This window comes from Thomasclavelia sp. (genome assembly GCF_047249845.1).
Classification (GTDB): Bacteria; Bacillota_I; Bacilli_A; order Erysipelotrichales; family Coprobacillaceae; genus Thomasclavelia.
On the sequence record NZ_JBKTWO010000022.1, the window covers coordinates 1 to 44,726 of the forward strand.

The 44,726-nt window shown below is 28.3% G+C and carries 39 protein-coding genes, 1 pseudogene and 1 riboswitch; of the genes and pseudogenes, 6 read left to right on the plus strand and 34 right to left on the minus strand.

Annotated features, from left to right (window positions below):
- A partial coding sequence (locus tag ACLR9T_RS07300) for a discoidin domain-containing protein (protein WP_413108881.1) occupies positions 1-5,150 on the minus strand: 5,150 nt, incomplete at its 3' end.
- 556 nt (positions 5,151-5,706) lie between these two features.
- Here ACLR9T_RS07300 and ACLR9T_RS07305 point away from each other — a divergent pair.
- Genes ACLR9T_RS07305 through ACLR9T_RS07315 form a run of 3 tightly spaced genes read left to right on the plus strand, consistent with a single transcriptional unit; the run spans position 5,707 to position 7,438 of the window.
- Positions 5,707-6,072 carry a hypothetical protein gene (locus tag ACLR9T_RS07305; protein WP_413108882.1) on the plus strand — a complete coding sequence of 122 codons (366 nt, stop codon included), beginning with the start codon at positions 5,707-5,709 and terminating at the stop codon, positions 6,070-6,072.
- A gap of 15 nt (positions 6,073-6,087) precedes the next feature.
- Positions 6,088-6,513 (plus strand): NfeD family protein, encoded by a 426-nt coding sequence (locus tag ACLR9T_RS07310; RefSeq protein WP_413108883.1) that lies wholly within the window; start codon positions 6,088-6,090, stop codon positions 6,511-6,513.
- Positions 6,514-6,526: 13 nt separating this feature from the next.
- On the plus strand, positions 6,527-7,438 hold the full coding sequence (locus ACLR9T_RS07315; protein WP_413108884.1) for an SPFH domain-containing protein: 912 nt from the start codon (positions 6,527-6,529) through the stop codon (positions 7,436-7,438).
- 260 nt (positions 7,439-7,698) lie between these two features.
- Here ACLR9T_RS07315 and ACLR9T_RS07320 read toward each other — a convergent pair whose 3' ends face one another.
- From ACLR9T_RS07320 to ACLR9T_RS07380, 13 genes are all read right to left on the minus strand, one after another.
- Positions 7,699-8,337 carry an ABC-2 transporter permease gene (locus tag ACLR9T_RS07320; RefSeq protein ID WP_413108885.1) on the minus strand — a complete coding sequence of 213 codons (639 nt, stop codon included), beginning with the start codon at positions 8,335-8,337 and terminating at the stop codon, positions 7,699-7,701.
- Positions 8,334-9,197: an ABC transporter ATP-binding protein gene (locus tag ACLR9T_RS07325; RefSeq protein ID WP_413108886.1), complete on the minus strand. Its 864-nt coding sequence runs from the start codon at positions 9,195-9,197 to the stop codon at positions 8,334-8,336. The genes ACLR9T_RS07320 and ACLR9T_RS07325 overlap by 4 nt, the downstream gene beginning before the upstream one ends.
- 3 nt (positions 9,198-9,200) lie before the next feature.
- Positions 9,201-9,575 carry a GntR family transcriptional regulator gene (locus ACLR9T_RS07330; RefSeq protein WP_413108887.1) on the minus strand — a complete coding sequence of 125 codons (375 nt, stop codon included), beginning with the start codon at positions 9,573-9,575 and terminating at the stop codon, positions 9,201-9,203.
- 201 nt (positions 9,576-9,776) lie between these two features.
- Positions 9,777-10,538 (minus strand): MurR/RpiR family transcriptional regulator, encoded by a 762-nt coding sequence (locus ACLR9T_RS07335; RefSeq protein ID WP_413108888.1) that lies wholly within the window; start codon positions 10,536-10,538, stop codon positions 9,777-9,779.
- Positions 10,538-11,293, minus strand: a complete 756-nt coding sequence (locus tag ACLR9T_RS07340; protein WP_413108889.1) for a MurR/RpiR family transcriptional regulator — start codon at positions 11,291-11,293, stop codon at positions 10,538-10,540. Before ACLR9T_RS07340 ends, ACLR9T_RS07335 begins: the two co-directional genes overlap by 1 nt.
- 130 nt (positions 11,294-11,423) lie before the next feature.
- Positions 11,424-11,912, minus strand: coding sequence for a PTS glucose transporter subunit IIA (locus tag ACLR9T_RS07345; RefSeq protein WP_413108890.1), 489 nt, complete (start codon positions 11,910-11,912; stop codon positions 11,424-11,426).
- Position 11,913: 1 nt separating this feature from the next.
- Positions 11,914-13,245, minus strand: a complete 1,332-nt coding sequence (locus tag ACLR9T_RS07350; protein ID WP_413108891.1) for a 6-phospho-alpha-glucosidase — start codon at positions 13,243-13,245, stop codon at positions 11,914-11,916.
- 214 nt (positions 13,246-13,459) lie between these two features.
- The gene (locus ACLR9T_RS07355) at positions 13,460-14,128 is read right to left on the minus strand and encodes a 16S rRNA pseudouridine(516) synthase (protein ID WP_413108892.1); all 669 of its coding nucleotides are present in this window, start codon (positions 14,126-14,128) and stop codon (positions 13,460-13,462) included.
- A 71-nt stretch (positions 14,129-14,199) separates the two neighbouring features.
- Positions 14,200-14,712 carry a nitroreductase family protein gene (locus ACLR9T_RS07360; RefSeq protein WP_413108893.1) on the minus strand — a complete coding sequence of 171 codons (513 nt, stop codon included), beginning with the start codon at positions 14,710-14,712 and terminating at the stop codon, positions 14,200-14,202.
- A 108-nt stretch (positions 14,713-14,820) separates the two neighbouring features.
- Positions 14,821-15,024: a hypothetical protein gene (locus tag ACLR9T_RS07365; RefSeq protein WP_413108894.1), complete on the minus strand. Its 204-nt coding sequence runs from the start codon at positions 15,022-15,024 to the stop codon at positions 14,821-14,823.
- A 310-nt stretch (positions 15,025-15,334) separates the two neighbouring features.
- Positions 15,335-16,000 (minus strand): DNA alkylation repair protein, encoded by a 666-nt coding sequence (locus ACLR9T_RS07370; protein WP_413108895.1) that lies wholly within the window; start codon positions 15,998-16,000, stop codon positions 15,335-15,337.
- Positions 16,001-16,491: 491 nt separating this feature from the next.
- Positions 16,492-16,872, minus strand: a complete 381-nt coding sequence (locus ACLR9T_RS07375) for a VOC family protein (RefSeq protein ID WP_413108896.1) — start codon at positions 16,870-16,872, stop codon at positions 16,492-16,494.
- A gap of 24 nt (positions 16,873-16,896) precedes the next feature.
- On the minus strand, positions 16,897-17,247 hold the full coding sequence (locus ACLR9T_RS07380) for a VOC family protein (protein WP_413108897.1): 351 nt from the start codon (positions 17,245-17,247) through the stop codon (positions 16,897-16,899).
- A 252-nt stretch (positions 17,248-17,499) separates the two neighbouring features.
- On the opposite strand from ACLR9T_RS07380, the gene ACLR9T_RS07385 reads away from it, so the two are divergent.
- Positions 17,500-18,231, plus strand: coding sequence for a class I SAM-dependent methyltransferase (locus tag ACLR9T_RS07385; RefSeq protein WP_413108898.1), 732 nt, complete (start codon positions 17,500-17,502; stop codon positions 18,229-18,231).
- A gap of 75 nt (positions 18,232-18,306) precedes the next feature.
- On the opposite strand, the gene ACLR9T_RS07390 is transcribed toward ACLR9T_RS07385, so the two are convergent.
- The 6 genes from ACLR9T_RS07390 to ACLR9T_RS07415 all read right to left on the minus strand — a co-directional run bounded on the left by ACLR9T_RS07390 (position 18,307) and on the right by ACLR9T_RS07415 (position 30,421).
- Entirely contained in the window at positions 18,307-19,497 is a 1,191-nt protein-coding gene (locus ACLR9T_RS07390) for a cation:proton antiporter (RefSeq protein ID WP_413108899.1), read from the minus strand.
- Between the two features lie 50 nt (positions 19,498-19,547).
- Positions 19,548-19,622, minus strand: a riboswitch (Fluoride riboswitch).
- A 49-nt stretch (positions 19,623-19,671) separates the two neighbouring features.
- Entirely contained in the window at positions 19,672-22,395 is a 2,724-nt protein-coding gene (locus ACLR9T_RS07395) for an EAL domain-containing protein (RefSeq protein WP_413108900.1), read from the minus strand.
- Between the two features lie 137 nt (positions 22,396-22,532).
- A complete protein-coding gene (locus tag ACLR9T_RS07400) occupies positions 22,533-24,239 on the minus strand; it encodes an EAL domain-containing protein (RefSeq protein WP_413108901.1) in 1,707 nt (568 codons plus the stop codon).
- A 195-nt stretch (positions 24,240-24,434) separates the two neighbouring features.
- The gene (locus tag ACLR9T_RS07405; RefSeq protein ID WP_413108902.1) at positions 24,435-25,976 is read right to left on the minus strand and encodes a diguanylate cyclase domain-containing protein; all 1,542 of its coding nucleotides are present in this window, start codon (positions 25,974-25,976) and stop codon (positions 24,435-24,437) included.
- A gap of 242 nt (positions 25,977-26,218) precedes the next feature.
- Positions 26,219-29,809, minus strand: coding sequence for an MBG domain-containing protein (locus ACLR9T_RS07410; RefSeq protein WP_413108903.1), 3,591 nt, complete (start codon positions 29,807-29,809; stop codon positions 26,219-26,221).
- Positions 29,810-30,073: 264 nt separating this feature from the next.
- Positions 30,074-30,421, minus strand: coding sequence for a hypothetical protein (locus ACLR9T_RS07415; protein WP_413108904.1), 348 nt, complete (start codon positions 30,419-30,421; stop codon positions 30,074-30,076).
- 187 nt (positions 30,422-30,608) lie between these two features.
- On the opposite strand from ACLR9T_RS07415, the gene ACLR9T_RS07420 reads away from it, so the two are divergent.
- Entirely contained in the window at positions 30,609-31,337 is a 729-nt protein-coding gene (locus ACLR9T_RS07420) for a LytR/AlgR family response regulator transcription factor (protein ID WP_413108905.1), read from the plus strand.
- Positions 31,331-32,665 (plus strand): GHKL domain-containing protein, encoded by a 1,335-nt coding sequence (locus ACLR9T_RS07425; protein WP_413108906.1) that lies wholly within the window; start codon positions 31,331-31,333, stop codon positions 32,663-32,665. Before ACLR9T_RS07420 ends, ACLR9T_RS07425 begins: the two co-directional genes overlap by 7 nt.
- 87 nt (positions 32,666-32,752) lie before the next feature.
- Here ACLR9T_RS07425 and ACLR9T_RS07430 read toward each other — a convergent pair whose 3' ends face one another.
- From ACLR9T_RS07430 to ACLR9T_RS07495, 14 genes and pseudogenes are all read right to left on the minus strand, one after another.
- The gene (locus ACLR9T_RS07430) at positions 32,753-33,568 is read right to left on the minus strand and encodes a histidinol-phosphatase (protein WP_413108907.1); all 816 of its coding nucleotides are present in this window, start codon (positions 33,566-33,568) and stop codon (positions 32,753-32,755) included.
- A gap of 166 nt (positions 33,569-33,734) precedes the next feature.
- Complete coding sequence (locus ACLR9T_RS07435) at positions 33,735-34,250, minus strand: hypothetical protein (protein WP_413108908.1); 516 nt, start codon at positions 34,248-34,250, stop codon at positions 33,735-33,737.
- A 45-nt stretch (positions 34,251-34,295) separates the two neighbouring features.
- Positions 34,296-35,462 (minus strand): ABC transporter permease, encoded by a 1,167-nt coding sequence (locus tag ACLR9T_RS07440; protein WP_413108909.1) that lies wholly within the window; start codon positions 35,460-35,462, stop codon positions 34,296-34,298.
- A gap of 59 nt (positions 35,463-35,521) precedes the next feature.
- Positions 35,522-36,196, minus strand: coding sequence for an ABC transporter ATP-binding protein (locus ACLR9T_RS07445; RefSeq protein WP_413108910.1), 675 nt, complete (start codon positions 36,194-36,196; stop codon positions 35,522-35,524).
- Between the two features lie 12 nt (positions 36,197-36,208).
- Positions 36,209-37,579, minus strand: coding sequence for an ABC transporter permease (locus ACLR9T_RS07450; protein WP_413108911.1), 1,371 nt, complete (start codon positions 37,577-37,579; stop codon positions 36,209-36,211).
- A 76-nt stretch (positions 37,580-37,655) separates the two neighbouring features.
- Complete coding sequence (locus ACLR9T_RS07455; RefSeq protein ID WP_413108912.1) at positions 37,656-38,768, minus strand: sensor histidine kinase; 1,113 nt, start codon at positions 38,766-38,768, stop codon at positions 37,656-37,658.
- Positions 38,756-39,430: a response regulator transcription factor gene (locus tag ACLR9T_RS07460; protein ID WP_413108913.1), complete on the minus strand. Its 675-nt coding sequence runs from the start codon at positions 39,428-39,430 to the stop codon at positions 38,756-38,758. Before ACLR9T_RS07460 ends, ACLR9T_RS07455 begins: the two co-directional genes overlap by 13 nt.
- Positions 39,431-40,245: 815 nt before the next feature.
- Positions 40,246-40,803 carry a sugar O-acetyltransferase gene (locus ACLR9T_RS07465; RefSeq protein ID WP_413108914.1) on the minus strand — a complete coding sequence of 186 codons (558 nt, stop codon included), beginning with the start codon at positions 40,801-40,803 and terminating at the stop codon, positions 40,246-40,248.
- 424 nt (positions 40,804-41,227) lie between these two features.
- Positions 41,228-41,464, minus strand: coding sequence for a CatA-like O-acetyltransferase (locus ACLR9T_RS07470; RefSeq protein ID WP_413108915.1), 237 nt, complete (start codon positions 41,462-41,464; stop codon positions 41,228-41,230).
- Positions 41,436-41,621, minus strand: coding sequence for a CatA-like O-acetyltransferase (locus ACLR9T_RS07475; RefSeq protein WP_413108916.1), 186 nt, complete (start codon positions 41,619-41,621; stop codon positions 41,436-41,438). The genes ACLR9T_RS07470 and ACLR9T_RS07475 overlap by 29 nt, the downstream gene beginning before the upstream one ends.
- A gap of 207 nt (positions 41,622-41,828) precedes the next feature.
- Positions 41,829-42,008: a hypothetical protein gene (locus ACLR9T_RS07480; protein ID WP_413108917.1), complete on the minus strand. Its 180-nt coding sequence runs from the start codon at positions 42,006-42,008 to the stop codon at positions 41,829-41,831.
- 212 nt (positions 42,009-42,220) lie between these two features.
- Complete coding sequence (locus ACLR9T_RS07485) at positions 42,221-43,072, minus strand: arginase family protein (protein ID WP_413108918.1); 852 nt, start codon at positions 43,070-43,072, stop codon at positions 42,221-42,223.
- Between the two features lie 519 nt (positions 43,073-43,591).
- Complete coding sequence (locus ACLR9T_RS07490; RefSeq protein ID WP_413108919.1) at positions 43,592-43,735, minus strand: hypothetical protein; 144 nt, start codon at positions 43,733-43,735, stop codon at positions 43,592-43,594.
- 485 nt (positions 43,736-44,220) lie between these two features.
- Positions 44,221-44,607, minus strand: a pseudogene (locus ACLR9T_RS07495) (VaFE repeat-containing surface-anchored protein); the annotation flags it as partial.
- Positions 44,608-44,726 lie beyond the last annotated feature (119 nt).

Here is a 44,726-nt window from a genome sequence, read left to right on the forward strand (position 1 = left end):
ACAGTTTGAGCATTTTCTAATGCTGCTTTGAATTCATCAGCTACTGCTGGTACTAATTTACCTAACTGTTCTTGTGTTACTTCTTTTGCCATATCAATTGCAATTGATAATGCTGTTTTATTTGTATCTGGTGTTTCAACTTCAACTAATGAATCTTTAGCATTTCTTAAAGCATTCAATGCATCAGTAACTTCTTGTACAGTTGTCGCATTTACAGCTGCAATTTTTGCATTTGCAAGAGCAGTTTCAAATACTTGATATGATTCAACTGTATATTTATCACCATCAACTTTATCACTTGATGTAATTACATCATTTAACTCAACTACATTAACCAATCCTTCTTTTAAAGAATTGTATTTAGCAACTAATAAATCTAATGCATTTTCAGAAGCTGAATTCATTACTTTTACTTTTGTTAAAAGTTCAGCTAAAGGATCAGCAGTAACTTTTGAATAATTTGTTAAATCAATTTCTTTGGCATCTTCAAGAATAGTTTCTTTTACTTCATTTACCTTTTTATCATCTGCTGCCACATCATCACGTGCAACATCAATTTCAACTGCTGCTGCAAAGTTTTGACCATTATGAGTAGATATAGCGGTTAAACGAATACCATAAGCTGTATAAGTTTTTCCTAACTCAACAACATTTTCTGCATTTTCACTTGAGAATGTACCTTCTTTAATTACTGTGTATGTTCCATCTGTATTTTTAATTTCTAATTTATAATCCTTGATTGATCCATTACTTCCTGAACCACGTCCAGTATATAAGAATTTATCAAATATTTGTTCACCATCGAAATCAACAGCTATCCAATGTGGTTCAGTACAAGTATCTTGACCATGCCAATTAGTATGCCAATGAGTATTTTTATTTCCATCAATAGCAGCCATAGCATCAGAATCCCCACTTGTAGCAGGTGCTTCTTGTGAACAAGCTGTTGCAGTCCATCCATCATGAGAAGGTGTTATTACAGCATTAGCATCTACATCAAAATTCTTAACTTCGTCATATGCAACTGCACTATTTTGAACTGTTACTTGTGCTAATTTTCCAGTGAAATTATTATCAGCAACAATAATATCCCCACCTTCAATATTTTCATTAATATGATTTTCATCATATAATGAAGCAGCTAATCTACCATCAACATAAATTTTTAACATTCCATTTGCTTCACGTACAGCATTAATTGAATGTGCTTTACCATCATTAACCTTACCTACTGTTGAAGTAGTAGTAGATGTAGGAACATATGCATCAGTTCCAAATGTTCCATGAGCTTTTTCAGTAACTGTTGTAACATCTTCTTTTGAGCTTAAAGTAAGATCTTTTACTTTAAATACAACATAACCATCATTATCAATTGATAATGAGACATCATTACCAAATTTAACTAAATTAGTGTTTGCAGCTTTTGTTTCTACACCAAAATTAACACTAAAATCTTCAATTCCTTTTAATTGATTTTTAGTATCAACAGTATAAGCCTGATCAATACCACTTAACCAAACAGTATCTTGATTAGCATCATAAGATGTAGAAATTCCACTACTATCTTTTAAATCTTTTTCAGTTAAGACATTAGCTACAATTCCATTTTCATAATATGAAACATTAATATCTTGTGTTAATTCATTGTTATTGAAATCTTTAACTCCTGATACAGAAACTTTAGTATCTTTAGTTAAAAGTTTATTTGTTTTTAATACTACTGTTCTAAAATCTTCTTTTAATTCAGCAGTTACTTCTTTACCACCAATAGTATATGTTCCACCTTGAACTCTTTCATTAAATTTTAATGTGATTTCATTATTGGCAGTTGCTTTTGCTGAAACAATAACAGGTTTATCATTATCAACATGTCCGTATTGTTGAATAATAGTTTGATTTGGAGCTAAAGTAACAGTAATTGTATCTCCATAAGAAAGTGTATTTTCAAGCGTTCCTTCTGCATATGGATATACTTGTACTCCTACTGCATCTTTTAATGTATTTTTAGCACCAACAATATCAGTAATTTGAAGAGAATATGTTTGTTCTTGATCAGTTGGATTAGTAAATGAAACAATACCTTCATTTCCATTCCAGCTTGAATATCCATACACCCCTTCTTTTGGTTGATTCCCAAACAATTTAGCATTCTTTAATACTTCGTGATTTTCTTCAGCCCATGCCACTGCATCTGTTGTTACTTTCCATTTAGCATCATCCATAATAGATGGTGAATAGTATAATTCCCAGAATGCAGTTCCACGAACAGCATTAGCGAATAAGAATTCTCTAAATACTTCAGTGGTTGCATTACTTCCATCAGAGACCCCATAAATTGGATCATGATTATAAATATTCTTTAATGGGAATTGAATCTGATTTTGTTTGTATAATTGATAATATACTTGATCACGGTAATAAATCTTACGTTGATGTCTATCTCCACTATCACCTAATTCACCAGTATCACCAGAATCTTGTACCCAAATTGTATTTACCCATTGTAATAACCATGGACTTAAATTGATATAGCATGTAGCGTTAATAAATAACCCTTTTCCTTCGTCTTCACGAGATGCACGAACATTATCAAATAAATCAGTCCATGCTTCCCACATATCAGAAGTAAAATACATATTTTGGTCGCCACCTACCATATGATCATGACTTGCATTATTACATGGTCTTGAAGCAAATCCATCCCATTTCCAATAATTAATATCAAATTGTTTTTGGTAATTAATAGCCATTTCTTCAAAGTTTCTTAAATATTTACGAGAACCTGTACAAACAACATTACCTAAAGCAGAGTTAGATTGTACATATCCAGTTCCTTGTGATTCTAAATATTTAGCAAATGTTCCAAAGTAATTATATCCACCTTGTGGTCCTACCCATAAACCGAATGTTGATTGCAGTTTATTAGTTAAAGAAGAAGATGTATATAATTCATTAGGGAACTTAGCATTGAATTCCCAGAATCCCGTTTGATTTGGCGTAGTACCTTGAGAACTACCTGGAGTTGAAGTGTACGTACCATCATAATAATTGTTCCATCCATCATCTACTACATAAGAATCAAGAGGTTCCATACCATTTTGAGTTAAACCTTTTTCTGCACCATAGAAAGAATCAGCAATACTTTCATCAGTAATATTCATCATATTATCATACCATGAATTATATTGTTTTCTAAAATCCGTTGGTGTAGCAATATCTTCAATATATTCAAAGAAATCTGTTTGAACTACTGAAGTATCAATTCCTTGTGCTGCTCCTACAACATTTTGCCATGTAACAAATTTACCATCTGTTGTAAGCTGATTATCCTCTTGTAAACGAGTAAAAGTTTTACCTGAATAATAACGAATTTGTGTTGTATCATTCTTAATAATATTATCAGTTGCCGGGAACTCAGATCCCATAAATAAACCATTTACATATATTGGCTGTCCTAACATTAATTCATGTTGACCAATCCACATTGATGATATTTCACTATCATCTGGATGTGCCCAAACACCCTCAGCATCATCTGGTAACACAAATCTATCTGTATCGATATAGTCAATTTGTGCTTTATCCTTATCACTTACACTGATTTCCAAAAATGAACGCATATAATGGTCACCAGCGATTAAAACTACCACTTGATCAATGTTATAAGTAATACCATTAATTTCATATGGTTCATATGAAATAGTTAACTTCTTACCATCTTCAACATCTTCAACAGAAGCATTTTTATACTCTAATTGACTAGATAAAATAGCTCCCTTTGAAACTGGAGTAACATCAGTGTTATAATTTGGCCCTCTATATTGATCAGTATAGAGATTTAATTCTGCACTTGTAAATTCTTCAGCTGATCCCATTGAACATGATTTTTGTACAAGTCTTACATATCTAGTAGTATATGGTTTAGAGAAATTCGCAAATACACGATCTCCTACATTAAATAAACCATTTTCTTCATGTAAATTGTAAGCTTCTTTTGTAAAATTACCAGCTCCTGCTAAACTCCATTTTTGACCATCAGAGCTAACATACAATTCAAATTCACCTAAAGTACCATTTATACCATAGGTTGCATCATTGAATCCGGGACGTTTATCAATTGATAAAGAGCGAACAGTTTGTTGTGAACCTAAATCAATATCAACTGTAAATGGATTTCCACTTAAAGTATATTGATTTGGATAAGTATTTAAATCTCCATCAATTAATAATGCAGCTTGATCATCACTCATTTGACCAGATTCATTTTCAATTGTTAATGACCAATCATTTTGATCTAACACTTGAGTTGGTTCTACAACTTTTTGTGTCTTAACTATTTCTTGATCATAAAAATCAATTTCTGAACTTGAAAATTCTTGTGCTGTACCAAGCGCTACACTAGTTTGAACAACTCTTACATATTGAGTTTCAACTGAAGTATCAAAATTTACATAGACCATATCTCCAACATTGTATAAATCTCCAACCTTATGAAGATTATAGTCTTCTTTTGTAAATTCACCTTCAGCTATTTTAGTATAGTCTGAACCATTAGAACTTGTCCAAACTTCATATCCACCCATAGTACCATTTATACCATATTTTGAATCAGTATATCCAGGTCGTTTATTTACAGACATTCCTGCAATCGTTTGGGTTTTACCAAAATTAATATCTAATGTGAAAGGATGCCCACTTATTTGATAATAGTCTACATATGTGTCTAATTTACCATCAAATAAATTTGCTGTCTGGGCTGCAGGAAAAGTATTGCTGCCATTACTTAATGTTGCCTGCCAGTCTTCTGTTGGTAATGGAGATGTATACTCCCATTCAGGATCATTTGTTATTGCACTATCATCTTCTTCAGCTGAACCTGAAGCTATTGTGTTAATAACAAAATCCTCTGAGCCATTCTGAGGTTCTAAATTTTTATTGATTCGTTTGTTTAAAATTGAACTTGTTAGAATTGTTTTATTATTAATAGAAAATTCTCTCGAAATATAATCGTTCCCAATCGATACTGCATTATCTCCTATTTGAGTAACAACACTATCATTAGCTGCTTCAACATTGTTAACACCTGCTGCAAGACCACTAATCATCAGGGAACATGATAAAACTGTGCTAAATATTTTTCTTATCTTCATCTGTTCAACACCTTCCCAATTATTGTTAATATATTTTTATATTAACTTTTCTAACCACTAAATGCATATATCATGCAACTAAATACATCTTTTCTAACAAAATATTTTAAACAATCATCTCAATAAAACCTCCCAACATCCAGACATAAATATTATATTATTTAGACTTTTTAATTTATTTGCACATTTAGTTTTAGTTTTTATAATTTTAATTTTCCTCTAAATTAGTCATATAGTTCTAAAAAAAACTTTATTATTCTAAATTCAAGTAAATTACTATAATATATTCAATATATTTAATATTTTTTGTATATTTTAACTAATTTTTTTCCTTTTTTAGTAACCATATTATCACATATTCATCATAATATTTGGTTTTATTATTAACTATAACTAATTTTTATAACTTATCACAATTTATATTGCATACATATAATTAAAACTCAGCTACTAACAAAGAAAGAGATTAAAAATCTTTTTAACTATTTATTATTATATAATTTTATTGAATAAAAATAATATTTATAATATAATAAGAATAGAAAGGGTGATAAATATGGATTTTGAGTGGTCAACTAATGATATTGCTAAAAAAACAGTTACTATATACAGTACTAATATAACTCTAAACAAAGCAGCGTGCCGACACTTTGAAGATGTTAATTTTGTTCTATTAGGCTTAGATCGCAAGAATAATGTTCTAGGAATCAAGCCAGTTGGTAAACAAGAAGTAAATGAAGAAATTTATTCTGAAGATCAGTTGCACCGTATCTCAATAGGAAAAAGTTATGGTCGAATTTCAAATAAAAATTTTATTAGTGAACTTTCACAAGAATATGAATTAGATTTAAGTAATAATAAGTGTTTTAAATATGATGCTAAATTTGATGTCATACATCAAATTTTATTAGTCAATCTTTAAGGAGGGGATAAAAATATGATACCAATATGGTTAGGAATCATAATTATTGCAATAATTATTGAAGTAATCACAATTGACCTGGTTAGTATTTGGTTTGCTGCTGGTGCCATTATTGCTTTAATTGCAAATTTACTAGGAATAAGTCAAACTATTCAAATCGCATTATTTATTATTATTACGATAGTTTGTGCTATAATAGTCAGGCCACTAGCTAAAAAATATATGCGTGGAAATATCGAAAGAACTAATTATGATCGTGTAATTGGAAAACATGGTTTAATTACTAAAACAATTACAGCTGATAGTAAAGGTGAAGTAAAAGTAATGTCAACTTTGTGGTTAGCTTCAAGTATTGACAACACAACGATCAATGAGGGTGAATATTGTGAAATACTCGCAGTTGAAGGCGCTCATTTAGTTGTTAAAAAAATAGAAAGATAGAGAGGGTAAAAAAATGGATGGTATAGTTACTATTATTTTATGGATTTTTCTTGCTTTGATTGCAATATTCTTTATTGCTTCAACAATTAGAATCGTTCCACAATCAAAAGCTTATGTAGTTGAACGAATCGGTGCGTACAATCGCACTTGTAATGTTGGTTTGCACATCCTGCTTCCAATTTTTGATCATGTTGCTAATAGAGTTTCTTTAAAAGAACAAGTTGTTGATTTTGCACCACAACCTGTTATTACTAAAGATAATGTTACGATGCAGATCGATACTGTTGTTTATTATCAAATAACTGATCCACGTTTATTTACTTATGGTGTGGATCGACCAATTAATGCAATCGAAAACTTAACAGCAACAACATTAAGAAATATCATAGGTGATCTTGAATTAGATGAAACATTAACTTCGAGAGATATTATCAATTCAAGAATGCGCAGTATTCTTGATGAAGCTACTGATCCTTGGGGAATTAAAGTTCATCGTGTTGAAGTCAAAAACATTATTCCACCTCGTGATATTCAAGAAGCTATGGAAAAACAAATGCGTGCTGAACGTGAAAGACGTGAAGCAATCTTACAAGCAGAAGGTAAAAAAACTGCTGCCATTTTAAATGCTGAAGGTGATAAAGAATCTATGATTTTGCGAGCAACTGCCGAAAAAGAAGCAGCTATCGCTAAAGCCGAAGGTGAAGCTGAAGCACTAAGATTAGTATATGAAGCACAAGCTAAAGGTATTAATTATATTAATCAAGCAAATCCTGATAGTGCCTATTTAACTTTACAAGGATTTAAAGCTCTAGAAGAGTTATCAAAAGGTGAAGCAACAAAAATTATTATCCCAAGTGAAATCCAAGGATTAGCTGGTCTTGCTACATCATTAAAAGAATTTGTAACAGACAAAAAAGACAAATAAAAATGAGCATTTAGCTCATTTTTATTATACTTAAAATTAAAAATATCTACGAATATATATCTTAACTAATAATAAATAACTAATAATCAATAAACTAACCGCAATAATATTCCTATTGATAATAAAGATACAAGAAAACACCCTTTTTATTACCTAATAAATAAAAACCAATATATTAACTAAATATGAAATAATATTTTTTGGTGAAAAAGCTATTAAATAATCCCCATAAATTATTCCCTTCATACAAATATTCTACATTATGAATATCTTTTCACATATATTTTTAAAGATAACCTGAAACTAATCACTAAAACGATCATAGCAATGACAAATCCAATAGCTAACAATAAATTATGATTAATTTTCAAAATAACTGCAACATCAAAATTAAAGAATGTCAATACATATCCAGCAGCTAAAGCTAACATAGTAATAATGTACATGATAGAACCACGTTTATTCCCTAAAAGATAAAAACCTGTATAACAAATCGAAAAGAAAATCAAACCTATAATTATACCTAATCCCCATACCTGCATAGCAGCAACAAAAGTAATTCTGCCAATCCAGCAATATACTAAAGCAAGTAATAACGAAATTATAAAACATGCTCCCTGCATAATTAAACCAGCTAGATATTTAGTAAAGATAATTTGTTTTTTAGTTAGAGGAAACGTCAATTGAATTTTATCAAAATTTGATAATTCATCCTGCTCCATTGTTATTTGTAATAACGAAGAACCAGAAAGTGATAACATCATTGTGGCTAAAGCAAAACTATAAAAATTATCTAAAAGTATTACAATTCCTAAAGCTACGATAATATTTGATAATAAAGAAATAAAATTTTTTGGTAAAAGCGAACTAATATAATCTTTATAAATTATTCCCTTCATGATAATCTCTCCCCTCTTATATAAAATAACATTAAATCTTCTATATCAGCTTTTTCAATTATTGTATCCTGATAAACTGTTTTAAATTCCTGGCGATTATTGATTAAAACTCGATATTCAAAATCTTCCTTTTTATATGCAATTATTTCTTTTTTATCAAGTGCATCAAATAACTCTTTTCCACATTTCAAAATTCCATAATTATCTTGAATATCTTCATAAGTCTTTGTGAAAAGTAATTTACCTTCATGGATAAAAGAAATATAATCAGCAATTTTATCTAAATCACTAGTAATATGCGATGAAATCAATACTGCATGTTCATCATCCATAATAAAATCTTTTAAAATTTCTAATATTTCATCACGAACAATAGGATCTAACCCACTTGTTGCTTCATCAAGAATCAATAACTTTGGATAATGAGAAAAAGCTACCGCAAAGCTTAATTTCATTTTCATTCCTTTAGAAAAATCTTTGATTTTTCTATTCTTTGGTAAATTAAACTTTTCTAAATAACTTAGATATGTTTCCTGATTCCAATTTTTATATATTTTAGACATCATTTTACCAATTACATTAACTTTAAAATTAGGATTAAAATGACATTCATCAAAAATAACTGCTATATCTTCTTTAACAGCACTTTCATGTTCATATACATCTTGATTAAAAATCTTAATTTCTCCAGCATCTTTTCTAGCAATATTTAAAATGGTATTTATAATTGTAGATTTTCCAGCTCCGTTTTCACCAATCAACCCTAAAATTGTTCCTTTAGGAATCTTTATATTTATATCTTTAACTTGAAAATCTTTATAGCTTTTAGTTAAATTATTAACTTCTAATGCATATTCCATTATCTATTCCTCCTCATATATTACTGTTAATGTCTTAATCAACTCGTCGAGTGACACATCATAGATTTTTGCAGCCTTTGCAATATCTTCAATTTTTTGTTCTATGATTCGCAACTGTTCTTCACGTATAAAGTTTTTATTTTGTGCTGATACAAATGTTCCTTTACCAGCAACTGTTTCAATAAAACCATCTTTTTGTAATTCTTCATAAGCATGTTGGGCAGTAATAACACTAACATGAAGTGACTTTGCTAAATTTCGCATTGACGGCATTGCATCACCTGCCTTTAAAGTTCCATCAATAATCAACGCTTTAATTTGAGATGTAATCTGTTGATAAATTGGGTCATTTGAACTATTCTTAATTATTATTTCCATCATTTCACCGCCCACTGTACTTAGTATACAAGCACAGTATATACACATATATACAATTTGTCAATAATATATAAATTGCTATTATCAATAATAGTCTCTTTTGTTATTTAAATAAAAAAAAGAGATTTAAACAAAACCTCTTTAAAAAATCATTTCGTTATAGCCTCTAATTTAAAAACTATTCATTCAATATTATAATAATCATCGCTTTCTTTCTTGAATATATTCAAGATATCTCAAAAACAAAAAACTTGAAATAATAAAAAAGTGTCCTGGACTGGAATATCTAATATCCGCCATTCCAGTTAAAAAATATTCATATTTAAAGGTTATCATCTCATCACAATATTTTGATAACAAAGTATTTCCCCTTTTAGCAATTCCAATTCTTTTTACATGTAATCCTCTTAATGCTCTAGCAAGTGTAACTGCTGTTTCATTATCACCAGATAATGAAATGATTATAAAAATATCTTTATTAGTTACATTATTTAAAATCGTATCTATTTCTGTTCCACTACCAACGGGATGAAAAACTTTATTTGCATAAATAAATTCTCGACGCATTTCACGTGCCATATGATTTTGAACAACACCTGTTCCATAAACAAAAATTCTTTCAGCTTGATCTATCATTTCCATTATATTTGTAAAATCCCGTTCTTTCATCATATCCATCGTTTCAATAAATTCATGATATGTATTATCAATAATTTTAGGTTCAAAATTAGACTTTGCCATCAAATCCCATTTAAGATATACCTTTAACTCACTAAATCCCTCTAAACCAATTTTTTTTGTAAAGCGAAGTATACTTGTATGGGAAACATTACAATTATAAGCCAGATCCTTAATTGACATCTTTTGACATTCCCTTTTATGATGTAAGATATATTGCCAAATATATAAATCAATTTCATTTAATTCGTGATAATGCTCATCCACTAATTTATCTAATTTCATCATTTTTCACTCCTATTAATTGCATACTCTATATAATTGGCTAAAATAAAATCAACTAAAACAAAATATATTCCAACTAAATCTTCACGTCTACCCATATTTGTTATAATTGGCATTGTCTTAACATGTAAACTATAATCTGATATATGCGATAATGTACAATCATTATTTGCAATTATTGCTATAACAATAATTCCCTTAGCCTTCAATCGATAAATATAATCTAGCAGTCTTTTATTTTCACCCGCATATGATATCGCAATAAAAACATCATTGACCTCAAACAAATTGATATATCCCTCAAAATCAGCTAAAGAATCTATATCTAAAAATAATTTATTGACCATTGAAAATGAACGTTTTAAATGTTGTGCAGTATTTTCTTGAATAAGTCCTGTTCCATGAACAAATAAATTCTTAGCTTCATAAATACACTTAACAATATCAAGATATTGATACTCTTTAAACTGCTGAATCATTTCAATATAACCATTATAAATATTATTAACTATTACACTGTCATTGTCACTTTGGTTATCGATCCTTAAAAAAACTTTAAATTCTGCATATCCCCTTAACCCTAAACGTTTTGAAAAACGTAAAATCGTGCTTCTTGAAACATTACAACGCGATGCTAATTCATCAATAGAAAGGTGCTCACACTCTTTTTTATGATGAATTATATAATTCCAAATATATAAATCATTTTCATTTAATTGCTGGTAGTTTCTATTTACTAACTCTTCTAGTTTCATAATGCACCTCATCTCAATTTAAAACATTATATCAATATTTTAAAATAAACAAAAGCATTGCTAACAATTTTATATAAATAAAAAAACCGCACAAATTAACTTTATTATTAAAAGCTAATTTGTTACAGTTCTATTTATATTCAATTAAAGAAGATTCAATTATATGAACACTTTCATTAACATTAAACTTAATAAATTCATGATCATTATCATCAACAATAACCATCATTGTAATATCATTTATTCCTTTACTATTTAAATTATCTTTATCATAAGAAATCAATAGTTGGCCAACTTCTACATTATCTCCAGCAAATACATGTGTTTGGAATCCCTCACCCATTAAATCAACAGTATCTAAGCCTACATGAATCAATATCTCAATTCCATCATCAGTTTCAATTCCTACAGCATGTTTAGTGTTATCCATAACCATTGATATTTTACCATTACATGGTGCATAAATCTTTCCTTCATCAGGAATCACAGCAATACCTTCACCCATCATCTTTGTAGAAAAAACCTCATCTGGCACTTCTTCAATAGCTACACTTTTTCCATTAGCCATCGAATATAATACCTTATTTACTGGTTCTTTCTTTCTAAATAATTTAATCATATTATTTCAACTCCGGCCAGAATTCTTTATTAGCTTCAATTAAATCATCTAAGATCATTTTCGCTATCCTTGCACTTGGTACTGTTTTTGATAATGTGATTGCCTGCCATAATTTTTGATAGCTTCCTGTTATCCATCCATCTACTACTAATTTCTCTACTGATACTTGTTGTTCCATTAACCCTTTTTGGAATTGTGGAATTCTTCCCTGACAGATCCTTTCATATCCGTTGCTTCCTACGATACATGGTATCTCTACCATTGCACTACGATCAAAGTTCTCTACTGCTCCTTCATTTGGTACTATCAGTAACATTTTCTCTTTTGTGTTTTTTGCTATCGCACATGCTAAGTCTACTATATATTCTGCATGTGCATCTGCTTCAAACCCACCGTCTACTGCTGTTCCTTTTTCGATGATCTTTCTACAAGCTGTAAAGATATTCTTTTCTCTATGCTCCATTACTTCATTTGCTCTTGTATGCTCTGGATCTGTATGCTCTACTACATAGTCTGGATACAGATAATATTTTAAATATGTGTTTGGAATCGTATCCGGATCTAGCGCATATACATCTTTTGCTTTGGCAAATGTTTCAATCCAGCTTTGTTCTACATGCTGATTTGTTCCTGACAGTGCATCTGCAAATCCATTGGCAGCCATATGTTTTTTGATTTCCGGCATTAGATCATTTCCATCTTTGTCTTCAATTTTATGCCACCATCCAAAATGGTTTAATCCATAATATCCTACTGACATCTCTTTACGTGATTTTAATCCTACCATGTTAGCCATCTTTTCTTCAAGATCGATTGGCATATCACAGATGTTTAAGATCTTAGAGTCAGGTCGTAATCTTCTAGTAGCTTCAGCTACGATGGCAGCAGGATTAGAATAGTTCAACATCCAGGCATTAGGAGAGTATTTCTCCATGTAGTCTAAAATTTCAATAACCCCACCGATAGAACGCATACCATAAGCAATCCCACCAGGACCACAGGTTTCCTGACCAACGACATTGTATTTCATTGGGATCTTTTCATCTAATTCACGCATTGCATATAAACCAACACGAATATGACACATAACGAAGTCAACATCGCTGAAAGCAACTTGGGGATCAGTAGTATAAGCAAACTCAACTTCAGGAGCATTTTCTTTTAAATAGATCTCACATGCTTTAGCGATAGTTTCCTGACGTGAAGCAAAATTATCATAGAATTTAATTTTTCTAATCGGGAAACGATCCATATGATCTAATAACAATAAACAAATCCCTGGTGTGAAAGTACTTCCACCACCCGCTATAACAACTGAATATTTCTTTTCCATCTTTCTTTTCTCCTTTTTAATATATGATTTTATCATCCAAATAAGTTTTAAAGTGTATCAAATATACAACACTTCTTCCCTTTTTGATGTCTACATCATAATACTTTTTATAATCCTTTAATATAGTTTTAAAGGATATAGAGATATGGCAGTTAATTTATTTATTTATCACATTTAAAGTGAATTTTCACGTAAAATAAAACAAGCAAATTTATTATGCTTGTTCTATAAGTAATATTATTTCCTCATTAGTTAAAGAGCGATATTGCCCAATACCTAGACTTTTATCTAATTTTATCTGACCAAACTCTATTCTTTTTAATGTATTAACTTGATTTCCACATGATAAAAACATCTTTTTTATCTGATGATACCTACCTTCAATAATCGTTACATAACAGTGATATTTATTGATAATTTTTAAATCAGCGGGTAAACATTTTATCTTTTTATCAATAATAACTCCTCGATTAAAATATTCTATTAAATCATCAGTTAATTCATATTTAGTAGAAACTAAATATTTTTTTTGTACATGATTTTGTGGTAATAATAATTTCTTTGAAAGGGTTGGATCATCTGTTATTATTAATAATCCTGTTGTATCTTTGTCTAATCTACCTAAACAATAACAATCTTTATTATTAATTAAATCAATAACACATTTCTCTTTAATATCTTTATTAGCACAAATATAACCTGCTGGCTTATTCATCATAAAATAGTTGAATGGTTGTGTCTTTAATTGTATTTCTTTATATATAATAATATCATTAATTTTTACTAAATATTTATAATTCTTTACAATTATATTATTAACTCTAATTAAACCATGTTTAATTAACGTTTTACACTCTTTAGCATTACCTAATTTATTTTTCATTAACACATAATATAATTCTTTAATATTACCACTCCTATACTAAATCATAGTTATTTATTATCCTCTATTTTTTAAAATACTTCCATAATTTCATTAATATTCTTTCTTTTAATTAATCTTTTTTCTGTTTGAGCATCATAACCAATACTAATTACTAGACGTATTCGAGATTTTTCAGAAATTTTCAATACTTCTTTTATTTTTGTTTCATTAAAGTATCCAATCATACAAGTTGCTAATCCTAGCTCACTTGCTTGTAAACATATATAAGAACAAGCTATACCTATATCAATTTGACTAAATTCTTGATTTTTAAGTCTATTCACTATTCTCTGCTGCAAATTAGGTTTAACTTCTTCCACAACTATAAACGAAGCATTCTTAGTAAATGGTTGTGTTAATTTAACAAACTGCTTTTTTAATACATCATTAGAAACTATATAAAACTTCCATGGCTGTGCATTACATGCTGATGGTGCTAAACGATCTGTTTCAATACACTTTTTTATTAAATCTAATTCCACTTTTTTGTCTAAATATTTACGACAGCTATATCTAGTTTCAATTATTCTATTAAATTCCATAATTTTACCTTATAACCTCTTTTAATCTTATTTTTATTGATAATTAATAATTTATTTTATCGCTTTAATTTTCATTCTACTAAATGTTTCAAAGCATCTGCCATCATTTTAGATTGTTTCTTGAATTATTTGTTCAATAACATCAATTCTAAACTGTCCTTTTAAATTATCAGGAAGATAGTTAATAATGGAACTAATGTAAGCTGATCCTTTAACATTTGAAAAATACCTATCAGCATTTTCTTCGATAATTAAAAATTCTAAAAAACCTGCTTTTTCTATTAAAGATTGATAATCAGATTTTGATGACATATACCAAAGACCAATTAAAATCCTTAAAATATATACTATATTGTGGTTTATTCATAATATCAGTTATTATTCTAAAGAAATTTTGACAGGTCCTTTAGAAGCATCAATTCCTAAAATATTTCCTTTTGTAACCAATAAAGATAATTTTTCTGTCAATATTCCATCACCACAACCTAAATCTAATATAACCCATCTCCATTAAGTTCTAATTCCGAAATTAATTTATTACCCCACTATTTTTGATGTCTTGAAGCTAATTTATATTTTTCACTATTAAATTCAAATGTTCTCATTAATTATCATCCTCTTCCTAAATATATTTACTTGCTTCTTTTATACTTAACTTATTCATCTGTAAATGATATTTATCAATAAATGCTCTCACCCACTTAGGATTTGTTTTAGAGTATTCTCGTAAACTCCAACCAATCGCTTTATTTATAAAAAACTCTTCACTACCCAAATTATTAGTTATTATTTTTTCTAATAAAAAGTGATTAGTTTTCTCTTTTCTCCCTAATTGATGATCAATTGCTATTCTCCTTAACCAAAAATCTTCATCTAATGACCACTCTAGCATCAAATCATCAATTTTATTATCAAACATACCAATATTACCAATTACTTTACTAAAAAAATCAATTGTATCCCACCACTCTTTTGATTGAATATAAGTTTTAATTTTAGGAACATCATTAAATGTTATATATTTTTTCATTGTTAATAGATAATCATAGACTAAATATTGAAATTCGCGATATTCATCTTGATAACATCTATCCAAAAAATCCCAATCAATAACTTTATTTATTTTCTCCTGTTTCAATAAATCTTTGTATAAAGACTTCCTTTTAGAACTCGCAATTCCATAGAATTTAAATAAGTTACGCATGTAATTAGCCATTTTAATTGCTTGTGGTTCATTTTTATTTTTCTCAAATAAATTTTTTATTAATACATATTTATCACTACACATCATAATTACTAACTATAGAAATAAGAACAAATATCCCAACTATAACCAACCTAAAGTCGCTATCATTTCAAAAAGAGTAATAATATAGTCCATCTAATAACGATTATTATTAATTAGATATTTATGTTAAAGCTCTCTTACATAAAATATTTACTTCTACATCACTATCTCCGCATATTAAATAATAACAACCTGGAAAATATATTACCTGATTACCACTATCTTCATTTAATGCCTATGTCTATACCATTTATTTTTGAGTATTATAGTAAAATATCACGTGATATAAACATCTATACCACGTCTCTTTATTTATTATTAATAAAACAGCTTTAGCTGGAGGAAATAATACCATTCTACATTCCATACTTCTCTCCTTTTCTACTTTATAAATTATATTATATCAATAAAAGATACTTATTCCAAACACAAATATTTTTGTCCTTTTAGCTTATAGTTATAAATAATCATTATATTGATAACCCTAAAATTTATTCATGAATTTCTAGAGGTAACCCATCAGGATCTTGAAAAAAGGTCATTTTTTTACCAGTAAAATTATCAAATCTAATTGGTTCTGTTTTAATTCCCTTATTGTTTAATTCTAATACTATCTGTTCAACATCCTCTACATAAAAAGCAAGATGTCTTAATCCTAAGGCCTCAGGAAAAGTTGCTCTTTTTGGAGCATCTTTTACGATAAATAGTTCTATCTCCTGTTCACCACATTTTAAGTCTATTTTATAATCATCACGATCTTTTCGATAATTTTCTCTAATAATCTGAAAGCCTAGTAAATCAACATAAAAATGTTTAGAAACTTCATAATTACTGCCAATTATTGCAATATGATGCATTTTATTTAATTTCATTATTCTATTCCTCCTAAAATTTTATTACATGATTGGAGTTGTTAACTCAATATGATTACCCTCACTATCAACTATCTCTACAACAAAATTATTTCCAATTTTAGTTAGTGGAAAACATATTTGTAAATTCTCAATTTTATTTTTTAACATATCTATATTTTCTATTTCTATACTTGGTAAGCAATTACTTCCAAATATATGAATTTCATCCATCTTCTTATATGCAAATAATCCAAAGCGAAATCCTTTTATATCAAAAACACTATAGATATCATTTTTTTCAGTAACCTTTACTTCAAAAAAATGTTCATAAAAATCTATTGCTCTTGCCATATCATCTACACATATATATAAAGAATATATCCTACAATTCATAACTTCATCTCCTTATGTTAATTACCTACATTCTACACTTTTTAATTATCTATAACAATTCTTTTAAACCTTATTACCTAAACTCATTTATCATTGGTTAAAATAAGTGACTTGATCAAAGCTTGATGTTATAATACAAATACCAAAATCAAAAGGAGTGAGTAAATATGTGTGGTGGTATCATTGCTCAAAAAATTGCATAGACCCATGTAAATATCATATTATAAATAATTTACATGGGAGGAAAACAAAATGAAAGAAAATAAATATGATAATGAACAGTTCTTTTTAAAATATGGAGAAATGGCACGTTCTAAAGACGGTTTAAAAGGAGCTGGAGAATGGTCTGAATTACAAAAAATTCTACCTAGTTTCAACAAGAAAAAAGTTTTAGATTTAGGCTGTGGATATGGCTGGCATTGCAAATATGCGATTGATAATGGTGCTAGTTATGTATTAGGCACCGATATATCTCATAAAATGTTAGAAGTTGCCAAAAAGAAGAATAGTGATATAAATATTGAATATCGATGTATAGCAATGGAAGATCTAGACTTTGTATCAGAATCATTTGATATTATTCTTAGCTCTTTAGCTTTTCATTATGTCAAAGATTTTGAATCATTAATAACTAATATCTCTAAATGGATAAAAAAGGATGGCGAATTTATTTTTTCAGTTGAACATCCTGTATTTACATCTTATGGCAGCCAAGACTGGTATTATGATAAAAACGGTAAGATCCTTCATTTTCCTGTTGACAATTATTATTATGAAGGAAAACGTGATGCTATATTCTTAGGTGAAAAAGTTACAAAATATCATCGAACAATTACAACCTATCTTAATACCTTACTTAAAAACGGATTTGTGTTTCAACATATTATTGAACCGCAGCCACCTAAAGAAATGTTAAATATTAATAGTATGAAAGACGAAATGCGTCGTCCGATGATGTTGCTTATTTCAGTAAAGAAAAAATAAAATTATTAATAGTAAATCATTAATGAGTAAAACTCAATTGATTTACTTTTTTGTATATATTATATAATGGATTATCTATATGGCATTTATTTTATTATCTGTTAAACCTTTATAACTAATATCAATAAAAAATGCACCGATTGGAGCTGTAATTAAAATAGAAAGAACTGCAACTGTCAATACAATATCTCCACAATTTAGTCCCATTGTTAATGGTAGACCTCCTATTGCAGCTTGAACTGTAGCTTTTGGCATATAAGCTATCATACAAAATAAACGTTCTTTTGAATTTAATGTAGTTTTAATTAAACAACAAGCTACTCCTAATATCCTAAAAACAACCCCGCCTAAGATTAAAATTATTGCAGATACACCTGATCCTAGTGCATATTTCAAGTCTACAGTTGCCCCTACTAGTACAAACAACATGATTTCGGCACCAACCCATAATTTATTAAATTTCAAAGATAATCTATTAGCCAAAATTTGTTTTTTTCTTTGAAGCATAATTCCTATGCACATAATAGAAATTAATGATGAAAATGGTATACTTGATGAAAAGCTATCCTCTAAAGTCGCTAAGATAAATGAAATACATAATATAATTATGACCTTTACAGAATCCCTAATATGGATAATAGAAAAATACTTTGTTAGTATATAACCTATTAAAACACCAATTATGATTCCAAGAAGAATTGAAATTGGTATTTGAATAAAATTCAACAATGATATTGTTCCTTCCTGGGCTAAATTAGTAAAAGCAAAGAACAGTACAATTACAAAAACATCATCAACAGATGCACCTGCAAGGATCAATTGAGGAATTCCTTTATTAACCCCATAACCTTCCTCCATCATTTTTAACATTTTAGGAACAATAATTGCAGGCGAAACTGCTGCAATTACTGCACCCATAATAGCAGCTTCAATTATTGAAACCCCTAATAATTTTGGAGCTAAAATAATCATTCCCAATATTTCAAAACATGCAGGTACAAAACACATTAAAATTGCTGGTCTACCAACCTTTTTTAAATCTTTAAAATTTAATGACAATCCAGCTCTAGTTAAAATAATAATCAATGCTATTTTTCTTAATTCAGATGATATATTCAAAATTGAATCATCAATTAGATCTAATGTAAACGGTCCTAGGATAATTCCTGTTAGAATCATTCCTAGCAAACCTGGTAAATGTACCTTTTTACATATCCATCCTGCAAACATTCCAACTAATAAAATTAATGAAATACTCAATAACATAATCTTCCTCCTTGATCTAATACAAAAAAACTGATGTTTTCTGTACTTTAAAAGTTACAGAAGTCATCAGCTAATTAGCGGTTCTAGTATAATAACTATGGGAGAACTTCATTCCCATGATCAAAGTATATAGAAATTTATTTTTCCTGTCAATAACATATTAATTTATATATTCTACATATTTAAATATTTCCATTCATATTCATTCATAGGAATTGGTTTACTAAATAAGAAGCCTTGTACCGTTTTCACACCGCATTTCTTTAATACTTCTAATTGTAATTCATTTTCAACCCCTTCAGCAATTAACTGAATATTTATCTTATCACATACCCCTACCATTGCTTCTACAATAGTTTGTGCATGTTTATTTGATATTATATCTTTTACAAAACTTTTATCAATTTTTAATATATCAAATTTTGCCATTGCTAAAAGTGCTAAATTTGAACTATCAGTTCCAAAATCATCGACTGATACTTGGAATCCAGCTTCTCTAATTTTATTAATCCGATTTTTCAAACTCTTATAATCAATTAAGCACATACTTTCGGTTATTTCAACTTCAAGATATTTTTTAGGAACACTATATTGAGCTACAATAGTTTCTAATCTTTCTAAAAAATCATCTTCCATAAAAGTATTACGAGAAAAATTGCTAGAAACAGGAAATAAGGTTTTATTGTGAATTTTCCATTCTTGAAGTTGTGCACAAATTTTTTCAAATACATAAAAATCTATCTTACTAATTTGAAATGAATTTTCTAAAACTGGAATAAACTTATCTGGTCCTTGAATAATTCCTTCATCATCTATATACCGTACCAGAGCTTCTGCTCCAACTATATTACGACTTTCAACATTTACTTTAGCTTGTAAATATACTTGAAATTGTCCATTAGCTAATTTAGCATTAAACAAGTCTATATTAGATAAAAATAATAATAAATCATTACTATGTCTATAACGACCTGTTTCATGATGCGAGTGATAATAACCTTTTTTATCTGAATACATTAATTCATCAGCTGTTTTTATAACTGTTTGAATTTTTTTACAATTTCTTTCCCATTTAGAACCTATAGCTACTGTACAATCTTCAATTAAAAAATTATTTCTTAATTTACAAACATTTTCATTAAAGTCTGTTTTACTAATATTAGTACAAATAATGATAAATTCATCTCCCCCAATTCGATAAAATGAACCAATCTTAAAGCTTTGTTTAATAATTTTAGTACATTTTTTTAATAAATCATCCCCAGAATCATGTCCAAAATGATCATTGACTTCTTTAAGTCCATTAATATCTAGATAAACTATACCAACAGAATCATCTTTACCTTCTAATTGACTAATATCTTGAATATAACGATTCCGATTATAAAAAGAAGTCAATCTATCTTGATAACTTAAACAATAAAGAGCTTTTTTATCCTCATCCCTTCTTATTGCTAACATAAGATAATAACGTAGTGTTTCAAGAAAAGTAACTGCACTTTCCATTAAATCCGGATTTGAATTATCTAAACCTATACATCCATTTGTTTTACCATCTCGTTCTAGAGGAACCATGATAACTCTTTCAATCTTTTGTTGATAAAGAAACTCATATTCTTTTTTCATCGATAATTTAATATCTTCTAAATTTTTAATAACAATATTTTGTTTATTAACAAACAATTTATACCATGACATAAAATTTGATAACGGTATATTTTGTAAATTATCAATTTGGGGAATTATATCTTCCCTACACCACTCTGAAGTATTAGAAAATTTATTATCATGGAATAAAATTACATAAACACGTTCTGCTGAAAATAGTTTTCCAACCTGTTCTAAAATATGGTTTGTAGCATCTTTTATATCATTATTGTGATATAATTCTCGAATACACTGAATTAAAACATTATCTCTATTTAAACGATTCCTTAATTCATTTTTTTCATTAGCAGTATCAGTAATATCAAATGCAATTTCCATTCTAGCTATACGACCTTCCCATTCAATCAAACGGTCTTTTAATAAATAATGCCGTTTAGTAAGAGGATTAGTGTATTCCCAAGTATAATTTTCATCTATTTTTAATATTGCATTAGGGCAAAATGGACAAGGCTCACCAAATCCCTGTAACACTTTATAACATTTTTGATGAAGGTTACCTGTTATATGAAAAGTTTTTTTCCCAGCATCATTAATAAATAAGAGCTCATAAGTATCAATATCTGCTACATACATAAGTTCAGAAATTTCATTCATTGGGACAAGTAACTCTTTAAAACGTTTTGATAATAGTTCACTTTTTTGTCTATTTATATTTTCAGCTTCTACTAGTTTTCTGCGGCGTTTTTCATCATGAAAAGCAAGGAAAGCACATAACCCTGTTATTAAGATAAATACCATATTCATACAAATTAATGATTTTCTAGAATGCTCAACAACATTTTCAGTATACTCTTCAGCAGCCATGACAGTACTATCAGCTAAAATAAAATATTCTTCACTTGCTTCAAATAAATCATCACTTATTATTGTCCCATTTCTAAATGAATTAATTTTATCTTTAATTATATTCCATTCTTTATTCATTTTAATTAATAAAGATTGATATTGATCATCATTAATACAAATAAGATCAAGTTCTTTGCTACCATTAGCTAATCCATAAAGAATTTTATCAAGATATGAAATAAGGGCATCATCTGCTTCATAATTAAGCTCTTTTTTTATCAATCTTTGTGTAGCTCCTCGAACAATTCCTGTATAATTTATAACCCTTGCATTACCTTCTAAACTATTTATTGTACGGATTGACATTAAACCTGTAGTTATTAAAGCAATACATAAAATAATTGGTAATAATCCTACTTTTAATTTTGAAAAAATATTCTTCATATGTATCCCCCATATTAATCATAAGATGATTTTTCTATTTTTGTAAAAAAAGAAGACCTATTTTTACTAAAATAAGTCTTCATGGTTTCATTTTATTATCACGGAAACTCACTGATATGTATAACTAAAACAATCTCTTATACATTTATATTATCATTTTTATAGCTTAACTGGCAATATTTTATCTCAAATTCATCTTTTGTAATTGGTTTTGAAATATAATATCCTTGAATACTATCAGCGTTCATATCACGAACAATATCCAACTCATCAATATATTCTACCCCTTCTACACATACAGAAATTCCAACACTATGACAAAGTTTTATAACGGCTTCAATAAATGAACGATTAAAAATATGTTCTTTATCATTAATAAATGAAATAAATATTCTATCTATTTTAATAATATCCGCCGGTGATTGTGATAACAACCCTAAAGAAGAATATCCCGTTCCAAAATCATCCATAGCAAAACGAATCCCAATATCACGAAGACTTTTAAAAGTCTCTTTTAAAACAAGCATCTCAGTTACAAAATAACTTTCTGTTAACTCTAATACAATATGTTTAGCTTGAAGTTCATATTTTGCAAGTAAATTTTTTACATATATAACAAAATCCTTATCAATTATTTGTAAATAAGAAACATTTATATTCATCACAAAATCAGGAAAAAATTTAAGCCACTTTTTACATGTAGCAAACGCCTGCTCCATTACCCAATTACCTACTGGTATGATACTGCCATCAGATTCTAAAAGCGGTATGAATTCCATTGGTCCAATTTTCCCATAAGTTTTTGAAGTCCATCTAAGCAAAGCTTCTGCCCCTTTAATATTAAGACCACTTGAGCTAACAAAAGGCTGATAAACAACAGAAAAATCTTTCATTCCTGCTAAAACACTGCGTTGAAGCTGACTAATAATCTCCATTGTATATAAATTATTTTTTAAAGATTCAGGTGAATAGACAATACATTTATTTTTACCACTTTTTTTTGATGTATCTAACGCACTCATAGCACATTTAATTAAATCTAGATAATCATCAGTATCTTCACCTAGCATTGCTATCCCTCCAGAAACAGTACAAAAATAACTAATCCCATCTATTTCTTGTTCATGGTTTGTATAAAGATGAATCTTTTGGTATATATCCTGCATATCGCTCAATGATGCCTCTGGATAAAAAATTGCTATTTCATCACCATCAAATCGATATACCTCAGCTTCATAAGGTACAATACTCACTATCATTTGTGCTATTTCACGAAGAACAGTATCTCCAAAAGTATGATTTTTCAAATTATTTAGTCTACTAAAATCATCAATACCAAGAATCAGAAAACCTCCATTAGCATATCCCTGATCTTGTAATGATTCTATTTTATTTTTACACTCTTCTTGCATTAATAACCCTGTCGTATGATCTATTTTCCCTTTTCCACCAATTGGGTCAATTACACCAGCAAACATGATCGGGTTACCTTTTTCATCACGAGTCAATAATCCTCGGCAAAGTACCCAGACATATTCCTTTTTTCGGTTAAGTATCTGATATTCCAAATTATGTTGATTAGTCTTCCCAGATAACATTTCTTCTATTGAATGAAAATAACGGTTTTGATCCTTTTCATGAACTAAGTCGCCCCAAATAGTAATAAGATCTTTAATAATCTTACCAGGTAACTCAAAATCTTCATACATATTATCAGATAAAAGTGCCATATTTTGCTTCATATCTATAATATAAATATAGTTTTCTGTACTACTAACAATTGCATTATAAAAATCATTAACATCAATTTGAAATGATTCTGGAATATGTACTGTTTTTACCATAAATTTCCCACTCCCTTTCTAATACCTATTTACTGCAAATTAATTACATATTTTTACTATTTATAACCTGTTTTTACATTATAATCTAATTTCATTATAAATACTATTCTCTGTAATAACTTTATTTAAAAATTAACTACAATTTGTCTCATATATATTTTATTTCATAACTCCATCATTAAATGTTTAATATAGTTAGTTTTTATATATACAACACTTAGATTTTCCTGTTTGTTTTGCTTTATATAAAGCTGTATCGCTCTCTTTTATTAAATCATCAATCTTTTTATTTTTATCATTAGTATAGGAAATTCCTACACTAGCTGACAAATTATGATAATACTTATTTTTTTCAAAACGTTGTTTCAATAACCTAATTAGATTATTTCCCTGTTCAATCAATTGTTGTACACTAATTATCTCTTTTTTAGAAACAAGAAATTCATCGCCCCCCAAACGAGCAATTAGATCATTAGGAAATAATTCTTGTAAAACTTGGGAACTTATTTTTAATGCTTCATCACCAATTTGATGACCATATGTATCATTAACTGACTTAAAACAATCTAAATCTACATATAAAATAGAAATTTGCTCAAAATCATGACGATTTGAATAATACTCATAAAAATATCTTCTATTATATAAACCTGTTAAAAAATCCGTATTTGAATTACTACTCAACTGTTGTTCTAACAAATATTCTTCTGTTGTATCACGATATATACATAATTCGCCAACATTACTTTTAAAAATATCATGTATTTTTTCATAACTAATTTCTAAGATCCGTTCTATCTTGCCACAAGATATAAATACTTTATCATCAGTTTTTCTTTCAATACAATCAAAACTTAGAGTTAATGTTTTATACCAATCGCTATAAGCTACACCTATAATTTTTTCTTTCATAATACCAAAATATTCTTCAAATTTATTATTTACATTTAAAATAATCCCATCTTTATCTCTGATTAATATTGCATAAGGCATACTATTTAATAGAATTTCCATCTCTGTACTCATATTCTCTAGATCTGTAATATCATGCCCAATACCAACCGTTCCCATAATTTTACCATGACAATCAAATAAGGGCGACTTGTAAGTACGAAATTGTCGTAATCCATGACGACACTTTACAAGTTCGTTAAATTGACAAGTTTTTTGTTCTTTACGAACTATATTCTCTGTTTTAGCACAATCATCTACATCAACATCCCAAACCGAACAATGATCTTTCCCCTCTATTTCAGTTTTCTTTTTTCCTACAGTATGACAAAATACTTTATTTACTTTTATATGAATCCCATTATTATCTTTAAACCATACCAAATCTGGCATACTATCAATTAAAACATTTAAATATGTATTAGTTAACCATAGTTCTTCTCTTTGTTTAAACATTTCATAAATCAATTGAAAACGCTTTTTTAAATAAATTAAATTTAGCGGTCTAGCTATAACCTCATCAGCTTGTTCATAGTAATCTAAACAAGGATCATTTATTAAATCATAAATATAAATTAGATAAGCTCCACTTTTCATACGCTGACGATATGTAAATAGGTTTGAAACAGGTAAATCACATATAATAATATCGCTATTTCCCCATCCATTTTCCAACTCAGACATTGTTTGAATCTGATAATCTCGATCAACAAGATTCTGATTTAAAATTTCCTGAATATCAAAAAACATAGAAAAAACTGTTATTATTTCTATTTCATGATACATGATTATATCTTCCCTCCTGTCAATCATTTAAAATTTTTATGTTTTTGTGTATCTATTATCATTATATTCCATTTAATATACATAAATCTATATAAAAAATGACTTTCTTTTTACATAAAAAGCAATTCAATAAATAATAATTATTATTTATTGATAAATTATTTAAATATAAAAATAAAAAACTCTTTTATAAACAATTTCTAGTATTAAGACATTGTTTAAGTAAAGAGTTTTAAAATATTTTAAATCTTTTTATTTAATTTTCTTTTTGAAAAAATAATAAAACCTAATGACATTACAACAAATAAAGCAAATAATATTATTTGATTACTATCACCTGTTTGGATTGTATCATTTTTATCGATATTATTATCTTTTGGCTGTTCCTCAATAATAAATTCTTTTACATCAGAAGTCCCTAATAAATAATTATCGTCTTCTTCAACATGAACAATCACTCGATATCTACCTACTTTACTTGGGACTGATGAAATAACAATCCAATCTTTACCATTAAACATTTCCCACTCAAAGCTGATATCTCCTGTACTTCCTACTATGTCTAAATCTTCAGTTAATAAAGCAACCGCTTTACCATCATATACTTTATCAAGATTTTTAATAATATTTACTGTCGTTGTTGCCTTTGCAATTACAAATTCTATTATTTTTGAGATTCCTGATTTAAAGTTTTCACTTTCTTCTATATGCGCAGTTACTCGATATCTGCCGGCATTACTTGGCGCTGATGAAATATCAACCCAATCTTTACCATTAAACATTTCCCACTCAAAGCTGATATTTCCTGTACTTCCTGCTATGTCTAGATCTTCATTTGATAAAGCAACTGCTTTACCATCATATACTTTATCAAGATCTTTAATAATACTTACTATTGTTTGAGCTTTTCCAATTACAAATTCTTTACTCATTTCTAATCCTGTATAATTCTCTGTTTCAGTAATTACAGCTTTGACATACCATGTCCCTACTTTTGTAGGTACCTGATTTGTATAAATACCATCCTTAGAATTACTATAAGTAAATTCTACATTACCAAATTTTGCATCTGCACTTGGTGGATTAGCCTTTTCGCCATACACCCAGTCATTAATAACTAATTCATTTACCCAGCTATTTGCTGCTTGTGAGATAATAAACTCTTCAGTTTTTGAAGTAGCTTCATTGAAATATTTATCACTTGCTAAATGTGCCGTTACACGATACATTCCAGCATTTTTAGGAAGATCTTTACAAACTTCCCATGTATTTCCTTTCTTTAATTCATATGTAAAGGTAACTTCTCCTGTACTTCCTTTTTTATCAACTGTTGGATTTGCTACTGGTTCTCCAGTATAGATCGTATCCAGATTACCTATAATTGAAATCTCACTATTTGATTTCAATAAGTTTAAAGTAACTGTTAAAGTTTTTGGTAATCCGTTGACTGTGCCACAATCATAAGTATATATGACTGGTGTTCCAGGATGATAATCACTAATAATACCCATCTTTTTATCTAAAGAGCCACCACTAACTATTGTTATCTTTTTAACGTCAATACCAGTAAATTTTTTCGTTATATCAAAACTATCACCGTCGACTACTAACTCTATTGTAGATTCTGACTCCATATACAATTCATTTAAATCATTACTTCCCCAATCCAGATATGCTAAATTTGTTTGTGGCGTATCTAAAAATTTTAGATTAGGATTTTGGCTAAGATTTAAATATTTAATTTTCGTATTCCAACTCCATAAAGATTGAAGCTTAGATAACATACTAACATCTAATTCTTTAATTTGTGTACTAGAACAATTTAAATTTAATAACTCTAGATTATTACTAACATCTAAACTCTGTATTTTTGTTTTATAACAATGTAAGACTTTCAACTTAGGATTGTTACTAATATCCAAACTGTTAATTTCTATATTATCACAATATAAATGGGTTAAAGCAGGATTATTAGAAACATTCAGATTTTCAATACCAGTTTGAGCACAGTCTAAAGATTCAAGCAGTTTATTATGACTGATATCTAACTTATCAATCAATGTATTTCGAATATATAATGATTCTAAATTAGGATTATCATCAACATTTAATGATTTGATCTTTGTATTTGCACAGCTTAACACTTTAAGTGCTGGATTATTATCAACATTTATATCATCAACTTTTGTATTTGCAAAAGATAGATGTTCAAGAGCACTATTATTACTTACATCAAGTTTAGAAATATTAGTATCACCACACTCTAAATGAACTAAAGCAAGATTATTACTTATATCCAATTCGGTAAGATTTGTTTCGTAGCAAAACAATTTTTCCAAAGCCGTAAAATATTCAATTCCCTGTAAACTTTTTATTGCGCCCTTTCCATTCTTGCCATCTGCATAAAGAGTTGTGATATTTGCAATTTCATCAGCAGAAAATATTTCGTTATGATCACGGTCAAATTCTTTTACATATTCTCTAAATGTATCATCTGGAAAATTTATTTCATTAATTTCAATAAGTTTTTGAATATTTAGAGAAACCATTAATGTTTCAGCTTGACCATTAGCGCTTGTTCCACAATCATAACTATAAATAAGTGGTGTACTTTCACCATATTCACTAACAATACCGGTTTCTTTATTTATCTCACCACCACTTACCACAGTTATTTTTTGTAGATCTATTCCTTTGAATATATCCTTAATATCAAAAGTATCCCCTACTAAATCAAGATTTATATTTGAATCTGTTTTATTTATTTTTGTTAACTTATCATTAATTCCAATATTTAAATAAGCAAGTGGTGTATTTTCACATCTCAATTCTGTAAGCAAATTATTTTTACTAACATCTAAATTTTGGATTTTTGTATAATCACAAGCTAAGTATTTTAAATCTGGATTATTGCTGACATCCAAACTTTGAATTTTTGTAAAATTACAAGTTAAGTATTCTAAAACTGAATTTTTACTAATATCCAAACTTTGAATTTCTGTACCCTCACATCCTAATAATTCTAAAGCTGGGTTTTTGGTGACATCCAAACTTTGGATTTTTGTATAATGACAATATAACCAACTTAACTTAGAATTTTTAGTGACATTTAAATCACTAATTTCTGTATATTGGCAATATAAAGTTTCTAGTTCTAGATTACTGCTGACATCTAAACTTTGAATTTTCGTTTGCTCACAATACAGTTTTTTTAAATATGTGTTATTACTAACATTTAGTTTCGTAATTCCTGTTTTTGTACAATTTAGAAATTCCAATGCAGTAAAATACTCAATCCCTTGTATATCCTTTATATTTGAATTATTTGAAACATCTATTGTTTTTACCTTTGATATCTCTTGCAAAGATAATACTCCATCATTATAATCATTATCAAAATTATTTTCTACATATTCTCTGAAATCTTTATCAGGAAAAGTATCCTTATTAATAACAATTTCTCCTTCTTTTGGTAGTCGCGGAATCATTATAGCAGTTGAAAGTGATTCAAATTGATTATAATCTATAATATATAAAATATATCCCCTTTCATTTTCTGTAGCATCGTCTTTTTCATAAAGATTTACTGATTCAACCCAAAAACCACTATCCTTTAAAGCTTCGTTAACAATATCAATAATATCTTGAGCTGTTGTTTGATTGCTTATATTGTATTTAAGTGCATCTTGAGTTATCTTTCCCAAATCACTTATACTAGAAATCGTTGCAATAGAGTCATCATCTATTGCCTTAATATTTGTAAATGGAACTGTTCCTAGCAGCACTACTAATGTAAATAAACATAGCCCAACTTTTTTCATAATTCTTTTCATTTTTTATCATCTCCAATTAATTTATATATTTTAATAATATATTTTTTAAAAGCATCTCTTTTTTTATGATTACCTCCTTACTTTATAAATAAAAATTTAAAATGTTGTTAAACAAATTGGCAAAGAAAAGATATATTTTTATTTATCTCTATGATATACCAATTATTATAATATTTTAGATATCAACCTGAATTAAAAGATATCTGCAAATACAGTAATAATTAAACCTATGCTTTGTTTATCTAAATATGTAGTTAGTATTAATTAATCTAAATCAACATAGTCAAGTGCATAAGCCACTTTATCATAAGATACAGGTTTCATATTGAAATAAGATACACATAAACGATATGCTTGTAACCCAAAATCCAAATCAGAAAACCAAATAAGTTTTCCTGATATAATTTTCATTCCAGTGATAATATCAAGTCCTTCAACTCCATTTTGGGCAATTATAACAACATCAGGTTCTTCTCTTTTTAATAATTCCCTTAATTCCTGCCAATCTTTACAAAACTTTAAAAAAATCGTGATTTTCTTGTTCTTATAGTATTCATAAATATACTTTTCTATAAGATCAGATTCATTTTTATCACGATTACAAATAATCAATTCTATATGTATCCTCTCCTTTCCATATCATCGTTTCCTTATCTTAACATTACCAATAAAACTAAAATTCACAATAGCTTGGCTGAAATTTGCATATTTTGGCTGAATATTGCATTGTTAATACCTATTTTTTACTGTAAAATAAAATTAAAGAAGTGTTTACATTAAAGGAAGTGAAGAATAATATATGAAAATAGCTATAATTGATGATCTTATTGAATGCATAAATGAAATACGTAGTTGTATTAATCTCTTTTTCCAAGAACATTATATAAATGAATTAATTGACATAAATGATTATTCGAGTGGAGAAGAATTTTTATCTAATTTTCAAAAAGACTCTTTTGATTTAATATTTATTGATCAATATATGAATGGTTTATCAGGAATTAGTACAGCAAAAAAAATTCGTCAAATAGATGAATTAGTTGTTTTAGTATTTATTACATCCAGTCGCGATCATGCAGTTGACAGTTACCAAGTCAGAGCAAGCGGCTATTTATTAAAACCGTTTACATATATTGATTTTAAAAATACATTATCCATAATTGGAATAAAAAAATTAAAAAATGCTAGATTTATATGTATTGATAATGAAAAAATTCTTTTACGTGAGATACTTTGGTGCAATATAGATGGACATTACATTCAGATCCATACTACTCAACGTGGTATTCTACGCTACCGACTTCCTTTTAAAACAGTTTCAAATGAATTACAAAAATATTCACAGTTTTTAACTTGTTATAAAGGATGTATTATTAATTTAGATCATGTTGAAAGAATAGATAATGTAGATTTTATCTTAATGACAGGCGAAAAAGTACCCTTTTCTAAAAGATATAAAAAAAAGATTGAAACTGACTACCATTCTTATCTTTTTCAAAAAGCAAGGGAGGATAACATATTATGGTAAATACATTTATGATTCTTCTATTTCCTTACCTTGATTTTATTCCCTTTGCAATACCACGATACCTATTATTTAAAGATAAATTACGCATTCCATTTAAATATGTTATAATATTAATTTTTACTGTAGCAACACTTAACAGTATCACTTTCTACTTAATTAATACTGGTGGTTATGAGATGGCTATGAAATGGACCACAATTATGCGTTATATCTTTATGTTAATTAATCTCACTCTATCTTTTTTATTAATTAAAGAATCTTTTCCTAAACTCATGTTTACTTATCTTCTTATGTTTTCGTGGTCATTTTTCGTATTTGGTAACGCAAATTTTATTGAAAGTAGATTTTTTTGGGACTTTTCTGATCAATATCCTTATTTAATCTATAATATTGCTCGTATTATTATTTATTTTCTTACTTATCCTTTTTTATCACGTTTCTTCCAAAATACAATTGCCGATGCAATGAAGATTGAAGATCGTAATTTATGGCGTTATCTTTGGATAATTCCTTTATTTTCAACTTTGTTTGGAATGTTGTATTGTTTTAGTAATGACGTATATGCTTATGCAACCTGGGAATTTATGATATCACGCTATTTAATGTTATTTGGTACTTGCTATGTATCCTATGTTGCCTTAAAAGTATTAGAAATATCACGAAATCGAACCGAACTTGAAGAAACATTAAAATATGCTGATCAGGTATTTCTTGCTCAAAAAAAACAATTTGATAGCTTATCTCAACATTTGGAAGAAATGCAAAAGGCTCGTCATGATCTACGCCAACATTTAGCAGTAGTACAATCTTATATAGACAAAGATGACAAAGATGGTCTTAAAAATTATATTAATATTTATAAAAATGAACTACCTCCTGATATTTTAGAACTATATTGTCGCAACGATGTAGTTAATGCGCTTATATGTTATTATGCAGGAATATCACGAAACAATAAAATTAATTTTGATGCCAGAGTCGATTATCCAAATATATGTTCTATATCTGATACTGATATTACCGTACTTTTAGGGAATATCTTAGAAAATGCATTAGAAGCTTGTATGCGACAAAACATAAACCAAAAGTTTATAAAATTATCTATTAAATGTCATGGTAAATCAGATTTGCTTATTTTGGTAGATAATACTTGTTATACTCCTGTACACTTTAAAGATGGTGTCCCATTATCTTCAAAACGAAATGGCATGGGTATTGGTACTATCTCTATTCAAGATATTGCAGAAAAATATAAAGGAACTGTTCAGTATGAGTTGAAAGAAAATATCTTTTATACATCTGTATTACTTCGATTCAAAACAAGATAATAAGACTATATAAAAAATAGCTATGTTCAATTTTGAACACAGCTATTTTAAACTTTTATTTTTTTAATATAATAATTATTTATCTTTTTATTTCAATTCTATGCTATCAATAAAATTCAATGGAATATCTTTAAGTATCTCATTAACAATTAAATACCTATTTTTTTCCATAAATGCTATTGGTGAATGGGCATCATAACCATAAAGTACTTTACAACCATATGATGAAATGATTTCCCAAAACTCTCTAAACGGATAAGTATATCGTTCTTCATAAACACCTGGTTGATTATATATCTCATACGTTTTTTTACCATAACGAAAACCATTTAAATTAATCTCTAATGGAATATCATACTTAAGACTCGCTTTAGCAATACGATGTGCTGCTTCCTCACACTCTTTTGAAAAAACTCTGCGCCCTTGCATAAAATAATCAGGATGGGCAATATAAGTTACCAAATCATGTTGTAAAGCTGCCTCGATTTGTCCAACATATGTTATTACATCTTCATTAGAGCAATAACAATCATAATCATATATACCTTTATCATCAGAAATATACTTAAAATGTTGTCCCAATATCATATAATCACATTCTTTTCTAATTTCTTTTAGATATTCAAGATGGTCTTCTAAGTATTCTATTTCAAACCCTACTTTTATATCAATTTCATTTTCAAATTGCTTCTTTAGTTTTCTTATACTAGAAATATATTCATCTTTTTGTTCAATAAACATCCGAGCCCCAGAAATTCTTATTTCTTCAAAAGGGATATGCTCACTAAATCCCAAAAGCTTTAATCCAGCAGCAATTGCACTATTGACATACTGAATATCTGTCCCATCTGCATGTCCACATCGCGAAGTATGTGTATGCAAATTAAATAATTGTTTTCCCATAATCCTTTCTCCTATCACTTTTCATAATTTATTTTTAATTTCTATATATTTATAGTATTATTAAACAAAAAAAATGTCAATTTAATCATAAGAATATAAAAGATAATTTACATAAAAAGTAAAAATAACAATCTTTAAATCAATCTAAATTGTTATTTCTACTAGACTATAATCCTCCCACAGCAGAAAAAGCTGCTATCGATTCTTGACTGATTTCACCATCTAATACAATTAAAAGAAAATTACCAATCATATTTACCACTTTTACTTTTTTACCTTTGAGTTCCATACTACCATTTTGATATAATTCAAGTGCTTCATCAACAAAATCCCAGTTATAAGTTCCAATAACAATATTCCCATAACGTGTTGCTTCCGTCATATTTGTCCCAGTTACATCATATGCTTCACCTGTAGTAGTAATAGCTCCAGTATGACGTAATGCACTCTCTAAATCTTTAATAGAAAATCCACTAGCATAATCCCATGATTGATCTTTAGATGGTTTTGTTTGATTGCTGCTATTCCCTGGCCGATCCCCCTTTTCTAAAGGAGGTGTTTGTTCATTTGGTTTGTTGTAACTATTATTATTTGGCTGGTTAGTACCATTTCCATTATTACATCCTGTTGCTAAAACACCTATTAATACAAAACCAATAATTATTTTTCTTTTCATTGTCATATAAATTTCCTCCAATATTTCTTTTATTCGATATTTACTAATATATTAATTTCTTTCAGATAAGATTTTTCTTGGCTCAAATCGCACAATAAACAAAATTCCAAATATACTTGTAATTAAGCCAGTTGTTAGTGTAATCAGACATAACATAATAATCATATCCATATTTAAACTAAATGATATATTTGCTAGACTCTGAGCAATATTTTTTTGTTTCAATAATAATTCATTTCCTAGAATAGGGCCTAGAATATTTGCCATAAGAATACCTGTCACAAGACAACTGCCACAAAGCATCAGTGTTTCCCATATCAGTGTTTTTACAATACATACTCTGCTCATACCTATTGCTCGTAATACACCTATTTCATATTTACGCTCTCGTATTGAAAAAGCAGTTATTAAAAGTAAAAGTATACTTCCTACTGTAATAATTCCTATAACAAACATCGTAGAAATTTGACGAATAGAATTTGCAGGTGCTGTTGTTTCTTCATAACCTTTAATATCAGTCTTTGCCTCATATCCTAATGGTAGACCTTTTGCTTTAATCTCTTCTTGAAATGAATTTAAATCAGATGGTTTTTTTAAATAAAATACTCCATCCAATTCTCCTTGTTTCTGGAAAATATCACTTTTAATGAAAGATTTATAGTTCGTATAAATTTCATTTGATGGATTCATTAAAGGTATTGTCTCTGTCTTATTTTTTAGACTTAAATCCTCATATATTCCCACTATTGTATATGTTTTATTTTCTTTGTTATCACTACTTTGCAAAGCAATTTTGCTACCAACATATAGTCTGTTCAATTCAGCAAGTTCTTTACTAATAATTACTTCATCTACTTGGCTAGGCATTTTTCCTTTAATAAGAATTTTTATTTTTTGTTTAAATGACTCATCTTCTAAAGAAGATGCTTTCAAATAAAACTTGGGCAGTTTTACTGTTCCCTCTGCTTCTCCCAATGCCATTAAACTAGAAGATTTCATTGCCACTTTTGCTGTATATTTATATAAATGAAGATATGAAGATTCACAAAAAGATAGAAGAACCTCTGGAGTAATCTTTTCAGCATTCATACTGCCATGTAATGTAACTTTTGAACCAAACTGTGCCTTATAAGAATCTACAATTTGTGATGCCCCTGTATTTAGTATCATTGAAACCCCAGAAAGCATAACCATCGCTAAAATAATTATACTTATCATAATGTTACGTCCTTTATTTCTTATAAGATTTGAAAAAGCATAATGTATCAGGTACATATCTATTCACCGCCTTGATATTTCAATAATTTACCACTCTCTAAGTTAAAACAAATATCTGCATACGAACTGACCCCTTGCGAATGTGTTACGATAATAACACATGTATTCATTTCATGTGCCAACGCCTGAAGAATTTCCATAATACTTTTCTCAGTTTCCTGATCAAGATTCCCTGTTGGTTCATCAGCAATGATAATATCTGGATAATGAGACAAGGCTCGTGCAATCCCGACCCGTTGTTGTTCTCCTCCAGACAACTTTAACACTTTACGAACTGCCTTATCTTTTGATATTCCTACTTTTTCAAGAAGAGCATATGCTATATCCTTCTTGTTTTTATCCTTGCATCCAGATATATTCATCGCAAGCACAATATTATCAACTGCAGATGCATTGGTCAGTAGATTGTAGCCCTGAAATATCACTCCAATACTTTGTGCTCTATACTTGTCACGATCTAATGTTTTAAGAGATTTTCCAGCAAATAATACTTCTCCACTAGTTGCAATATCTAATCCAGACAATAAAGAAAGAAGTGTACTCTTTCCTGCTCCTGATTTACCTACTATTGTATATAAAACACCTTTTTCAAATTCCACATTTATATGATCTAGCACTTCTTTTGTACTATTTTCATAATGATAACTTAATTGATTTAACGATAATATACTCATATTTATTTCTCCTTATGTTCTTTCAGACAAGATTCGTCTTGGTTCATAGCGCATTGTATAATATATTCCACCTGCACTTGATATAACAGCAAATAAAATCGAAGTAATCACGACTTCACTTATGACTGATCCTGTTACCTCTACTCTAAGTGATTCACCAGTAACTCCTGAATTATCACTGAACCCTCCAATAGCCGAGTATTCAACACCATTTAAATCATTTTGTGAACTTTCAGTGACATGTTTTTGGCTTTGAAATAGCTGATTTGCAATTGTTCCACTATATGCTCTAGCTCCAATAAAAGCAAGACTTAAACAAATAGCACTAATTACAAGTATCTCACACAATAATCCGGCTGTTAAAGAATGTTTTTTCATTCCTATTGCACGTAATATTCCAACTTCATATATTCTTTCTCGTATTGCTAAGGTAGATATTACAATAAGAATACCTCCTCCAATAATCACTACACAAATAAGAAACATTCTAACAATATTTTGAAGACTCTCTAGCGGGGCAATAGTTTTCTGATAATTTGATTGATCTGTTTTTAATGCAAAATAATCCGGCATTCCCTTTTCATGAAACTCCTTTTCTAATTCCTTAATTTGACCTGGATTCTTAATCTGATAATTCGCTGTTATATTAACCATTGGATTATTCAAAGTAATTAAAGTTTCCATTGCAGTCATGATCTCATTTCCTCGATTAATTAATGCTAGTTTCATATCTTCATTTTCATAAGGACGCACACTATCCTCATAGATACCTACTATCCTCATTTTTATAATAGCTGCCTTATTGCCTGGATTAGGGAAACTGAATTCTACTTCATCATTCAATTTCCATTTATTTAATTTTGCAAGCTGTTGTGAAACTACTATTTCATTTTTATTTTCAAATACCCTGCCATGAGTTATCTTGCGAATACCACTAATAAATTCGCTATTAATTTTTTTATTATTTGTACCAAATATCATATTTGTAGATGCTTTTCTTTTCTGTGTACCTGGAAGATTTTCACTATCAAAACCAGATACATCTGTACTATTTTCATCCAACGCTTCTGCATTTATCATAGAAGCAGGTGCACTTCCTACAAATTCTGTACTTTTCAAAAGACTTGATTGGGCATATTTCTGTAAATCCTTCCATGTTGGTTCTTTATAATCACTAACATTTTCCAATTTTTCATTGTTACGATAAAGAATAACCGAAGCAGAAAAACGTTCTTTATATAATTTGATTTGATCTTCTGCTGCATTATAAATCATGATCGACACTATCGTGCTAAACAGTATCAGAAACATCATTCCACCCAATATCAAATTTCTTCCTTTATTTCTGCCTATATTTGCAATTGCATTTTTTATAACATACATCTTATCAACTCCTTCGTGACAAGAATATCACAAACTTTGTTACATGAATGTTACATAAGTAAAAAAACTATCCTTATTAGCTTACACTAATATTAGATAGTTTCTTTACTGGAAGTTTCATCTGAAACTCACTTCCTTTTCCATCTTCACTTTTACAAATAATTTTTCCTTTACATAAATTACAGACATGCATCACAAGACTTAATCCTATTCCATATCCATCTTTATTTAATTCATTTATACGATAATGTTGTTCAAAAATTTCTTTTTGCTTTTCAAATGGTATACCTATCCCATAATCTTTTACACTAATAATAACCTCATCTTCTATCCCCTTGACTGTAACAAATATTTCATTTTTTTCTCCATATTTGATTGCATTATCAATAAGATTATTTAAAGCACAGATAATCCATCTAGGCTTTGCTAATACATATAATGCTTCCTCATCAAAATCATATCTAAGTAAAGGATAATGGGTAATATATTTATCTACAACTTCTGCACATAACATAATGACATCAACTGGCTTTAATTCAGTAATTTCCTTAGTCTCACTTAAAGTCACTAAATCATCAATTCCCATTGATATATCATCAATATTTTTAAAGCATTCTTCTTCATGATGTAATTCTAAGTTAGCCCTTAATAGTGATAATGCATTTTTCTGTTCATGTGAAAGGTATGTGTGGAGTCTTTTGTAATCCATAATATGTTGTTCAAACTTTTCCTGGATATTTAAAAATGCTTTGGCTAAAATAGGATCGTCACTAACAAAATCATTCATTTCTTGAATAGAATTAAGTTGTTTAGCAATTAATATATTTTCATTCTTTTGAATTCTTTTTAAAATCATCCACAAAATAATAGATGAAAAAATTAAAAATATACAGAAAAATATAGCAGTAAAAGCTATTTGTTTAATTAACTGATCATGAAAATAATTAGCATAATTTTGGAGATCTTCAATTCGTTGCTGATCAGAAGTTATTTGACTCTCCTCATTATTTGAATCAAATGTTTGATTTATACTGTTATCTAACTCGATATTTTCATTATTTAGATATACATTTATTTTATCATTACTACTATATGAAGCAAATGACATAATACAAATTACAAAAACACTAGTTACAAGTATCGCATAGCCTAACAAAACACTTGCAATTTTCATATTTACTTTAGACATAATGTGTATCCTTTTCCACGAATAGTTTTTAATATAGAATGATTTTTTTCATCTTGATTTAATTTTTTTCGTAATCTAGTCAATTGTACACGAAGTGCAGAAGAAAATGGATCAAAATTTTCATCATAAACATGTTCCACCAATTCCTCACTAGATACTACATCAGGATAACGTATTGCAAGGTATTCAAGTATATCAAATTCTTTTGCAAGAAGTTCTATTGACTGATCATATAAAGTCACTGTTCTAGATTTACTATCAATAACCAACCCTCCTATTTTTACAATCGACTGATGACGACCATAAAAACGTCGAATAACAGCTTGTACACGAGCTCTAAGTTCCTCTATTTGAAATGGTTTTACTAAATAATCATCAGCTCCCAAATCTAACCCTAAAACCCGATCATCCAGCTCATCTCTAGCCGTTATAATAATAACAGGAACAGTAATCTCACTTTTTCTTAAAAATTTCAATATATCTATTCCATCTTTATCTGGAAGATTTAAATCTAAAAGAATTGCATCATAACTATTAACATAAGCTTTCTCTTCACCACTAGAGCCATCATTTGCAACATCAATACTAAACCCAATAGCTTCTAATGCCTCTTTCATTTTTAATGATAATTCAACAAAATCTTCTATTATTAATACTTTCATATGTTCCCATCACTTTCTCAAATATATCTATAATATAGCATAACTAAGTATACTGTTCATATCTAAAATCTTTATAATTATCTTTTATTTTTAATCTATGCTTAGCAATTACATAATTTTTAATAAAATATATACTAGTGATAAAAGAAAAGCAGGGTAATTTATCCCTACTACACTCATACTTTTAATCATACTAATTTTTTAAAAAAGTATCTATGTTTTTCTATATCCAAGATATAAATATGCCAATCCTTACTTTGATATAATCTATCAATTTTAACTACATCACTTTTTAAACAGTAAGAATATCTTCTACTTTAAAAGCAAAATAATACTACATATAATAAAAACAAACAATTATGATTTTCTGATATTTTTTCTTTACATAAACAAATTACTAGGTAAATGACTACATTACCATATCTAAGAAAATACCATAACCCCTATCAAAAACTTGAAAACAAAGTGAATCATTCGTCATTTTTTCACCTATCTACTAAAAACCATTCAATATAATCATAAAAATACTTCCATTACTTAAAATGCTCCCCCATAAGTAATATCTTTTTGAACTTTGTTTCAAATAACATTTATAACAACTTACCAATAAGACTGATAACCTAAAATACTTAATAAGTCCTAATTAACGAATGTAATATATCCTTCAATATTTATTATTCTAAAATATACTTTAGAATAATTATGGTGATGATTAATATCATAACAAAGCCTAAAATAAATATTACTACTATAAACCAAAATAACCTTCATACATGAATTAATATTCTTATGATCTCTTAATACTATGTTAATTATTATTTTTCTTTGTTTTCTCTAATGATCTTACATGGATTTCCTGCAGCAACTACATTAGCCGGAATATCTTTTGTGATTACACTTCCAGCCCCTATTACTGAGTTATTACCTATGGTAATTCCTGGTAAAATTGAACAATTCCCCCCAATCCATACATTCTCTCCTATTGTTACAGGTTTACCAAATTCAACAAAATTCTTTCGTTCTTGAGCATCTAATGAATGACACGCAGTATAAATATGCGTTCCAGGTCCAATAAGAGTATAATCACCAATAATAACAGGACATACATCTAATATAACACATCCATAATTAAGCATTACATTTTTCCCGATATAAATATTATATCCATAATCACAATAAAACGGTGGTTTGATCCAAAAATTACCATTAGTATTTAATAATTTCCTCATAAGTCTTGATCGCATATTTATTTCATTGAACGCTCTTTTATTATATTTTGTACAAATACGATTTGCTCTTGCGTGCTCTAATACTAATTGAGGATTAGTAGGATTGTATTGTAAACCACTAATCATTTTTTCTTTTTCAGTCATACTTTATTGCCTCTTTTATATTCTAATATTATTAAAACTATATTATGGTTACTTATATATGATTAATAAAAATTCTATATGTATTGCACACCTTTTTTATACCACCTAATAAGTGCTTGCTACACAATAACCTCCCTCTACACCAACTAGTTTCAAAACATTTATACTTTTTTATAAATATTTTTTGATACAACATTAAGCATTTTAGCTAATTTCTTTGAAATACTACTAAACTCCCAAATAATTTTATTTTTTACATAGATTACTGAATTATTTGATTACTCATCAATTCTATCATTAATACATTGAAACAGAGTTTTAGTTTTATATAAATACCTTTTTTGACTAACTATATAATCACATATCAATTACCAATAAATATTTCATTTTATCTCCTTTATAATATAACTTATCAAATAACAAACTAAAATTCATTATTACTTATATCATTTATCAGTTTTTGTACTTCATTAAAAAATCTAGATATATGAAAACCATCAGCTACTGCATGATGAATATTCATTGTTAATGGTAAAATAAGTTTATTATTTTCTGCTTCATATTTCCCCCATGTTATTACTGATGCAAGAAACTTCCATTCATCCCATCCATATTTAAATTCATCATGCGCATTAATAATTGTTAATACTACCCATATCATTACCAGATAAAATTTCAAATTGTGTTTTTTGTATATAAAGAAGTGGTGCTACATCTATATCAACTGTCAAGCTCATAACTATACGCATATTATCAATATAATATTTAAATAAGTTCCCTCTTTTCCATTTGTTTAGACCTACCTTTTTATAATTCATATGCTCCTCCGATACAAATCTTAATTTTTAAAACTGTTACACTATATTCTATATTACTATATCTATAACTCTTTAACAATTTAATTTATAGTTAATATAAAAAGAAAGGCAAAACACCTTTCCATTATAAATATCATATATTTATCTTTAAATTATAAACTACTAATAAATATTAAAAATATCATTTCTTTTTATTACTAGTAATATTTATTCTTGAATAATTTTAATATCTTCTTTTTTAATATCATATCTCAATCCATTAAGAACTAATAGGAAATATTCATCATTCATAACTTCAAATGTCATATTATCACTAATTTCCAATTGATCACCGATATTAAATTCCAATACTCCTAATTGATATGATTCCATAAATTTAATTTTCATTTTTACACCTCTTACTATTTTAATAGTATAACATTATTATAATTTCAAAACAATATTAAATCGTTTAGGTTATTTTAATTTATATCCTGATATCAATATTTATAAAGTGAATAAACTAGTATAAATCAAATAGAAAAAAGTTTTACTTACTATCGCTAGCTATTCCATTTAATATTAAATAACAATATAAATTTAAAATATAATAATTAAAATTAATCGTTAAATATATTTATATTTGCAAGCATATTATGTAATTTATGTTCATCAAACGGAAGATATTCAGCAATAGTAAATCCCACAATATCCCCACTATCTGTAATACATTTTAATATACTGGAAAGCTTATCCATTGTCATCCTACCACTCCCACTACCATCACCAACTAACTCTTTATTAGCAAAATATGTGGAATGGAATAGATTTGCATCCAGAACATCTATATCAAGATGAACTAATATATGGTCAAAACGTTGTATAAATTTACTGAGTTCATCATTAGAAACAAATTTTTCTGTTTGTACTTTATAATCTACATTCATATCTCTTAAAAAATTTTCTTGATAATCATGTAATTCTTGTAGTCCCACATACAAAATCTCATCTGCCTTAAATATTCTATTCTTCATTTGTTCTGAAAGCGAACCATCTCCATATCCCATTAGTGAACCAAGAACCATTGCATGAGCATTAGGATAATTGTCTTTCGCTGTTGATACATCAGGATGAGCATCAATCCAGATAATTCCTATATTATCATAAATCCCATGTAGATAATCAAATGGTGCCAGCGAAACAATGCAATTACCACCGATTGTAATGATTTTATCTGGTTTTGCATTTTCAATTATTTCCCTTGCTTTCTTAATACCTTCAATAACTGCATTTTTTGCATAAATACCATCAGTTACTTCATATTGTTGGCCATTAGGTGGCGTAATTTCTACTTTAAGCAAAGGCTGTTTTTTATTTATGGGAAGTATATGTGCAAGCAAGTTTGCACCAAAATAATAAGTTTCTAAACCTCCACTTAAATAATCCGGGTATAATAATCTAATTGTTTTCATATGACTTTCTCCTAATTTTATCTTATTAATTCGAAGTTTTTAATTTAATAGTATAATTAACTAACATGATGCAAAAATAAGGAAAGCTTTGCATACTCAATCTCATAACTACAGCTAATATATCAAATACATTTAATTTTCATACTTCTAAATAGTCAATATCAATTACTCTTTATTTATAAACATTTTCTTCCCGTTTCCGTAAATTATTTTTACAAAAACTTCCATTATTAGAACACATATCTCATTAAAATACTACTAATACAATTAATATATTAGTTTATCTTAAATATTTTTTTGACTAACCAAAAAAATAAAAATCGAAAAAACAAGATTACTACTCTAATCTTTCAAAAGTTCTCATTTTAAATATTCTCTATACTTCTAGGCAACAGAACGATACTTTCAACATGTGCAGTTTGTAGAAACAATATCAATGCTACAATGTGATTTTCAAGCGATTCGTTACTTATTCAGCACGTTTAATTACACTTTTCTGCTATAAAAAAGCATCCAAAATTATCGGGTGCTTTCTTTTACAATCTTCTTTAACTGATCCTTAATTCCCTGCAACTCCCCAACTGCCTTTCCTATATCCTTATCTCCCTTTAGCCTCTCTATTGTCCCATTTAATTTCTTGCTTATTCCACCTAGATCATTCATTTTTCTTCCTCCAAATATATTTTATAATAAGATTATAGAACATTTTGTCAAAAATAGATAGACCTAATAGGACTATATTTTTAATTCTCCTGATAAACATGGCTTATATAGATATCCAATAAGTCATAACACGCTGAATTGTATATTAAAAACAGTTCTTTTAATATTTCATAAATATACAATTCAATCTCATCCTACTATCTTTTACAACATAAATTTAGAAATTACTTCTATTTTTTTATAATTTTGAATTTCTTTTCTTTATATTTTTAAAGCTCGCCATAAATCAAAAATAATATTATTATGAACATCATACCTACTATTCATATTATATTTTTTTAATTCTAAATAAAAAAACTACAGTTTTAATTTTGTTGTTACTTGTAAATCACTCCTTTCTGGGTACGAAAAAAGCAGTCAATCCTAAGACTACCCGCTTCAATAACATATATTATTTTATTCTTTTCTCCAAACCATCAATTCTGTTCCATAACCATTTTCGGCTTGTCTGGATTGCTTAAATCGTACAATTCTTCAAAAGTTACGAGTTGTTTGCCGTCAAGAGAAGTAGCATCAAAAATATAAGTAACTTCCTCTTTCATCTTTTTGCTATCGGCAGTAAAAGTATAATCACTTTCTACACATTTTTCATTGATGAGAAGCTCTGTATTTTCTTCTTTCAACATCTGCCAAACTACAAGCTGTCTTAAAAGGTAGGCGTGATTGTTGTTTATCTGGTCGGCAGTACATGCGTCAGCTCTGGTCTTATAGCCGTTCTTAAAGTCTGTGTTAATGTCGATACAGTAAGTGTCCCCGCCCTCAACGGTCAAATGCCCCTCGTTAAAGGTAGAAGCAACCGAACCTTTATTCATTACTTTTTCATAATGTTCTTGCTCCTTTCGTTTTGGTTAAAAAATAGACACTCATTTCTGAATATCCTCACCATACCTGTCTAGAAGATACTCATATGCAGCACGCTTATGGACACCAG

Excerpts from the sequence above, each read along its gene's own strand:
- ACLR9T_RS07400 (WP_413108901.1), bottom strand. The coding sequence starts at position 24,239 with ATGGTAAAAACAGTACATATTCCAGAATCATTTCAAATTGATGTTAAT.
- ACLR9T_RS07455 (WP_413108912.1), bottom strand. The coding sequence starts at position 38,768 with ATGTCTAAAGTAAATATGAAAATTGCAAGTGTTTTGTTAGGCTATGCG.
- ACLR9T_RS07365 (WP_413108894.1), bottom strand. The coding sequence starts at position 15,024 with ATGTCATCAAAATCTGATTATCAATCTTTAATAGAAAAAGCAGGTTTT.
- ACLR9T_RS07380 (WP_413108897.1), bottom strand. The coding sequence starts at position 17,247 with ATGAATTGTAGGATATATTCTTTATATATATGTGTAGATGATATGGCA.
- ACLR9T_RS07335 (WP_413108888.1), bottom strand. The coding sequence starts at position 10,538 with ATGAAATTAGATAAATTAGTGGATGAGCATTATCACGAATTAAATGAA.
- ACLR9T_RS07315 (WP_413108884.1), top strand. The coding sequence starts at position 6,527 with ATGGATGGTATAGTTACTATTATTTTATGGATTTTTCTTGCTTTGATT.
- ACLR9T_RS07440 (WP_413108909.1), bottom strand. The coding sequence starts at position 35,462 with ATGATAAGTATAATTATTTTAGCGATGGTTATGCTTTCTGGGGTTTCA.
- ACLR9T_RS07430 (WP_413108907.1), bottom strand. The coding sequence starts at position 33,568 with ATGGGAAAACAATTATTTAATTTGCATACACATACTTCGCGATGTGGA.
- ACLR9T_RS07410 (WP_413108903.1), bottom strand. The coding sequence starts at position 29,809 with ATGAAAAGAATTATGAAAAAAGTTGGGCTATGTTTATTTACATTAGTA.
- ACLR9T_RS07425 (WP_413108906.1), top strand. The coding sequence starts at position 31,331 with ATGGTAAATACATTTATGATTCTTCTATTTCCTTACCTTGATTTTATT.
- ACLR9T_RS07465 (WP_413108914.1), bottom strand. The coding sequence starts at position 40,803 with ATGACTGAAAAAGAAAAAATGATTAGTGGTTTACAATACAATCCTACT.
- ACLR9T_RS07345 (WP_413108890.1), bottom strand. The coding sequence starts at position 11,912 with ATGATTAAATTATTTAGAAAGAAAGAACCAGTAAATAAGGTATTATAT.
- ACLR9T_RS07385 (WP_413108898.1), top strand. The coding sequence starts at position 17,500 with ATGAAAGAAAATAAATATGATAATGAACAGTTCTTTTTAAAATATGGA.
- ACLR9T_RS07370 (WP_413108895.1), bottom strand. The coding sequence starts at position 16,000 with ATGTGTAGTGATAAATATGTATTAATAAAAAATTTATTTGAGAAAAAT.
- ACLR9T_RS07435 (WP_413108908.1), bottom strand. The coding sequence starts at position 34,250 with ATGACAATGAAAAGAAAAATAATTATTGGTTTTGTATTAATAGGTGTT.
- ACLR9T_RS07305 (WP_413108882.1), top strand. The coding sequence starts at position 5,707 with ATGGATTTTGAGTGGTCAACTAATGATATTGCTAAAAAAACAGTTACT.
- ACLR9T_RS07470 (WP_413108915.1), bottom strand. The coding sequence starts at position 41,464 with ATGATATGGGTAGTATTAACAATTATTAATGCGCATGATGAATTTAAA.
- ACLR9T_RS07390 (WP_413108899.1), bottom strand. The coding sequence starts at position 19,497 with ATGTTATTGAGTATTTCATTAATTTTATTAGTTGGAATGTTTGCAGGA.
- ACLR9T_RS07320 (WP_413108885.1), bottom strand. The coding sequence starts at position 8,337 with ATGAAGGGAATAATTTATAAAGATTATATTAGTTCGCTTTTACCAAAA.
- ACLR9T_RS07420 (WP_413108905.1), top strand. The coding sequence starts at position 30,609 with ATGAAAATAGCTATAATTGATGATCTTATTGAATGCATAAATGAAATA.
- ACLR9T_RS07490 (WP_413108919.1), bottom strand. The coding sequence starts at position 43,735 with ATGAATGATCTAGGTGGAATAAGCAAGAAATTAAATGGGACAATAGAG.
- ACLR9T_RS07485 (WP_413108918.1), bottom strand. The coding sequence starts at position 43,072 with ATGAAAACAATTAGATTATTATACCCGGATTATTTAAGTGGAGGTTTA.
- ACLR9T_RS07375 (WP_413108896.1), bottom strand. The coding sequence starts at position 16,872 with ATGAAATTAAATAAAATGCATCATATTGCAATAATTGGCAGTAATTAT.
- ACLR9T_RS07405 (WP_413108902.1), bottom strand. The coding sequence starts at position 25,976 with ATGTATCATGAAATAGAAATAATAACAGTTTTTTCTATGTTTTTTGAT.
- ACLR9T_RS07480 (WP_413108917.1), bottom strand. The coding sequence starts at position 42,008 with ATGAAAATTAAATTTATGGAATCATATCAATTAGGAGTATTGGAATTT.
- ACLR9T_RS07310 (WP_413108883.1), top strand. The coding sequence starts at position 6,088 with ATGATACCAATATGGTTAGGAATCATAATTATTGCAATAATTATTGAA.
- ACLR9T_RS07475 (WP_413108916.1), bottom strand. The coding sequence starts at position 41,621 with ATGAATTATAAAAAGGTAGGTCTAAACAAATGGAAAAGAGGGAACTTA.
- ACLR9T_RS07445 (WP_413108910.1), bottom strand. The coding sequence starts at position 36,196 with ATGAGTATATTATCGTTAAATCAATTAAGTTATCATTATGAAAATAGT.
- ACLR9T_RS07355 (WP_413108892.1), bottom strand. The coding sequence starts at position 14,128 with ATGAAAAATAAATTAGGTAATGCTAAAGAGTGTAAAACGTTAATTAAA.
- ACLR9T_RS07460 (WP_413108913.1), bottom strand. The coding sequence starts at position 39,430 with ATGAAAGTATTAATAATAGAAGATTTTGTTGAATTATCATTAAAAATG.
- ACLR9T_RS07350 (WP_413108891.1), bottom strand. The coding sequence starts at position 13,245 with ATGGAAAAGAAATATTCAGTTGTTATAGCGGGTGGTGGAAGTACTTTC.
- ACLR9T_RS07325 (WP_413108886.1), bottom strand. The coding sequence starts at position 9,197 with ATGGAATATGCATTAGAAGTTAATAATTTAACTAAAAGCTATAAAGAT.
- ACLR9T_RS07360 (WP_413108893.1), bottom strand. The coding sequence starts at position 14,712 with ATGGAATTTAATAGAATAATTGAAACTAGATATAGCTGTCGTAAATAT.
- ACLR9T_RS07450 (WP_413108911.1), bottom strand. The coding sequence starts at position 37,579 with ATGTATGTTATAAAAAATGCAATTGCAAATATAGGCAGAAATAAAGGA.
- ACLR9T_RS07395 (WP_413108900.1), bottom strand. The coding sequence starts at position 22,395 with ATGAAGAATATTTTTTCAAAATTAAAAGTAGGATTATTACCAATTATT.
- ACLR9T_RS07330 (WP_413108887.1), bottom strand. The coding sequence starts at position 9,575 with ATGGAAATAATAATTAAGAATAGTTCAAATGACCCAATTTATCAACAG.
- ACLR9T_RS07340 (WP_413108889.1), bottom strand. The coding sequence starts at position 11,293 with ATGAAACTAGAAGAGTTAGTAAATAGAAACTACCAGCAATTAAATGAA.